At 61.3% G+C, this 57671-nt stretch carries 47 protein-coding genes, 1 tRNA gene and 1 riboswitch (2 of these 49 cut by a window edge); of the genes, 16 read left to right on the top strand and 32 right to left on the bottom strand.

Annotation, left to right across the window (positions count from 1 at the left end; all coding sequences use genetic code 11):
* The 3 genes from HED64_RS13100 to iolB all read left to right on the top strand — a co-directional run.
* Positions 1-377, top strand: the end of a protein-coding gene (locus HED64_RS13100; RefSeq protein ID WP_168152474.1) for a Gfo/Idh/MocA family protein. 694 nt of this gene lie to the left of the window's left edge; 377 of the gene's 1071 nt are visible here — the last part of the coding sequence; the start codon falls outside the window, past its left edge; it ends in the stop codon at positions 375-377.
* Between the two features lie 124 nt (positions 378-501).
* Positions 502-1242 carry a GntR family transcriptional regulator gene (locus HED64_RS13095; RefSeq protein ID WP_168152473.1) on the top strand — a complete coding sequence of 247 codons (741 nt, stop codon included), beginning with the start codon at positions 502-504 and terminating at the stop codon, positions 1240-1242.
* Positions 1243-1279: 37 nt separating this feature from the next.
* Positions 1280-2173: a 5-deoxy-glucuronate isomerase gene (gene iolB, locus HED64_RS13090; RefSeq protein WP_168152472.1), complete on the top strand. Its 894-nt coding sequence runs from the start codon at positions 1280-1282 to the stop codon at positions 2171-2173.
* 214 nt (positions 2174-2387) lie between these two features.
* Here the strand turns inward: iolB and HED64_RS13085 are convergent, their stop codons facing one another.
* From HED64_RS13085 to HED64_RS13060, 6 genes are all read right to left on the bottom strand, one after another.
* A complete protein-coding gene (locus tag HED64_RS13085; RefSeq protein WP_168152471.1) occupies positions 2388-3320 on the bottom strand; it encodes an intradiol ring-cleavage dioxygenase in 933 nt (310 codons plus the stop codon).
* 42 nt (positions 3321-3362) lie between these two features.
* Positions 3363-4301, bottom strand: coding sequence for an aldo/keto reductase (locus tag HED64_RS13080; RefSeq protein ID WP_168152470.1), 939 nt, complete (start codon positions 4299-4301; stop codon positions 3363-3365).
* A gap of 93 nt (positions 4302-4394) precedes the next feature.
* Positions 4395-5474, bottom strand: a complete 1080-nt coding sequence (locus tag HED64_RS13075) for a maleylacetate reductase (protein WP_168152469.1) — start codon at positions 5472-5474, stop codon at positions 4395-4397.
* A gap of 87 nt (positions 5475-5561) precedes the next feature.
* Positions 5562-6794, bottom strand: a complete 1233-nt coding sequence (gene mmsB, locus HED64_RS13070) for a multiple monosaccharide ABC transporter permease (RefSeq protein WP_168152468.1) — start codon at positions 6792-6794, stop codon at positions 5562-5564.
* Positions 6791-8329, bottom strand: a complete 1539-nt coding sequence (locus HED64_RS13065; RefSeq protein WP_168152467.1) for a sugar ABC transporter ATP-binding protein — start codon at positions 8327-8329, stop codon at positions 6791-6793. Before HED64_RS13065 ends, mmsB begins: the two co-directional genes overlap by 4 nt.
* A gap of 61 nt (positions 8330-8390) precedes the next feature.
* Positions 8391-9542 carry a substrate-binding domain-containing protein gene (locus HED64_RS13060; RefSeq protein WP_168152466.1) on the bottom strand — a complete coding sequence of 384 codons (1152 nt, stop codon included), beginning with the start codon at positions 9540-9542 and terminating at the stop codon, positions 8391-8393.
* A gap of 254 nt (positions 9543-9796) precedes the next feature.
* Here HED64_RS13060 and HED64_RS13055 point away from each other — a divergent pair, with 254 nt between their 5' ends.
* The 4 genes from HED64_RS13055 (at position 9797) to iolG (ending at position 14679) form a co-directional block, all read left to right on the top strand.
* Complete coding sequence (locus HED64_RS13055; protein ID WP_168152465.1) at positions 9797-11371, top strand: IclR family transcriptional regulator; 1575 nt, start codon at positions 9797-9799, stop codon at positions 11369-11371.
* Positions 11372-11573: 202 nt separating this feature from the next.
* Positions 11574-12674 carry a Gfo/Idh/MocA family protein gene (locus HED64_RS13050; protein ID WP_168152464.1) on the top strand — a complete coding sequence of 367 codons (1101 nt, stop codon included), beginning with the start codon at positions 11574-11576 and terminating at the stop codon, positions 12672-12674.
* Between the two features lie 2 nt (positions 12675-12676).
* A complete protein-coding gene (locus HED64_RS13045; protein ID WP_210149680.1) occupies positions 12677-13552 on the top strand; it encodes a sugar phosphate isomerase/epimerase family protein in 876 nt (291 codons plus the stop codon).
* A 110-nt stretch (positions 13553-13662) separates the two neighbouring features.
* Positions 13663-14679, top strand: coding sequence for an inositol 2-dehydrogenase (iolG, locus tag HED64_RS13040; protein WP_168152462.1), 1017 nt, complete (start codon positions 13663-13665; stop codon positions 14677-14679).
* 316 nt (positions 14680-14995) lie between these two features.
* On the opposite strand, the gene HED64_RS13035 is transcribed toward iolG, so the two are convergent.
* Positions 14996-16027, bottom strand: a complete 1032-nt coding sequence (locus HED64_RS13035; protein WP_168152461.1) for a substrate-binding domain-containing protein — start codon at positions 16025-16027, stop codon at positions 14996-14998.
* Positions 16028-16226: 199 nt separating this feature from the next.
* Between HED64_RS13035 and HED64_RS13030 the strand changes: the two genes are divergently transcribed.
* Positions 16227-17432, top strand: coding sequence for a phytanoyl-CoA dioxygenase family protein (locus HED64_RS13030; protein WP_168152460.1), 1206 nt, complete (start codon positions 16227-16229; stop codon positions 17430-17432).
* A gap of 16 nt (positions 17433-17448) precedes the next feature.
* On the opposite strand, the gene HED64_RS13025 is transcribed toward HED64_RS13030, so the two are convergent.
* Complete coding sequence (locus HED64_RS13025) at positions 17449-18219, bottom strand: TIM barrel protein (RefSeq protein WP_168152458.1); 771 nt, start codon at positions 18217-18219, stop codon at positions 17449-17451.
* Entirely contained in the window at positions 18216-19304 is a 1089-nt protein-coding gene (locus HED64_RS13020; protein ID WP_168152456.1) for a Gfo/Idh/MocA family oxidoreductase, read from the bottom strand. Before HED64_RS13020 ends, HED64_RS13025 begins: the two co-directional genes overlap by 4 nt.
* 116 nt (positions 19305-19420) lie before the next feature.
* Here HED64_RS13020 and HED64_RS13015 point away from each other — a divergent pair, with 116 nt between their 5' ends.
* Positions 19421-20422 (top strand): LacI family DNA-binding transcriptional regulator, encoded by a 1002-nt coding sequence (locus HED64_RS13015; RefSeq protein ID WP_168152454.1) that lies wholly within the window; start codon positions 19421-19423, stop codon positions 20420-20422.
* A gap of 85 nt (positions 20423-20507) precedes the next feature.
* Here the strand turns inward: HED64_RS13015 and HED64_RS13010 are convergent, their stop codons facing one another.
* The 10 genes from HED64_RS13010 to HED64_RS12965 form a co-directional block, all read right to left on the bottom strand.
* Positions 20508-22007, bottom strand: coding sequence for a sugar porter family MFS transporter (locus HED64_RS13010; RefSeq protein WP_168152452.1), 1500 nt, complete (start codon positions 22005-22007; stop codon positions 20508-20510).
* Between the two features lie 156 nt (positions 22008-22163).
* The gene (locus tag HED64_RS13005) at positions 22164-22907 is read right to left on the bottom strand and encodes a TIM barrel protein (protein WP_168152450.1); all 744 of its coding nucleotides are present in this window, start codon (positions 22905-22907) and stop codon (positions 22164-22166) included.
* Between the two features lie 220 nt (positions 22908-23127).
* Complete coding sequence (locus HED64_RS13000) at positions 23128-24012, bottom strand: sugar phosphate isomerase/epimerase family protein (protein ID WP_168152448.1); 885 nt, start codon at positions 24010-24012, stop codon at positions 23128-23130.
* Between the two features lie 22 nt (positions 24013-24034).
* Complete coding sequence (locus HED64_RS12995; protein ID WP_168152446.1) at positions 24035-25048, bottom strand: Gfo/Idh/MocA family protein; 1014 nt, start codon at positions 25046-25048, stop codon at positions 24035-24037.
* 69 nt (positions 25049-25117) lie between these two features.
* Positions 25118-26050: a sugar phosphate isomerase/epimerase family protein gene (locus HED64_RS12990; RefSeq protein ID WP_168152444.1), complete on the bottom strand. Its 933-nt coding sequence runs from the start codon at positions 26048-26050 to the stop codon at positions 25118-25120.
* Between the two features lie 129 nt (positions 26051-26179).
* The gene (locus HED64_RS12985) at positions 26180-27700 is read right to left on the bottom strand and encodes a CoA-acylating methylmalonate-semialdehyde dehydrogenase (protein WP_168152442.1); all 1521 of its coding nucleotides are present in this window, start codon (positions 27698-27700) and stop codon (positions 26180-26182) included.
* 44 nt (positions 27701-27744) lie between these two features.
* Complete coding sequence (gene iolD / locus HED64_RS12980; protein WP_168152594.1) at positions 27745-29676, bottom strand: 3D-(3,5/4)-trihydroxycyclohexane-1,2-dione acylhydrolase (decyclizing); 1932 nt, start codon at positions 29674-29676, stop codon at positions 27745-27747.
* A gap of 30 nt (positions 29677-29706) precedes the next feature.
* Positions 29707-30630 (bottom strand): Cgl0159 family (beta/alpha)8-fold protein, encoded by a 924-nt coding sequence (locus tag HED64_RS12975; protein WP_168152440.1) that lies wholly within the window; start codon positions 30628-30630, stop codon positions 29707-29709.
* Positions 30627-31625 carry a 5-dehydro-2-deoxygluconokinase gene (gene iolC / locus HED64_RS12970; RefSeq protein ID WP_168152438.1) on the bottom strand — a complete coding sequence of 333 codons (999 nt, stop codon included), beginning with the start codon at positions 31623-31625 and terminating at the stop codon, positions 30627-30629. The genes HED64_RS12975 and iolC overlap by 4 nt, the downstream gene beginning before the upstream one ends.
* A gap of 189 nt (positions 31626-31814) precedes the next feature.
* Positions 31815-32228, bottom strand: a complete 414-nt coding sequence (locus tag HED64_RS12965) for a tautomerase family protein (protein ID WP_168152436.1) — start codon at positions 32226-32228, stop codon at positions 31815-31817.
* A 351-nt stretch (positions 32229-32579) separates the two neighbouring features.
* Here HED64_RS12965 and HED64_RS12960 point away from each other — a divergent pair, with 351 nt between their 5' ends.
* Together HED64_RS12960 and budC are read left to right on the top strand one after the other, a co-directional pair.
* Positions 32580-33587: a sugar phosphate isomerase/epimerase family protein gene (locus HED64_RS12960; protein WP_168152435.1), complete on the top strand. Its 1008-nt coding sequence runs from the start codon at positions 32580-32582 to the stop codon at positions 33585-33587.
* Positions 33584-34363, top strand: coding sequence for a meso-2,3-butanediol dehydrogenase (gene budC, locus HED64_RS12955; RefSeq protein WP_210149678.1), 780 nt, complete (start codon positions 33584-33586; stop codon positions 34361-34363). The genes HED64_RS12960 and budC overlap by 4 nt, the downstream gene beginning before the upstream one ends.
* A 53-nt stretch (positions 34364-34416) precedes the next feature.
* On the opposite strand, the gene HED64_RS12950 is transcribed toward budC, so the two are convergent.
* Entirely contained in the window at positions 34417-35376 is a 960-nt protein-coding gene (locus tag HED64_RS12950) for an ROK family protein (RefSeq protein ID WP_168152433.1), read from the bottom strand.
* Between the two features lie 135 nt (positions 35377-35511).
* Positions 35512-36717: an LOG family protein gene (locus HED64_RS12945; protein WP_168152432.1), complete on the bottom strand. Its 1206-nt coding sequence runs from the start codon at positions 36715-36717 to the stop codon at positions 35512-35514.
* A gap of 102 nt (positions 36718-36819) precedes the next feature.
* Between HED64_RS12945 and HED64_RS12940 the strand changes: the two genes are divergently transcribed.
* Positions 36820-40152, top strand: a complete 3333-nt coding sequence (locus tag HED64_RS12940) for a DEAD/DEAH box helicase (protein WP_168152430.1) — start codon at positions 36820-36822, stop codon at positions 40150-40152.
* Positions 40153-40188: 36 nt separating this feature from the next.
* Here HED64_RS12940 and HED64_RS12935 read toward each other — a convergent pair whose 3' ends face one another.
* Complete coding sequence (locus HED64_RS12935; protein WP_168152428.1) at positions 40189-41244, bottom strand: zinc-dependent alcohol dehydrogenase family protein; 1056 nt, start codon at positions 41242-41244, stop codon at positions 40189-40191.
* Positions 41245-41491: 247 nt separating this feature from the next.
* A riboswitch (SAM riboswitch) is annotated at positions 41492-41624 on the top strand.
* 22 nt (positions 41625-41646) lie between these two features.
* Here HED64_RS12935 and HED64_RS12930 point away from each other — a divergent pair.
* Positions 41647-41931: a hypothetical protein gene (locus HED64_RS12930; RefSeq protein ID WP_168152426.1), complete on the top strand. Its 285-nt coding sequence runs from the start codon at positions 41647-41649 to the stop codon at positions 41929-41931.
* Between the two features lie 110 nt (positions 41932-42041).
* Here the strand turns inward: HED64_RS12930 and sucD are convergent, their stop codons facing one another.
* From sucD to pcrA, 3 genes are all read right to left on the bottom strand, one after another.
* The gene (gene sucD / locus HED64_RS12925) at positions 42042-42944 is read right to left on the bottom strand and encodes a succinate--CoA ligase subunit alpha (RefSeq protein ID WP_132362375.1); all 903 of its coding nucleotides are present in this window, start codon (positions 42942-42944) and stop codon (positions 42042-42044) included.
* A gap of 16 nt (positions 42945-42960) precedes the next feature.
* Positions 42961-44130, bottom strand: coding sequence for an ADP-forming succinate--CoA ligase subunit beta (gene sucC / locus HED64_RS12920; RefSeq protein ID WP_168152424.1), 1170 nt, complete (start codon positions 44128-44130; stop codon positions 42961-42963).
* Positions 44131-44378: 248 nt separating this feature from the next.
* On the bottom strand, positions 44379-46787 hold the full coding sequence (gene pcrA, locus HED64_RS12915) for a DNA helicase PcrA (protein ID WP_168152423.1): 2409 nt from the start codon (positions 46785-46787) through the stop codon (positions 44379-44381).
* Positions 46788-46860: 73 nt separating this feature from the next.
* Between pcrA and HED64_RS12910 the strand changes: the two genes are divergently transcribed.
* Together HED64_RS12910 and HED64_RS12905 are read left to right on the top strand one after the other, a co-directional pair.
* Entirely contained in the window at positions 46861-47505 is a 645-nt protein-coding gene (locus tag HED64_RS12910) for a hypothetical protein (RefSeq protein ID WP_210149676.1), read from the top strand.
* A 94-nt stretch (positions 47506-47599) separates the two neighbouring features.
* A tRNA-Arg gene (locus HED64_RS12905) sits at positions 47600-47673 on the top strand.
* Positions 47674-48150: 477 nt separating this feature from the next.
* Here the strand turns inward: HED64_RS12905 and HED64_RS12900 are convergent.
* Entirely contained in the window at positions 48151-49380 is a 1230-nt protein-coding gene (locus tag HED64_RS12900) for an ROK family transcriptional regulator (protein ID WP_168152421.1), read from the bottom strand.
* A gap of 212 nt (positions 49381-49592) precedes the next feature.
* On the opposite strand from HED64_RS12900, the gene HED64_RS12895 reads away from it, so the two are divergent.
* Positions 49593-49994 (top strand): NUDIX hydrolase, encoded by a 402-nt coding sequence (locus HED64_RS12895; RefSeq protein ID WP_168152419.1) that lies wholly within the window; start codon positions 49593-49595, stop codon positions 49992-49994.
* A gap of 17 nt (positions 49995-50011) precedes the next feature.
* Here HED64_RS12895 and HED64_RS12890 read toward each other — a convergent pair whose 3' ends face one another.
* The 6 genes from HED64_RS12890 to HED64_RS12865 form a co-directional block, all read right to left on the bottom strand.
* Complete coding sequence (locus HED64_RS12890) at positions 50012-51868, bottom strand: ABC transporter ATP-binding protein (protein ID WP_168152418.1); 1857 nt, start codon at positions 51866-51868, stop codon at positions 50012-50014.
* A 525-nt stretch (positions 51869-52393) separates the two neighbouring features.
* The gene (locus tag HED64_RS12885; protein ID WP_168152416.1) at positions 52394-52909 is read right to left on the bottom strand and encodes a putative immunity protein; all 516 of its coding nucleotides are present in this window, start codon (positions 52907-52909) and stop codon (positions 52394-52396) included.
* Positions 52910-53171: 262 nt separating this feature from the next.
* Positions 53172-55493 carry an FdhF/YdeP family oxidoreductase gene (locus HED64_RS12880; RefSeq protein ID WP_168152414.1) on the bottom strand — a complete coding sequence of 774 codons (2322 nt, stop codon included), beginning with the start codon at positions 55491-55493 and terminating at the stop codon, positions 53172-53174.
* A complete protein-coding gene (gene fdhD, locus HED64_RS12875; protein WP_168152406.1) occupies positions 55493-56392 on the bottom strand; it encodes a formate dehydrogenase accessory sulfurtransferase FdhD in 900 nt (299 codons plus the stop codon). The genes HED64_RS12880 and fdhD overlap by 1 nt, the downstream gene beginning before the upstream one ends.
* 67 nt (positions 56393-56459) lie before the next feature.
* The gene (locus HED64_RS12870) at positions 56460-57659 is read right to left on the bottom strand and encodes a molybdopterin molybdotransferase MoeA (protein ID WP_168152404.1); all 1200 of its coding nucleotides are present in this window, start codon (positions 57657-57659) and stop codon (positions 56460-56462) included.
* Between the two features lie 5 nt (positions 57660-57664).
* On the bottom strand, positions 57665-57671 hold the 3' end of the coding sequence (locus HED64_RS12865; RefSeq protein ID WP_168152403.1) for a DUF6457 domain-containing protein. It continues 272 nt past the right edge of the window; 7 of the gene's 279 nt are visible here — the last part of the coding sequence; its start codon lies beyond the right edge, outside the window; its stop codon occupies positions 57665-57667.

Below are 57671 nucleotides of genomic sequence, written 5' to 3'. Positions count from 1 at the left end.
CACCCCGGGCTAACCGGATGATCCGAACTCGGGGCGATGCTGGCACTCTCACACTGGCCGGTCGGGACATTCAGGCAGAGGCCCTGCTAAAGGGACAACGACCCGCGCAGAGTCCCGCGGCCTGGGGAATTGACCCTACAGATGGTTTCCTCGTAGCCAATGGTCATATGGGCAAAGTGGCCTCAAGACAGGGCAGTTATCACCGGTTTTATGAGTTGCTGGCGGACGCCGTTCGCCACGAAAAGCCGCTGCCGGTGTGCGCCTGCCGAGCGGTGGCGACCATGCAGGTGCTGGATGCCGCACGTCTGAGTGCAGCACAAGATGGGCTAGAGATATCCGTCTTCGAAGCGGACATTGGCAGCTGTCGATGGTGTTGATCGTGTCTTGAAGGCAGGAAAGCTTCAACCAAACACCAACATCTAGACTGCTATGCTCATCTAAAGTTAGTATGTCTTATCAAACTTTTCCCACATGGCACTGGCAATCACACGGAGGAACCCCTTGAGCACGGACTTGAATATCCAGATCGACCGCTCGTCACCGGTTCCCCTTTATCATCAGATTGTCCAGGGCATCGAGGCCGCCATCCACGACGGAACCTTGGAATCGGGTAGCCGGCTGGAAAACGAAATTGATCTCGCGCAACGCCTGAACCTCTCCCGGCCCACGATGCGCAAGGCCATGGATGAGTTGGTCCGCTCGGGACTGCTCGTGCGCAAGCGCGGCGTGGGCACCCAGGTGGTATCAAGCCAGGTGCGCCGTCATTTGGAACTCTCCAGCCTCAATGACGACCTTGAGCGCTCAGGGAAGACGCCCACCACCGAGTCACTGAGCTTTAGCCACGGTCCGGCCGACAAACGCGTGGCCGAGCTGTTGCAATTGCCAGCGGGTGTGAATGTTTTCCACTTCACCAGGCTGCGCAGTGTGGATGGCAAGCCGTTGGCCCTGATGGAAAACTGGGTGCGCGACGACATTGTCAGCATTGACGAACAGGCCCTCAACGAGCGTGGTCTGTATCAGATTCTGCGTGACGCGGGCGTGAACTTCCGCCTGGCCAATCAGCGCATCGGCGCCATGGTCGCCAACGACTATCAGGCTCCATTGCTGAAGGTCGGCGAGGGATCGGCTCTGGTCACCATGGAACGTACCGCAGTGGATGATGCGGGGCGCAATGTGGAGACCGGTAGCCATGTCTACCGCGCCGATTCCTACAGTTTTGAAATGACTCTCGTCCAGCGCTAACGGCTCCGGACGCCAGCTACCTCGAAAGGAAAATACCTTGACAGATTGGGTTTATCCGGCAGGAACAGCCATTGACGGACCATGGACTACCTCCATCGGTGCTGCGGATTCAACACTGGTAGTCCCCGGCTGGGCGCACACCGGCATCAAGATTGCCGAGCTTAAAGCCGGCGAAGAATTATCTCTGCAGGCAGCGGCGGAAGAACGCATCATCATCCCGCTTCAAGGAGCTTTCACCGCGGTGGTCGACGGTGAGCATTATGCGCTGGCAGGGCGGCGGTCGGTCTTCGAGGGACCATCGGACGTGCTCTATACCGGTATTAACACGGCGGTGAGCGTTGCTTCACCCGCAGGAGGTCGCTTTGCAGTAGCCCTCGCCCCGGCCAAAGCGTCCTACCCAACTCGACTGATTACAGCGGCTCAGACGCCGGTTGAGCTTCGGGGAGCGGGCAACTGCTCTCGGCAAGTCCACAATTTCGGCACTCCCGCCGCGCTGGAAGCCGACCGCTTTATTGTCTGTGAGGTCATCACCCCGGCGGGCAATTGGTCCTCCTACCCGCCGCACAAGCATGACGAAGAAAAGGACGGGGAAACCAATCTCGAGGAGATCTACTACTTCGAGACCCGGGTCGCGCAAGATTCGCGGGCTCCGGAACCCTCCGATCCGATCGGTTATGCCCGGGTTTATGCATCGGACCAGCGTCCCATCGATGTGACCGCCGAGGTGCGCACCGGTGACGTCGTCTTGGTTCCCTACGGTTGGCATGGACCCGCCATGGCCGCACCGGGCTACGACTTGTATTACCTCAACGTCATGGCCGGACCGGGTCGCGTACGAGAGTGGCTGATCAGCGATGACCCGCACCACGGCTGGGTTCGCGAGACGTGGGACAAAGCTACGATCGACCCACGGTTGCCCTTCACACCCTAGGCACAGGTACTAAAGGAGCCGGTTCACCCATCTCGGGGAAACCGGCTCCTTGTAGTAGGTCCCGCCCTGCGAAAGAGGGTCACCTGGGAATTTTCAAATCACGGGGAATGCACTGTATCCCAACATGGCCTGCCCCTTCCAACAACCCGTCGGGAGCTTTCTCGGCCGATTCAGGCCATGAGACGTGGCCGATTCACAAGCAGGACGATGTTCCTCAAGCCACTTCGGGGGCCAAAACGATGTCGAATCGCACCCTCGACCAGTCGCTATCAGCGAGTTCGCGTCCGTCGGGCGCCGGCGTTCCCGGGAGTTGGTGCGCAAAGTCCTTGACGAGGCTGTCCTTGACGCCAAATACAGTGTCGGACTTGATCAGTTCGTCACCTCGCACGAAAATATGCGTCACCAAGGTGCGGAACCCTGGGGCAGTCACCATGAAGTGAAGGTGTGATGCCCGCATAGGCGACCGGCCGGTGGTTTCCAACATCTTGCCGACCGGGCCGTCGTGTGGAATCGGGTACGGGGTTGGCGTCAGACCCCAGAAGTTGTAGCTTCCTGCGTCGTTGCTAAAGAGATGTGCCCGGCCCGATACCCGATCGTCGGTGTACTGGACATCGTAGAATCCGTCTTCATCGGCTTCCCACACCTCAATGCGTGCATTGGGAATGGGATTTCCCTCCACATCCTTGACGCTGCCTTCCACCCAGCAGGGCTGTCCGACACCGGCACCGGCAATGTCGCCGCCATTGGCGATGAAGGGTGCGTCGTCAACAAAGAACGGCCCGAAGACGGTGGCCTCGGTGGCGTTGCCCACGGCTTCGTTGTTGACGTTGATCGTCTGCATCGAAGCGCCCAGGACATCCGAGAGCAAGATGAACTCCTGGCGCCGGTCGTCGGTGATGTGACCGACGGCTGTGAGAAATTCAATGGACTTTTCCCACTCGGCTTCCGTGAGCCGGACCTCGCGGATGAAGGCGTGCAGGTGGCGCACCAGCGACTGCATCAAGCTCTTGGTCCGCGGCTCGGTGCATTGCTCGAAGGACCGAAGAACGTTTTCGATCAGTCGTGCTTCAACGTCGGACTGCGCCGGGGAAATTGCCGCCCGGCTGGCATCGTCCGCCGTACGCGATTCTTCAATTGAACTGCTCATGTTGTTTCCTCCTTGTGGTTGGTGGCCATGCACCAAAGATGTTTACGGTTGTGAAGCTTCGTCCAAAAGCTGCACTTCGCCTTCGGTCAGGGCCAGATGCATGTTGGCTACCAGTGGCTCGAGCTGTGCCACGGTGCGCGCACTGACAATCGGAGCCGTGACCCCGGTTTTCGCCCGCAGCCATGCCAAGGCAATCGGAGCGAAGGGGCACGCGCGGTCGGTCGATACCTGCGCGAGGGCACCCAGTACCTTTTCGCCGCGAGCCGTCAGGTACCGTTTAGCGTCGGCCGCCCGAACGCTGTCGACGTCGTGTGTGCTCCGGTACTTCCCGGTCAGGAATCCGTGGGCGAGCGAATAGTAGGGATAGACCTCAAGGGAGTGTTTTTCCGCCAGCGGCAGGAGCGATGCCTCGACGTCGCGTTCCATGAGGTTATATTGGGGTTCGAGAGCCACGGGAAGGTGGAAGCCTTCGCGTTCGCTGATCTCAAGCCACTGGGTGATCCGCTCCGGTGAATAGTTGGAGATGCCGATCGAGCGAATCTTACCCCGGTCCACCAGCCCCGACATTGCCTCGATGCTCTCCACCAGCGGGGTGGAAGGATCATCAAAATGCGCGTAGTAGATGTCGAGGTAATCGAGCCCCAGTCTGGTCAACGAACCGTCCACGGCTGCGTTGATTGTCGACGGAGCCATCCCCGAGAGCTGCGGATGGTGGCTGACCTTGGAGGCCACCAAAATCCCGTCCCGGACATCACGCCGCGCCAGCCACGACCCGATGATGGTTTCAGCCTCGCCGCCCGAGTTCCCTTCGGCCCAGAAGGAGTACGAGTCAGCGGTGTCAATGAAGTTTCCACCCGCCGCCACATACCCATCGAGGATCCTGTGGGAAACCTCAACATCGGCGGTCCAGCCGAAGACATTGGTGCCAAGCACCATCGGCGCTACCTTGATTTGTTGTGAAACTGCTAGCTGCGAAGGCATGATCAAACTCCAGAACGTACGGGTGCGCGCCAGGTGCGCACCGGGGATGCGAGAGCTGCAGCGTCCCGATCTGAACGCCGCGCGGGCATGTGGTTAAGCCGAAGGATTTTCACGTGGTTTGTCTCCTGCCCAGGCATCACGAAGAATCCCTCGAACCGCGGCCAGATCGATGGGTCGGGGATTGCCATAGGAGTAGCTGGTGACTTGTTCGGCAATCCGCTCGATGTCTTCCTCCAGCATTCCCAACTCGGCCAGCGAGCGCGGGGCCCCGAGTTCCTGGGCCAGCTCCCACAGTTTTAATGCCGGATCGTCCACGTCCCCTAGGGCCCGGGACAGTGCCGACTTTGCCGCCGGGGCAGCTGGCTGGTTGAATGCCAACGCGTAGGGCAGGACAACCGTGTGGGTCTGGGCATGGGGAAGGTTCAAGGTTCCACCCAGTGCGTGGCAGAGCTTGTGGTGAAGTGACATCGTCGTCGCCCCGAGGCAAGCGCCGCAGAGCCACGCCCCGTACAGGGCGTTGCTCCGGGCTTCCAGGTCGGTGGGGTTCTCCACAATGGACGGCAGTGCCGCGACAAGGGCGCGGACCCCGTCCTCGGCCATCAGGGAAATGATGGGCGTCGCATCCGGCGCGTACAAGGCTTCGACCGCGTGCGCAATGGCATTGATGCCGCTGGTCACCGACATCGCTGCCGGTAATGTCGCACTCAGTTCCGGGTCGTAGACGACGCTGCGGGGAAGCACCCGAGGATCCCTGCCGGTCTCCTTCCGTCCGTTGGTCGTCAGACCCCAGACGGGGGTCATTTCCGAACCCGCATAGGTCGTGGGCACGGCAACAATCGGCAGGTTGTGATTCAGTGCGATCGCCTTGCCCAGGCCGATGGCCGAGCCGCCGCCAACGGTGACGCACCCGTCGGCCCCTACCCGTGCGGCCTCGTCGCTGGCGCGTTGCGCAGCTTCGGCGGGCACGTGCATCACCGCTTCGGCCAAGACTCCGACCGCACGTGCACCAAGGATTCCGGCAATTTGGTCGCCGGTGTCCTGCTGTTCGGGTGAGCACAGGACCAGGACCCGCTTCAGTCCAAGGTGGTCAAGCTCGGCGGGCAGCTCTGCCAGGGAACCCGCTCCGAACCGGACTCGCATGGGAAGTGCGTCGTAGGTGAATTGCTTGGTCATTGAATGGACTCCTCCGTGGGATGTTTCGTGTGCAAGATGGTTTTTCGTTCCACCGTCAGTGGTATTCCGGAATTGTTGTTCGAAGGCCTAGTGGGCACCGGCGCGGCGCTTGTTCCAGATGTCGAAGGCTACGGCGAGCAGGAGCACCAGGCCCTTGACCACCGACTGCAGGGACTGGTCGATGCCCATCAGCTGCATGCCGTTGCTCATGACCGCCATGATCAGGCCACCGGCCATGGCCCCTACGACCTTGCCAACGCCTCCGGTGACCGCCGCGCCGCCGATGAAGGCCGCCGCGATGGCATCGAGTTCAAACATGTTCCCGGCACCCGGCTGGGCACCATTGGTGCGTGAGGAAAAGACGATGCCAGCCACGGCCGAGAGCAGGCCCATGTTGACGAAGATCCAGAAGTTCACTGCACGGACCTTGACGCCCGAGAGCGAGGCGGCGGCCAGGTTGCCTCCAATGGCGTAGATCTGGCGGCCGAACACGGTGTGCTGCATCATCACGGTGTAGGCCATGATCAACACGGCCAGCATGATCAACACGACAGGCAACCCGCGGGCCGAGGCCAGCTTCCAGGCGAATGCCATCACGAGCACGCCCACGGCCAGGATTTTGAGGGCAAACAGCGAAAGTGGCGGGACCGGCTGGTGGTAACCCATGCGGGCCTTGCGCGAGCGGTACTGGCTCATGGCAAACCCGACGACACCGAGCGCGAAGACAACCAAGGTGAATACGTCGTAGCCGTATCCGCCGAGCCATCCGTTGATGAATCCCGAGGCGATGACCCCGTATTCGTCAGGGAACGGCGACAGCGAGACATTGTCCAGGACGAAGAGGGTCAGTCCCCTGAATAGAAGCATGCCGGCAAGGGTCACAATGAAGGCTGGGATGCCGACGTAGGCAACCCAGAAACCATGCCAGGCACCGATCAACAGTCCGGTGGCCAGCGCCGCCAGGACACCGACCCACCAGGGCAGGTCGTATTTGATGACCGTGATCGCCGATATCGCTCCCGTCAGGGCCACGACGGAGCCGACCGACAGGTCGATGTGCCCGGCGATGATCACGATGACCATGCCGATGGCCAGAACCAGGATGTAGGAGTACTGCAAGACGATGTTGGTAACGTTTCCGGCCGACAACGAAGCCCCGCCGGTAATGAGGGCGAACAAGGCAATCAGCGCCACGAGGGCGACGTAGATTCCACTGGTGCGCAGGTTCCGCGTCAGGGCAAGGCGCAGTTCGCCCAGGCCGTTTTTTTCGGGAGGCTGGGCGAGGGCGCCCTTGGGTCCGCGGGAGGCTGTGACAGTCATCCTATTGCTTCCTTTTCTTTGGTCATGAGAGTCATGAGTTTTTCTTCATTCGCTTCCGCCACCGGAAGTTCACCGGTGATCCGCCCACCGGAGAGCGCGTAGATCCGGTCACAGGTGCCCAGCAGCTCCAACAGGTCCGAGGAAATCACCACGACGGCCTTGCCCGATTCCACGAACTCGTTGATCAGGGTATAGATCTCGAACTTTGCCCCGACATCGATCCCTCGGGTGGGTTCATCGATGATCAGCACGTCGGGGCCAGTCAGCAACCACTTGGACAGGACGACCTTCTGTTGGTTGCCGCCGGAGAGCTTGCCCACCACCGACTGGACGCTCGGGGCCTTGATCCGCATAGAATCCATCGAGTGCCTAGCCAGCTTCGCTTCCAGGTTCGCATCCACGAAGCCCCACTTGGCCAGCTTCGGCAGCGCCGCTCCGGAGACGTTGCGCGTGATCGTATCGAGCAGGTTCAAGCCCAGTTGTTTCCGGTCCTCGGTCACATACGCCAGTCCGTGCCCGATCGCCTCGGCAACCGTGCGGGGAGCAACCGGTTTGCCGTGTATCAGCGTCCGTCCCGAGACGAATCGGCCGTAGGACCGCCCGAAGAGGCTCATGGCCATTTCGGTGCGCCCGGCACCCATAAGGCCAGCGATGCCCACGACTTCGCCGGCACGCACCTCGAACGAGGCACCGTCAACCACGAGCCGGTCCTGTTGCGGGTGGCGCACCGTCCAGTCCCGAACCTCCAGCACCACCTCGCCGGGGGTCGGGTTCCGTTCCGGGTAAAAGGACTCGAGATCCCGGCCCACCATGCTGCGCACAATGCGGTCCACATTTACGTCGGGTGCCACCATGTCCAGGGTTTCAACGGTCTGCCCGTCACGGATCACGGTTGTGCGGTTGGCTGTCGCCTCGATCTCATTAAGCTTGTGCGAAATGATGATGGAGGTGATGCCGCGCTCCTGCAGTGCGCGCACGAGGTCGAGCAGGTGGGCGGAGTCGTTGTCGTTCAGGGCAGCGGTCGGCTCATCAAGAATCAGCAGTTTCACGTCTTTGGCCAGCGCTTTGGCAATCTCCACCAGCTGCTGCTTTCCCACACCAAGTTGGCCGACCGGGGTCGTGGGTTCCTCGCCCAGGCCCACCGCATTCAGCAGCTCCGCGGCTTCGGCCTGGGTTTTGTGCCAGTCAATCAGCCCTCCGCGGCCCCGGCGTTCATTGCCCAGGAAGATGTTCTCGGCGATGGACAAGTGCGGAACCAGCGCCAATTCCTGGTGGATGATCACGATGCCGGCGCGCTCGGAATCGCGAATTCCGGAGAATTCGCAGGTCTTGCCCTCAAAGAGGATTTCACCCCCGTAGCTGCCATGGGGGTAGACACCCGAGAGCACCTTCATCAGCGTGGACTTGCCCGCGCCGTTTTCACCGCAAATGGCGTGCACTTCTCCACGCTCCGCGGAGAAGGTGACATCAGCCAGCGCCTTCACACCGGGAAAACTCTTGGTGATGGAACGCATTTCCAGAATGTAATCAGGCATCGTGCAGTCCTATCGATTCTCTAGTAATTGGGTGGGTCCTGTGGATGAACGCGGGAAGCCGTCAGAGTCTGCCCGTCTTGATCTGCTCCGCGGTGTAGTAGTCCGAGTCCACCAGGAGCTTCTTGATGTTGTCTTTGAAGACCACTTCGATCGGCATGAGGAAGGAGGGGACCACTTCGGCACCGTTGTCATACGACGTCGAGTCGTTGACATCCGGTTCCTTGCCGTTGAGCAGATTCTCGGTCGCCTTGACGGCCTGGGCCGCGAGCAGCTTGGTGTTCTTGAAAACCGTTGCGTACTGGACATCGTCGTTGATCAGCTTGATCGACGCGATCTCCGCGTCTTGGCCGGTGGTAATCGGCATGGGATGTGCGCCAGTGCCGTGCTTCGGTCCGTAACCGGAGTTGCCCAGAGCAGTGATTGCGCCGCGGGCGACGCTGTCGTTGGGGGTCAGAACCGCATCAAGGGAGGTTCCGTCGGAATAGCTGGACGTGATCAAGTTGTCCATGCGGGACTGGGCTTCCTGCTGCGACCAATCCTTCGTGGCAATTTGCGAAAGCTTCGTCTGGCCCGACGTGATCACGATTGTGCCGTCGTCAATGTATTTCTGTAGCACGGACATGCCCCCGTCGTAGACGAAGGTTGCGTTGTTGTCGTCGAGCGATCCGCCGAAGAGCTCGACGTTGAACGGGCCCTTGGCCTTGCCTTCCGACCCGTCCTCGTTCAGGATGCCTAGGCCGGTCAACAACGCCTTGCCTTGTTCCGCACCTACCTTGTAGTTGTCAAAGGTGACGTAGAGGTCAACATCCGGGCTGTTGCGGATCAACCGGTCGTAGGAAATGATGGGGATCTCGGCATTTACCGCCGCCTGTAGCTGCGGCGCCAGGGCCGTGCCGTCAAGAGGGGCAAGGATCAGCAGATCGGCACCGCGCGTGATCATCTGGTCCACCTGCTGCTGCTGCGTGGGAATGTCGTTGTTCGCGTACTGCAGGTCCACTTGGTAGCCAAGGTCCTCCAGCCCCTTCTGGATGGCCCGCCCATCGGTGATCCAGCGCTCCTCATCTTGGCTGGTCAGCGACACCCCGATTCTGATGTCAGTGGGTTCCTGGCTCTGCCCATTCGTCGATCCGCCCGTGGCACCCGGCCCGCCACAACTTGAAACCAGCAAGGTTGCGGCCATTGCGGCACCAGCCAGAAAGATTCGTCTTTGCATGTCTTCTCCCGAAGTTGAAACGAGCTGCTTGTCGTATGTGCGCTGTCTTCGGTTTTCTCTGGTGCGAGCTACCGACGTCTAGTGTCATAGAATGGACAACGTGTTCAGACAGTATCACATGATCCAAATCACTGCGAGACTGGTTAACTGAACCCAGTGCCAAGATTTTCCCTTTCGTCGGGAACAGGCAAAACTGGACTAATCGCCGCCGCAGGAATGGGTAAGCCGTGAATGGACAAGTCAAGGAGTAAAAAATGAAACCCGCAGCGAATGTAATCCAGCTGGTCGCGAAGGCAACTCAGGTCATCGATGAAATATCTACCCTCGGGCCATCAACGTCGGCGGAATTGGCCAAGGCCGTGGAGGAACCACGCCCCTCGGTGTATCGGATCGTTTCCGCCTTGGAACAGCCGGGGCTGGTCCGACGCTCCGAAGACGGCCGCATTGAACTCGGGACACAGATCCTGCACCTCGGGGAGGCCGCGGCCGATGCAATCATTGACCGAAACGTTCTGGCCGGGCAGCTTGCCGCCGTCCAGCGCCAGCTGGGGCTCACGGCATCCTTCTGGATCCCCCGCAACGAGACCGCGGTATGCCTAGAGCAGGTCGACGCCACCGATGTCGACCTATTCGAGCTTTCTTCCGGGCGCATTCTGCCCATGCACGCCGGCGCAGCCTCCCATGTACTGCTCGCCTTCCAGCCCGAGGAAGTCCAGGAAAGGGTGCTAGGCGCAGCACCGTACGAGAAGCTGTCCTCAAGGACACCGATTGACGCTGACACTTTGCGGAATCACCTCGAGGAAACCAGGCGCCAAGGCTGGCGACTGGAGGTCAATGAAGTCGTTGACGGGATTGCGGCCATCAGCTTCCCGGTGCTAAATCCCGATGGCACGATATTCGGTTCACTCACGGCAGCCGGCCTCGTGGACCAAGTCTTGCTCCAGCAGGACGAGGCTAGGGACGTAATCGCCGAGGCCGCAAGGATCCTGACCGAGGCCATGGTGCATTTCACTCCAAAGCCAACCGCGCGCGTGCTCAGCACCACTACGAGCAACAGCTCATCGATCATTGCCAAAGCAAACGCTCTCATGGAAGCACTTGCCAACGAGCGCATCTCGACCTCCGCGCGACTGACCGAGCTTCTTGAGGAGCCGGTCAGTTCCGTCTATCGCATGCTCGCCACCCTCGCCGAGGCAGGCTGGGTTGAGCAACTGGGACCTCGCGGCGCCTTCCGGATCGGCAGCAAACTCATCTCACTGTCCGGCAAACTACTCAACGACCTGGACCTGCGCCGTGCAGCGGTTCCCGTCCTTCGTTCAATTCATGAAGCAACGGGCGAATCGGCCTTCATGTGCATCCGGCGAAATACTAGGGCTGTCTGCATCGAACGGGTAGACGGGAAGCGCGTGAACAGCCGCTTGCTGGCCCTGGGCGGTTCGCTGCCACTGCATACCGGCGCAGCCCCCCGTGCACTTTTGGCCTTTGAGGACCGGCAGACCTGGGAAGACTACGCGACCATCGTTTCGCAGAATGCCGACATCCAATTCGACGTGCGCGCTCGGACGAAGTTCTACTCGGATCTCGAGGCCATCCGCTCCGCGGGATACTCCTTGAGTGATGATGAGCTAACACCGGGCATCGCGGCAATCGGCGCCCCGATTTTTGACCACAAGGGGCACGTTGTCGCTTCCCTTTCCGTCAGCGGCCTGCGCGAAGGCATTCTTGCGGAACCGGAAGACGGTCACACCGTAATTGAACTTGCCCGGGAAGGAGCTCGCCACCTCTCGGAGTACCTCGGCGCCCAGGCCCCAGCCCCCGCGCGGCCCTGACCGCTTTCACCAGTTGGCCGATCCGTCCACTCCGTGACTTGACCCCTCTTGATGTGACATGCAATACTTTGGACACACTGTCCAATAGATGCGACTAGGTCGAAATAGACAACCTGGAATCCGCATGGGCATGACCGATCCGGATCCACGTGCCCTCGTACCAAACGAAAGCGCTCGGGAAACAGCTACAGGAGAAAACTCAATGAAACGTATCGTTGTGGGACTGCTTGGAATAACCCACCCGCATGCTTCCGCCCGCGTCAGGGCGCTGCGTGAAATTGAGAACGTGGAAGTGGTTGCCGCCGCCGATGAAGATCCGCGCCTGGGATACTTCGCCGAGAAATACGATGTTGAGCTTCGCGACATCGACGGGGTGCTCAACGACGAGCGGATCAACGCCGTCATGATCCACTCCAAGAGCAAGGACATGGTCCCCCACGCACTTCGCGCATTGGCTGCCGGCAAGTCAGTTGTCGTGGAAAAGCCAGGGGGCGGAACGGTTCTGGACCTTATGCAGCTTGCCGAGGCCGAACACCGGGTCCCCTCGACGCAGGTTGTCCAGGTGGGCTACAACGTACGACTTGCAGAGTCGATTACGCGGGCTAAGAAGCTCATCGACGATGGAGCCATCGGCGAGGTCGTCACCATTTCGGCCCGAGGCGCGGCAATGGTCGGCGAGCATGTCACCGACCACCTCAACCAACCGGCCGACATGGGCGGAGTCCTGTGGATCCTCGGTTGCCACATGCTTGATTCGCTGGTCCACATGTTTGGCGCACCGGAGTCCGTCAACGCCCGAGTGCACAAGTCCACGCGACTCTCCGACGAAAAAAGCCGGGAAGATTCCGCATCGGTGTTGCTGAACTACCCCGATATGTCAGCCACCTTCAGCTTCGACGGCCACGACAAACTCGAATGGTTCGAAAGCTCCCGCATCTTCGTCTACGGCACACGGGGAATGATCGAAATCGGCATCCTTCCCCAACGCTTGCGCGTTTACTTGGACGAGGCCGCCGCAGGGCTGCCGGCGGGTTGGACCGAATGGACCGAAAGCTACTTCACCCCACCCTTCGCGCGGACCGAAGGCAACAAGTTCTCCGAACTTCCCGAACTGGAGAACATCAGCAACTTCCGCACCGAGATGCGTGGCTGGGTCGACAGCATTCGCACCGGTGCACCCAACGTGGCCCCGGTGTCCGATGCCCTGACCGTGGCCCGCATTGTTGATGCCTGCTACCGCTCGAGCAACAACGCCGGAGGCATGGCCAACATCGTCGAACCAACACTCATTGAGGTGCCATGAACATGCAGAACACTGACCCCGTCAAACCATCTCCGGAACTGATTGCCACGTGCTGGACCAGCGCCGGGAATGCCGCGCCGCTTAGTGCCACAGAGCGCAGCCCACTAACCATTGCGGAACGCATCGCCGCAGTCGCCTCCACCGGTTGGGCCGGCATCGGCCTGGTCCATGACGATCTGCTGGCAGCCCGCGACACGATCGGCTACGAAGAGCTGGGACGGCAGATCCGCGGCGCCGGAATCAACATCATCGAAGTCGAGTTCATCAACGGTTGGTGGTCCACCGGGGCAGAGCGCAAGACCGCGGATAAGGTCCAGGCCGAGCTTTTCGAGGCAGCCAACCTGCTGGGTGCCAGACACATCAAGGTGGGAGCAGGCAACGCCGATGAGCCACTGCCCAACGCATTGATGACCAGCGCCTTCTCCGATCTCGCTGACGAAGCTGCCGATGCCGGCATCCGGTTAGCCCTGGAGGCCACCCCGTTCTCTAACCTGCGCACCACCGCCGAGGCGATCCAGGTGGTGACCGCGTCGGACAGCCCCTCGGCCGGGCTGATGATCGATATCTGGCACACCGCCAAATCGGGGCTGTCGCACGAGGAACTCTGGCAGATCACCCCGATGGACCGCGTGTTCGCCGTGGAAATCGACGACGGGTTCCACAAGACCGAAGGGACCTTGTTCGAGGACACCATCAACAATCGCGCTTACTGCGGCCACGGCGAATTCGCCACCTCAACATTCGTCAGGCTGGCCATTGAGGCCGGGTACCAGGGACCGTGGGGAGTGGAGATCATTTCCCGCGAGCACCGGGCAACACCCCTGCATGAAGGACTCCGGCGGGCCTTCGACACCGCCATCGCTTCTTTCCCCGGCTAGGCCCCAGCAACCACCCCATGCCCTAGGCACAAAACCCTCCAGGTGCAGCACACTTGCCGCCCTAGACAGCCGTGAATACGGATTCCCCATTCTTGAAAGGACTACACCCTATGACTTCACCTCGCCCGTTGCGCATGGCACTTTTCGGCTCAGGCCGGATTGGTCAAGTACACGCCCGCAACCTTGCCGCTCACCCGGACATCGAGCTCGTTCTCATTGCCGACCCGTTTATTGATGGCGCCCGCAAACTTGCGGAACTGACCGGGGCCCGTGCGGTACAGGATCCGGAAGAAGTGTTTGCCGAGCCCGGCCTGGACGGAGTGATTATTGGATCACCGACCAACACCCACGTCGATCTCATCACCCGCGCCGCAGCCCATGGACTCGCCGTCCTGTGCGAAAAGCCCATCGATCTGGATCTGGCCACTGTCATGGAGTGTCGCGATAAGTTGAAGGACACGAACGTGCCCATCATGCTCGGCTTCAACCGGAGGTTTGACCCAAGCTTCGCATCCATCAACGCGCGCGTTGCCGCTGGCGAAATTGGATCGTTGGAACAGGTCACCATCATCAGCCGCGACCCGGCTCCGGCTCCCCGCGATTACATCGAAACCTCTGGCGGAATTTTCCGTGACATGACGATCCACGACCTGGACATGGCCCGTTTCTTCGTGGAGAACATTGTGGAGGTCACAGCAGTGGGCTCCAACCAGTTCAGCAGCGACATTGAGGAGCTGGGCGACTATGATTCCGTCGTTGTCACGTTGCGTGGCAGCCGTGGCGAGCTCATCACGATCACCAACTCCCGCCATTGCGCCTACGGGTACGATCAGCGGCTGGAAGCTTTCGGCTCCGAGGGAATGTTGGAAGCCAAAAACATCACACCGACCACGGTCCGCAAGTACGGAGCGGCCGGTACTGCCGAGGGCGAGGCTTACATGCCCTTCTTCCTGGAACGCTACACACAGGCCTACCAGCGTGAGCTGGATGCCTTTGCGCAAGCCATCCGCAATGGCGGCCCCTGCTCGCCTAGTTTCGACGACGGGGTTGCGGCCCTGGTACTGGCCGATGCGGCACTCGAGTCCGCGAAAACGGGCAAGACGGTGAAGGTCACCAAGCTTTCGTAACAACCGGCGGCGGAGAATAATCCCGACGTCTTTGACCTCGATAGGGGGTGGTTTTCTCCCAGCAATCCGCTGGGAGAAAACCACCCCCGTTTTTTGCCTTCCATGGTGCCGGGACGAGCCAAGGGGACAATGGCACTACGGAGGCTCACCGCTGCGCGCCGAGATGTTTTGGCCAGGGTCGCGCGCTGTCGGCACTCCACGGCGCTGCTGCGGAAACCACGGGGCGGTTCGGGGACCTATCGACGCACAACCGCGTGCTTGTCACCGAATGGTTCCGAGCATCAAGGCGAGTGCTCTTCCGTGCAGTGTCGAAGGCCTACCGATGTGGCCCTAGTGGCATGTTGTACGGGGTGATCACGTCAATGGGCGTGGGCGGCGGCGTCCACCCTCCGGGTAATGCCCCGTGGAAATGCATCAGCGCCCGGCAGGCCGAATGCATATCTCCCTGCAGCTTGTGGTGAAGGACCACGCTAAGGGTGCCGTCGGCGAGCAGCAGGGCATTTTCCGGGTTGAGGTCATGGCCGATGAACACCTTGGGCATGTGCCCGGCTTCCCGCCAGGCCCGGGCCAAGCCGGGGTTTCCACCGCCCGGTGAATACACGCCCGACAGGTCAGGATATTCGGCGAGCGCCGTGCGCATCAGCTCATAGGCGGTACTGTCCAAGCCATCAGAGGCAGGCAGGTAATGAACGTCCCTCCGCCCGCCCAGGGAACGCATCGTGGCGCGGAACCCCATCTCCCGCTCTTCCTCGCCCTGGAAGATCCCGCTGCTCAGTGTCACGGCCACCGATCCGTGGCATCCGACCAGCCATGAGTTCATCAGGTAGGCCGCGGTCGCACCGGCGGCTCTGTTGTCCATGCCGACATAGGCCAGACGGGGGCTGCGAGGAAGGTCGGTGACGAAGGTGACCACGGGGATCCCGGCCTGGAACAGGCGTTGGACAGCCGCGGCAATCTCCGGGGTGTCCGGAGCCTTGAGCAGAACCCCGTGCGAGCCGCGCCGAATGATGGCATCAAGCTCGAGCACTAGCGAACCTGCTGCCCAACGTTCGCGCATGTGGAAACGGGCACGGAATGCCGCCGGACGCAGCAACGGCAATTCGGCTTCAAGTGCACGACGGGCCGCCATGTGGAAGCGGGCCGGGGCATCCACCACCACGTCGATCATGAATTGACGGCCGGAGAGCTCAAGCTGCGTGCTTTGTGCTTCCAGATCGACAATTGCCTGCTTCACCTGCCCGATGGTTCCGGCACGGACGCCGGCTCTGGCGTGGATGACCCTGTCCACCGTGGCGTCGCTGACCCCCGCCTGCCGGGCAATTTCCCGGATGGAAAACCTATGCGCCACGATGATGCCCTCCTGAGGTGTTTTTGATGGACTCCACCCTAGTATCCCACCCCCGAATATTCGGAGAATGGTACGTAGCCGAAAGCCGAATCAGCCCGGACCACCACACCAAGACGTTGTGGTGCAGCTGACGTTTTCCTGAGGCGCCCAATTCCCACCGGACAGTTTTACGCACCGGTCTTCCGAAAGGACAATTTCCGTGACCATCACCCCGACCTACTCCTCCGCCGCCGCCAGCCGTTGGTTCCGCACCGAAGCCTGCAATCTGGAGGACTTCAAGCAGGTCGTGTCCGCGGCCACGCGGTTGGAAGACTACCCGTATGCCGATGCAGTGGAGCAGAACGTGCTCATTTACGGCCCGCGACTGCATTCCTACCTGGACGACCCGGCCGAGCGCACCGACGTCCAGGCCGAATTGGCCAAGGCGCTCACCGAGGGCCCGGGCATCGTGGTCTTCAAGGGCGCCTTCCCCGACACGTCCGTTGTGGACCGCGCCACTGCCGCCTTCGACAACCTCATCGCGGCCCAGAAGGCCGCAGGGGTCACCGGCGGGGACCACTTCGCCAAGCCCGGTGCCAACGACAGGGTCTGGGGCGCCCTAGACAAACTGGCCTTGGCCGACCCGGAGGTCTTCGCCGCCTACTATGCCTCGGATATTCTCGCCCTGGTGTCGGAGGCCTGGCTAGGACCCAACTACCAGGTGACCAGCCAGGTCAATGTGGTGAATCCCGGCGGCAGCGCCCAACGCGCGCACCGCGACTACCACCTGGGGTTCATGTCCGCAGAGCAGGCCGCTGCCTACCCTGCCCACGCCCATCTGCTCACCCCGGCGCTGACCCTGCAGGGGGCCGTCGCACATTGCGACATGCCCCTGGAATCGGGTCCCACTCTCTACCTACCGCACTCCCACAAGTACGCCCCGGGCTTCCTGGCCTTCCACCGGGAGGACTTCACCGAATACTTTCAGGCCAATTATGCCCAGCTACCTTTGTCCAAGGGGGACGCAGCGTTCTTCAACCCGGCGTTGTTCCATGGAGCCGGCACCAACGTTTCAGCCGACATCAAGCGCATGGCAAACCTGCTCCAGGTCTCCTCCGCCTTCGGACGGGCCATGGAAACGGTGGACCGCACGGCCATGAGCAAGGCCCTGTACCCGGTGCTGCTGGAACTCAAATCCGCGGGATCCTCGGAGGCCGCCCTGCACAACATCATTGCCGCCTCGGCGGAGGGCTATGCCTTCCCCACCAATCTGGATCTGGACCAGCCAATCGGAGGGCTCGCCCCGCAGTCGCAGGCCGAGCTGGTGGCCGAGCACCTCGCGCGCTCCGGATTCCCGGCCGAGCTCAACGACGCCTTAGACGCACAGGGAGCCCGGCGCCTGGGCACCGGGCTCCCTACGGCCTAGCTTGGGATTGCTGGCTTCAGGAGAAAGCGTTCCTGAAGCTGGCAAGGGCTTCCTCCGGATCCCCGGAGGCCCAGCCCTCGAGCCCCACGGGACCCGAGTAGCCCAGCGAGTGCAGCTCGGCCGCGATTGCCGGATAGTTGATCTCCCCCGTGCCGGGTTCGCAACGTCCCGGTACGTCGGCCACCTGGACCTCGCCGAGATGGGGCAGGGAATCGCGTAGTAGCTGGATGAGGTTACCCTCCCCGATCTGCGCGTGGTAGAGGTCAAGCATCATCTTCACATTGGGGTGCCCCACGCCGGCCACCAGCGCCAGGGTGTCCTTGGCCCGCCCCAGTGGAATCCCGGGGTGGTCCAGGATCGTGTTGAGGTTCTCGAGCACGAACACCACCCCGTGTTCCACGCCGAGCGCGCCGAGCTTCTCTAGGGTGCGCGAAGCGGTCAGCCACATTTGCCCGGTGGCGCGATGGCGCGGGTTCGCCGCCTGCCCGTCGATAAGTTCCGCGGGGTGGATGACCAGGCGTTTGATGCCCAGTTCCAGGGCCGTGGGGATCAGCTCCGCCGCGGTGCGCAGAACCTCCGCGCTTCCCTCCGGGTCCACGAGGCTTCCGGCGGAGTAACCGGTCATCGAGCCGAAGTTCGCGCCCGTCGCCTTCAGTGCAGCGAGGTCCTTGGTGCGCGAATCCCACATCTCGATCCCGAAACCTAACGCGTGGAGCTTCTTCACGCGTTCGACGAAGGGAAGCTCGAGGAACACCATTTCCGCACAGACCGCTAGTTCAAGGCTCAAAGGACACCGCCCATGGTTGCGCGCTCGAGCACAACGGGCGCACCGGTACGCACGGATTCGACACAAGCCAGGGCGATTTCCAGTGCGTCGATGGCTGCCTGCGCCCCGGGCGTGGGCACCGTCGGGGCCTCACCAAGGCCCTTGCGTGCGGCGATGATCCGGGCGAAGTGTGCCAGTTCGTCGCGGTAGGCCTGGGCGAAGAGCTCGGTGTTCACGCGCGAGGTGGGCGCCAGTGCCCCGGCCGCGGTGTAGCTGCCGCTGTGGAGCTGCACCGGGTTGCCGGCCACGGTCATTCCCGCGGAACCGAAGATTTCCCCGCGCACATCGTAGCCGTAGAGGGCGCTGAAGCTGGCCTCGGCCACCGCGATCGCCCCGTTGTCGTAGCGCAGCGTCACCACTGCGGTGTCCAGCAGGCCCGCCTCGCGGTAGCCGGGTTCAACCAGGGCATCGGCGATGGCACGCACCTCGGTCACCCTGGCACCCTCGTTGTACCAGTTCAGCGCGTCGAAATCGTGGATGAGGGTTTCGGTGAAGATGGTGTTGGGCTTGATGCGCTCTGCATTTGCGATGCCTTCGGCGACCCCCGGGTCGCGGGTCAGCGAGCGCATCAGCTGCACCTCGCCCAGGTCCCCGGCCTGGATGCGCTTCTTAGCCTCGGCGAAGTCGGAGGCGAAGCGCCGGTTGAAGCCGATCTGGAATTCGACGCCAGCACGTTCGACGGCGTCCAGGGCCGCGCGCAGTTCTTCGAGCCCGTGGCCGGCCGGCTTCTCACAGAAAATGTGTTTTCCTGCGGCCGCTGCCTGGATTATCAGTGCCGAATGGACGGCCGAGGGTGCCGCGATGAGCACACCGTCGATGTCAGGATCCGCGAAGAGATCGGCAGGGTCGGTGGTGTGCTTGGAAATGCCCAGCTCGGCGGCCAGTGCAGCCGCGGCTCCGGGAGCCGGATCGGCTAGAGCCTCGAGCCTCACCCCGGGCAGGTTGCCTGCCAGTGTACGGGCATGGAAGGCACCGATCCATCCGCAACCGATGACGGCAATGCGGATCGTTTCCTTGGCCGGGGGCAATTCAAGTGAGTATGACATTACGGGGTATCACCCTTCTCTTCTAGAACGTTCTAGTATCTGCTTTCCCGGCAACTATGCCACACTGTGAAACAATCGTCTAGATCGTTCTAGGTGAATTTACGAAAGGCACCCCCATGGCCCCGAGCACTCCCCCGGCCCGACGCCCCACCCTTGCGGATGTGGCCCGGGAATCCGGCGTCTCCGTGGCCTTGGCCTCTATCGTCATGCGCGGCACCGAGGGCGCCAGCGAGGCATCCCGCACCAAGGTCAAAGCCGCCGCGCTGGAGCTTGGATATCGGCCGGATTCGCGCGCGCGTTCACTGCGCAGCCACCACAACCGGACCGTCGGAGTGGCACTGCGGCTGGGCGAGCCCGTGCACGCCGAGCTGGCCGATGCCCTGTACGCCGAGGCCGAGGCACGGGGTTACGAGATCATCTTGGGCGCGATCGGAGGCAATCGCGACGAGCGCCGCGTTCTGAATACCCTCATCGATGCGGGGGCGGAGGCCATCATCGGCATCTCCCCCACCCTCCCGGCGGCACAAATGGCGCAGGTGGCCAGCCAAGTGCCGGTGGTGAGCTTGTTGCGCGGCTACCGCCAGCTGCCCTCGGTGCTCACCGACGAGGCCGCGGGAATCGACGAACTAGTGGCGCACCTATTGCATCTCGGGCACCGCCGGCTGCTGCATTTGGACGGTGGCCACGCCGTGGCGGCCGCCCAGCGGCGTACCGCCTTCGAGCGAGCTGTGGCCCGCGCGAACGGCAACGTCGTCGGAACCGTGCTCGGCGCCGGAGCAGATGAGAGCACCACCTTCGACGTGTTGGACGCCTACCTACGGGAGACAGCGGCCGATCAGCGGGCCACCGCGGTACTGGCGTTCAACGACAGGGCCGCGCTGGGCGCCCGCAGGGCGATCGATCTGGCCGGCCTCCGGGTGCCGGACCAGATCGCACTGACCGGGTTCGACGACAGCGAATTCGCTCGGCTGGCCCATGCAGACCTGACCAGCGTGCGCCAGGATGTCGCCGCGCTGGCCTCGGCTGCAATGGCCGCGGCTACGTCACCGGGCGCAGCCTCCAGCCGGCATGCCCCGCATCTGGTAGTGCGGGGAAGTAGCGCCACCTCAAAACACTGATGGATCACCGATAAGGGGGCTAACCGATCGAGCTCGGTTCGCCCCCCCCCTTTCCCGTGCATCAGTCCGGGAGTTTCACCGTGATCTACGAGTTGGCCTCGGCGTCTTCCGCACGAATGAGGTAGATCGCACCGGTGGAGACATCGTCCTCGAGGTCTTCCAGGGTACGGCCGCGAGTCTCAGGGACCTGGGTGGCCACGAAGATCAGGGCGAGCACACCGATTCCGGCGAAGAGGAAGAATGAACCGGTGATCCCGATCCCCGAGACCATCGACGGGAATAACAACGCTAGGAAGCCGTTGGTGGTCCAGCCGAAGAACACGGAGATGCCGATGCCCAGGCCGCGCATGTGCAGCGGGAAGATTTCGGCCAGCCACACCCACACGGCGACGTTCAGGAATGTCTGCATCGAGAAGACGAACGCAACGACGAGAATGAGGATCACGATGGGACGGGCGGCGCTGCCCTCGGGCAGCAGCATGCCAGCAACACCGACCAGCACGTGGCAAAGAGTGGTCAGCGACAGGCCGATCAGGAACGTCTTCCGGCGGTCGATGCGGTCCATGTTCCGCAGGGCAATGACGCCGCCAACCACGGCGACTACACCGAAGGCGATATTCGCGAGCACCGCCTGCTGAGCGGACATGCCGGATTCCTCCAGCACGCGGGTGCCGTAGTACATGATCGAGTTAATGCCGGTCAGCTGTTGGGCCATGGATACGCCGATGCCGACGAGAATGATGCGCATGAGCCACTTGTTGGTCACGATGGCCTTGATGCCAATCGGCTTGTTGCCCTTTTTCTCCGCGGCGGCGGTGCGCTGAACATCGTGTAGTTCGGCCAGGGCTCGTTCCGCGGGACGCACGGTTTTCAGCACCCGCAGCGCCTCGGCGTAGCGGCGCTTCTCGACAAGCCAGCGCGGGGATTCGGGCATCCGCAGCATGCCAATGAACAATGCGACCGCCGGAATCGCACAGATGGCGAACATGAAGCGCCAGATGCCATCGATGGTGCCGCCAAGGGTCGCGGCGATGATCGCATTGATGACGAACGCGGACAGCTGCCCGACGACGATGGCCAGCTCGTTGCGTCCGGTGATCGAGCCGCGGATCTCGTAGGGGGCGATCTCGGCCAGGTAGATCGGGACGACGGTGGAGGCTCCGCCCACGGCAATACCCAGCATGATTCGCCCCGCCACCAGTATGGCGAAGCCTGCCGGTGAGAACGTGCCATGTTCCGGGCCGCCCGGGGAGAAGATCACCAGCAATGTGCCCACGAAGAACAGCACCGCAAGCAGGATGATGGTCTTGCGGCGTCCCCACAGGTCGGAAATCTGACCGCAGACCAACGCGCCGAAGGCGGCGGCGAACACCAGCGAACTGATGACCACGCCGATCTGGATCAGGCTCAGTCCCAGCTCCTCGGCCATCGGCCCCTCAGCGCCGTTAGCCACGCCGGTGTCGTATCCGAACAGGAGGCCACCGAAACAGGCGACGATCGAGATCAGTCCGATTCGCTTCTGATGAGGTCCCGGCGTCAATGGGGGCAGCTTTGCCCCAGCCAAGACCTGATGCTTTTCGGACATGGAAACTCCTTTGTTGTGACCGGTTGAAGCGCATGGGGTCGGTGGAAGCTCGAGGATTCAAGGAGACCGGGTCTGCGATCCGGGCGACCGGAGCATTGTGCTTTACCACCGAAGAGAGTGACACACTTCACGAAATCAGTATGTAAGGACATTACGTCATTTGGTTGTCCGATGCAATGGATGGCAAGAAATTTGAAGGCAGAAAGACCCTTCCAGGGCACCCGAGATGACCTGGGCCTCGGCGTTCAAATAGGGATAATTCCTCGTGAAAGAACATCTCGCATGACGATCCGGCATCCCTACGGATTCACCGGCTGGATGCCCCAGGCCCAGCGTCTCGTAGTTCCACGCTCGATCCTGCGGCAGCGTCATGGCCGTGCCGTCGTGCAAACCGTTGGCCGCCACAATCGGCGCGTTCAGTAGATCGCTCTTGGCCTGGACATGGACGATCGATCCGGCGAGCGCGCGAATCACGCTCGGGATATCGGCGCCCATGGCCATCAGGTGCGAGGGATCCAGGTTGACCCCGATAGACCGGCTACCCACGGAATCGATCAGCCGCCGGGCAGTCGAGGCGTTATAGATCAGCTGAGCGAAGCACGGCTGAATGGCCAATTGGACGGACTGCTCCGCGGCGAAGAACGCAAAATCCCTCCAGTAAGGAATCGCGACCTGCTCCCACTGATGTTCCAAGATTGTCACGTTCTCCGGCGGCCACGAGCTGCTCACCCAGTTCGGTGAGCTGTCCCCCGGCGCCGCGGGCAACCCGGACATGCACACGATTATGGGCACTTCCATAAGTCGCGCTAGGCGGACCGTTTTGCGCAATACGGCGTCCGGCGCCGGAGTCGACACCGGGTGCAGCTGGTTCCCATTCGCGTTCAGTGCGCTGATGCGCAAGCCGTGCTAGGCGACCTTACCCAGATAGTCCGCACGCGCCGTCTCGGAGCCCAGCAAACGGTCCAGGTGCGAGGCGCCCCAGGTCAGCTGAGATGTCCACGACATCATCGAAGCTGCGTGAGGACAGCGAGGCCGTGATCATTCCTATCTCCATGGCGGTGCACCTTCCGGTTAAAGTGCTTGCGTCCGGCCCCTCGGGGCCGGACGCAAGCGGTGATGACTAGACTCGTGCCGCCTCGGCCGCGGCCACGCTGCTGCGCATGGTTTGCAGCTGGTACTTTGCGACTTCCTTGGCGTTTTCATTTTCCGCAAAAACACACGACACCATGACGGATTCCTCGCGGGAGGTGAAGCCGTTATCGGCCAGTCCCCCAAAGAATTCGTCCCAGTTCACATCACCATCACCGATTTTCAGGTGCTGATGCACACGCACCGCATTGCCCGGCGGATTGGTGATGTAACGCAACCCGTGCGAGGCGTGATGATTCATGGTGTCGGCAACGTGCACCACGCGTAGCTTCTGGCCTACTGCGGCCATGATCTCCAACGGCTCATCCTTCATGTGGAAGGTATGCGCCGCGACGTAGGCAAAGGACAGGTTGGGAGAATTAACTCCTCGAATGACCCGCCAGCCCGCCAGCCCTTCCTCCACAAAGTCATCCGGATGCGGGTCGAAGGCAACATTGATACCTTCGGATTCGAAGAGTGGAACAAGTTCCTCCATGGAGCGGTAGAACGCCGCCTCGGATTCCTCCGGCAGTTCGGGGCGACCAGAGAACTCGGTGTTCATCTGGTTCACACCCAAATCCACGGTGATCTGGATAGCGCGCTTCCAATAGCGTACGGCAGCCTCGCGCAGCACCGGATCCGGGGATGACCAGCGATGCACCGGCAGTACCGAGGCGATTTCAATACCGGCCTTTGTGCAGGCGGTCTTCAGATCGGCGACCAGTTGGTCATCCGCCTTCGGGTGGGTGAAGAAGGGCAGCAGGTCCTGGTGCGGGGTCAGCTGCAGATATTTGTAACCAAGTTCTGCGGCCAGCTCGGGAAATTCCAGCAGCGAATGGCTGTGATGGAACGGAGTGGGGTCAAGAGCAATCTTCATCGATGGATCCTAAATCTCGTGGCTAGCTGTACAGGGCTGGCTTTTCGTTGAGCTTCACTGCGACTTTGTCGCCGGTGCGCTGGGCCTCGACGCCCGCCTCACAGCAGGCTGCGGTGGCGTAGCCATCCCAGGCGCTCGGTCCACCCAATTCCCCGACTGCCGCGGCATCAACCCAGGCCTGAATCTCGGTATCGTAGGCGGCACCAAAACGTTCCTCAAAACCGGGGGTGACGTTGCCTCCCCATTTACCAGAGGTGCGTACATACGGTCCCGAATCGTTGCCGATGGACACGATGCCGGTTTCGAAGGACGCCTGGGTAGCGACCTCGTAACCAAAGAGTGCATTGACGTAGATTTCCACGTCGGCCAGAACACCGGACTCGGTCTCAAGGAGCACGTGCTGCGGGTCATGCTGGCCTTCCGGGGCGTTTTTGGTGGCCTTGCCCAGACGCACTTGCACCGAGGTGATTTCCTCGCCGGTAAAGAAACGGATGGCATCAAACTCGTGGACGACCGAGTCGTTGATCAGCATCTCGTTGGTGAAGCCAGCCGGGGTGTCGGGGTTGCGGTGCTGGTGGTGGAGCATCAGCAGCTCGCCCAAGTCCCCACCGGCAATCAGCTCACGCAACTGGGCGTATTCGGCGTCGTAGCGGCGCATGAAGCCAACCTGAATGCGCTTGCGGCCCAGCTTGGCCTCGGCCTGCACCACGGCCCAGGACGACTCGGCATCCGGGGTCAGCGGCTTTTCGCAGAGGATCGGGATGTCCCGCTCCAGGGCCTTAAACAAGATGTCCTGATGTAAGAATCCCGGGGTGGCGATCAGGATCGCATCGATGTCAGCGGAGTCCAGAGCCAGCTGGGCGTCGGTGAGCGCCACGGCGCCCTCAATCCCGGCGATGGCGGCATTGGCCCTGACCTCATCGATGTCAACAACGGCGGCAACAACGGCACCGGAGATCCGGTGATGCAGGCGCTGGATGTGATCAGCGCCCATACGTCCGGCTCCAATGACCGCTACGCGCAATGGTGAACTCATCTGGGGTGTTTCCTTGTCTTTAAGAGCCCCTTTTTAAGAGGCCAGCAGCGTTGGGGGGTGAGGGTGGTGCTAGCGGACGCGCGTGCGTGAACCGCAGGAGAGCAAGTGTGTGGCGGTGCGCTTGGCAATGGGCATGGGAACCGAGAAGTCTAAGACCGGGTACATATCCTGTTCAACGATCCCGTAGACGGGCTTGTTCAGGGCCTCCACGGCCTCGATCACCGCGCGCAGGTCGGGCAACCCGTTGGGTGGTTCCACCATGACCCCCGCCTTGTTGGCAGCTGCCCAGGTCATATTCTGTTCACGAACCGTGGCCAGCACACCCGGGTCGATCTGCTTTAGGTGCAGGTATCCGATGCGCTCGGGGTGCTTGCGGATCAATTCCAGCGAGGAGGCTCCCCCATATTCGGCATGACCGGTGTCTAGACAGAGGTTGGTGTAGGCGGGGTCGGTGTTCTGCAGGAAGGTTTCGATGTCCACTTGGGCGCAGACGTGCGAATCGGCGTGCGAATGGAACTGCTGCTTCAGCCCGAAGTCCTCCAGGAGGATCTTGCCCAGCCGGTCATGGCCGGTGAAAAGTGCATCCCAGCCAGCGGCACTGAGCTGCTCACTTTCCACCGCTTCACCCGTGACGTCATCGCGCCACATGGCGGGGATGACCACAATGTGTTCTCCTCCCATGGCGGCGGTGAGTTCGGCTACCTGGCGTGCTGGTTCCCAGGCTTCGTCCCACGCCGCGGCACTGCCGTCGAGGCCGCGGTGGAAGGCGGTGAATACCGTCCCCGCACACACCTTCAGGTCACGAGCCGTCAGTTCCTCGGCCAACCGCACCGGATCGGTCGGCAGATAACCGTAGGGACCCAGCTCGATGGTCTTATACCCGGATTCAACGACCTCATCCAGGAATCGTTCCCAGGGGGTCTGCTTGACATCATCCGGGAACCAGACGCCCCACGAATCCGGAGCCGTGCCAATGATGAGCTTGTTCTCGATGTCCGGCATCTCGCGGACCTTTCTCTCAGGAGTCGTGACGTGAAGTGTGTGCTGTTGCTGTGGTGGCGGGCGGTTCGGGCCCGCCACCGGTGCCCCGGGCGTTTTTGGGTTCCCGAGGGCTTTTAGTGGGCTAGCGCCCTAGTTCGAGGGGAACGCGAAGGAAGCATTGGATTCTTCCTTGTGTTCTGGCCAGCGCTGGGTCACGGCCTTGCCCCGGGTGTAGAAGCGCACACCATCGGCACCGTAGATGTGGTGCTCACCAAAGAGCGAGTTCTTCCAGCCGCCGAAGGAGTGCCAGGCCACCGGAACCGGCAGCGGGATGTTGACCCCGACCATACCGACGTGGACACGACGCGTGTAGGTGCGTGCATCGGCACCGTTGGAGGTGAAGATCGCGGTGCCATTACCGTACGGGTTGGCGTTCACCACCTCGATGGCTTCGGCGAGGGTTGCGACGCGCACGATGGCCAGAACCGGTCCGAAGATTTCCTCGGTGTAGGCACTCATTTCGGTGTTGACCTTGTCGATGATGGTCGGGCCAACGAAGAAGCCGTTTTCGTGGTCCTTGACCACCAGGTCGCGGCCGTCAACGATGATCGCGGCACCGGCCTCAGCTGCCTCACCCACGATCTTTTCGACGCGGGTCTTGGAGACCGGGGTGATGACCGGGCCCATGTCGGCCTCGGCATCCATGCCGTGGGACACCTTGATGTCCTTGGCGCGGGCCACCAGCTTGTCCACCAGGACGTCGGCGGCGGAGCCGACGGCAACTGCCACGGAGATGGCCATGCAGCGCTGTCCGGCGGAACCGAAGGCGGCGGCCGTGAGGTGGTCTGCAGCAAGTTCCATGTCGGCATCGGGCATGATCACCGCGTGGTTTTTTGCCCCACCCAGCGCTTGGACACGCTTGCCGTTGGCGGTAGCCGTCTCATGGACGTACTTGGCGATGGGGGTGGAGCCGACGAAGGAGATTCCGTCGATCAGCGGATGGTGCAATAAACCGTCAACAGTTTCCTTGCCACCGTGCAGGACCTGGAAGACGCCGTCGGGAAGTCCAGCTTCCTTGAAAAGGCGAGCCATGAACACTGCCGCGGAGGGGTCACGCTCGGAGGGCTTGAGGATAAATGCGTTGCCAGCGGCGATCGCGACGGGTGCCATCCAGAGCGGGACCATCACCGGGAAGTTGAAGGGGGTGATGCCGGCGACCACGCCAAGGGGCTGGCGGAAGGAGAAGACATCGATGCCGGTGGAGACCTGGTCGGAGTATTCGCCCTTGAGCGACTGCGAGATGCCGCAGGCGTATTCAACAACTTCTAATCCGCGACCAATTTCACCGGCGGCGTCGGAGAGGACCTTGCCATGTTCGGCGGTGACAATGTGGGCCAGGGCGTCGGTGTTGGCTGCCAGCAATTCGCGGAACTTGAAGAGCACCGCGGTGCGCTTGGCGATGGAGGTGTCCCCCCAGGAATCGGCTGCCGTGCGGGCGGCAGCAACTGTTGCTTCCACGTCGGCTGCGGAAGCCAGCGCCAAGTTGGCGGTGATTTCACCGGTGGCCGGGTTGTAGACCGGCTGGGTGGTGGTTCCCTCGCCGGAGGTCTCAAGACCATTGATGACGTGCTGGATGGTGGTCACCGAGGTGGCCTGAGTAGTGATGCTCATGAAAAGACAGTCCTTCTGTGGTGTGAGTTCGTTGAGGTGAGGGGTTAGCCCAGGAACGGGCGTTGGCGCGCCTTGTGCCCGGTGTAGGTATCGAAAGCGGCTCGGGTGCTCTCGAGGTCCGATTCCCCGGAGACCGGCACGTCCCACCAGGATTCGGAATCCGGGGCGTCCAGCAGTGGGTCGGATTCAACATGGATCAGGATGGGTCCACTGCCTTCCGGTGCGGCCTTGGCCGTACTCACGGCCTCGGCGAGTTTGCTGATCGCGTCGGTGCCCGGTTCGATCCTGATGACCCGCACGCCCAGGGACTCGGCGTTGGTGGCCAGATCGATGGGCAGTTTTTCTCCGGCGTCGAAGGAATGCGTTTTTGCGTCCAACTCACGGTATTGAGTGCCAAAGCGTTGGGAACCCAAGGATTCGGAGAGCGAGCCGATGGAGGCGTAACCGTGGTTCTGGATCAGCACGGTGATTAGTTTGATTCCCTCGGCCACCGCGGTGACTAATTCGGTGTGCATCATCAGGTAGGAGCCGTCGCCGACCATGACCACCACGTCGCGGTTATCTGCCGCACCGCGGGTCGCCTCGTCGATGACTGCGCGTTTAACGCCCAGGCCGCCGGCAATCTCATACCCCATGCAGGAGAACGCGTATTCCACGTGGTAGCCGTAGGCATCCTTGATGCGCCACATCTTGTGCAGATCGCCGGGCAATGACCCGGCAGCACAGATGACCACGTCGCGTTCGTCCATGGCGCCGTGAACGGCGCCGATGATCTCATTTTGCGCCGGCAACGGGTTGTGCCGGGTGGAGAATGCCTCGTCAACAGTCGCATCCCAACGCTTCTTTTCGGCGGCGATCATGGATTGAAGATCGGCGCCAACGCGGTACCCACCCAGGGCAATGTTCAGTGCGTTCAATGCCTTGCGTGCATCGGCGACGATAGGCAGCGCGGTGCCGTGCTTGTAGGCGTCTAGCGGTGCGACGTTGATGTTGATGAAGCGCAAATCGGGGTTCTGGAAAGCGGTGCGTGAGGCGGTGGTGAAATCCTCGTAGCGGGTCCCGACACCAATGACCAGATCGGCCTCGGCGGCCAGCGCGTTGGCAGCGGTGGTACCGGTGGAACCGATGGCGCCCAGAGAATGGGGAGAGTCCCAGGCGATGGTTCCGACACCGGCCTGAGTGTAGGCGACCGGGATGCCGGTTTTTTGGGCCAGTTCCAGCAGCGCCTCTTGGGCGAAGGAGTACAAGACGCCTCCGCCAGCAATAATTAGCGGGCGCTTTGCAGCCTTGATCATTGCCGCGGCACGGGCGATGTCATCCGCCTCGGGTTCGGGTCGACGAATTTTCCAGTCTCGTTCTGCCAGGAATTCCTCTGGCACATCAAAGACCTCTGCCTGCACGTCTTGGGGCAGGGAGATGGTCACCGCCCCGGTCTCGGCCGGATCGGTGAGCACCCGCAGTCCGTGCAGCATCGCTGAGAACAGCTGCTCGGGGCGGTTGACTCGGTCGAAGTACTTGGACAGCGGTCGGAAGGCGTCGTTGACGGTGATGTCGTAGCCGTGTGAATGTTCCAGCTGCTGCAGCACCGGATCCGCGGCCCGGGTGGCGAAGGTATCGGAGGGCAACAAGAGCACCGGGAGGCGGTTGGCCGTGGCCAGAGCCGCGCCGGTGAGCAGATTGGAGGAGCCCGGTCCAATGGAGGTGGAAACCGCGTAGGTAGCTCGGCGACGAGTGTGTCTGGCATAGCCGACGGCCTGGTGCGACTGGGCCTGCTCGTTTCGGCCCTGGTAGTAGGGCATGAGGGCGGGATCGCGCACCTGCCACTGCTTCAGCGCCTGGCCCACTCCTGCCACGTTGCCATGCCCGAAAATACCGAACATGCCCGGGATGAGTCGTTCGCGATAGGACTCGGCACCGATGTTATCCACGGTGTATTGCTTGCCCAGGAATTCCACGACGGCCTGGGCGACAGTCATTCTGCGTGTAGCCATTACTCTGCGGTGCTCCTATTCGGCGGGGATGTTGGCGGGGTTAAGCAGGGAGGCTGCGGTGGCTACCGCTGCGGCGACGTCGCCGTCCTGCGGATAAAGCAGGGTGCGACCGACGGTGAGTCCTTGGACCCCGGGTAGGGCCAATGCCGCTTGCCAGGATGCGAAGACTTCATCCGGGGATCCTGCTGGGTCTCCACCGAGTAATACGGTGGGCAACGTGGTGGCTGCCATGACTCGTTCCATCTCGGGCACCACCGGAAGTTTCATCCAGGTGTAGGCGCTGGTGCCGCCGAGTCCGGACGCGATGCCGATCGACTTGATCACCGCATCGGGGCTCAGATCGTTGCGGACCTTGCCCTGGTGCCATTCGGAAAGGAACGGCTCAACCATGGCGATCAGCTTGCGCTGCGCCAGTTCGTCGATGGCATGGGCGGTGGCTTCGAGGGTTACGGCCGTTGCGGGGTCGCCCAAGGCGATGCGGGTGAGCATCTTGCCACCGTCTGCGCCGATGTTGGCCAGCGCCTGGGCCGTGTGCCCGGTGAAACGATCATCAAATTCGTTAACATAGCCGGATAGCCCCCCGCGGTTCATTGAACCGAAGACCAATTTGTGATCAAGTGCGCCTAGCAGCAACAGGTCATCAAGGATGTCGGGGCTGGCCAAGATGCCGTCAACGGCGGGGTTTTGCAAGGCAATCTGGAGTCGGTCCAGCAGTTCGCGGCGGTCTGCCATGACCATGGTGCGATTGCCAACCGATAGCGCGCCGCGTGCGGGGTGGTCGGCGGCGATGATGAAGTTCTGTTTCCCGGCGCGCGCGCCCTCGTGGCGGATTCGGGTGGTCGCAGCACGGGCCACGGCGCTCGGATCTTCCAGACGGAGGGTGGTCAAATGTTCGTAGCGGCGCGGATCTTCGCGATCGGCGGACGGGTTGGCGCTCATGGGGAGACCTCGATGGTTGCTGGCCCGGGTACGGTGCGGCCACGTTCGGCCAACAATGCGTTGACCTCGGATGGAGTGGGCATGTCGTCGGAGCAGGCCAGCCGGGACGCGACGATGGCGCCCGACGCGTTGGCATAGTCAAGGACTTGTTCCAAGGGCCAGCCGGAGAGCAGACCGTGGCAGAAGGCTCCACCGAAGGAATCTCCGGCCCCGAGCCCGTTGACGGTCTGCACCGGCACCGGGGCGGAGACCACGCGTTCGGTGCGGGTCTTGGCCATGACGCCCTCGGCGCCCAGCTTGACCACGGCAATTTCTACACCAGCGGCCAACAGTCGATCAGCCTGCTCGTCGGGAGTGCCTTCACCGACGGCCACGGCACATTCCTTGTCGTTGCCGATGGCCACGGTGACGTGGGGAAGGATCTTGGCGACTTGCAGCCGGGCGGCCTCTTCCGACTCCCAGAACATGGGGCGGTAATCCAGATCCAGGACAGTGAATTGGTCTGGCCGCAAGGTGTCGCGGGACCTTATTTCGTGTGCGGCGATGTGGGCGCTGGCGCTGGGTTCTTGGCTCAGTCCGGTGACGGTGGACCAGAAAATCCGTGTACTTCGGATGGCGTCTACATCGAGTTCTTCGGTGGCGATCTTCCAATCGGGCGCGGTGGGGAAACGGCCGTAGAAGTAGAGCGGGAAATCTTCCGGCGGCATGATGGCGCAGAAGGTGACGGGAGTCTGCAGTCCAGGCACGCGGCTGACATGCCGGCGGTCGACGTTGAACTTGTCTAGTTCGCGCTCAAGGTAGCTGCCGAACTCGTCGTCGCCGATGCGGGTGATGACTGCGGTGCGGCGCCCGTGTCGGGCCGCGGCAACAGCCACGTTTGTGGGCGATCCGCCCAGGTACTTGCCGAAGCTGTTCACCTCGCCGAGTGGGACTCCGATGTCGTTCGGGTAGACGTCGACGCTGATGCGTCCGATGGTGAGTACGTCGTGAGTCACGCGGATCGACGTCCTTTCTTCGCTGGTTCCTGGCTGTGCGGTTTCGCATCAGCTTCGAGGGGTTCATGATTGTGAGTCAAGCCACAGGAAATACTCTGCACCATAAACTTTGTCCTGTCAAAGGTTTGTACTGTCATATTTACAACGAGAGTAATGAAATGATGCTCGGTCACAAGTCTCATCATTCACTCAAGCCTCACGGGAGCTCGGGATGGCCAGCTCGCCGGTGGAATATTGGGCGCGGCCGAATCCGAACGACCAATCTTCGGCACCGTTTTCCATATAGCCAATAAAGACATCCTCCCCGGCCACACCAACCCCCTGCAGCTCGCGTGCGATGGCAGCAAACAGGGCACTCTTGGCTTCCCCGGAGCGCCCGCGCTGGGTGAAGATCTGGACCATCACCACCGCATCGCTGCGCTCAAACCCAAGCCCGGCATCAAGAGCAACAACCTGGCCGCGTGGATGTTCGGTGATGACATGGAAGTAATCACCCTCCGGGATGCAATACTCCTCCACCACCGCGATATGAATGGCCCTACTGAGCTTCCCCAGCTCCTCGGGCGCGCGCCCCTCGGTGACATCAATGCGAATCATCGGCATGGTTCCGACACTCTCTTCCTATTCAGCCGGGGCAATCCACCTCGATTCGGTGGATACTAAGAACAGTTTGTCCTGACATACTTACAAAGTCAATAGACTCAAGATAACGCGCGCCACTGACAACTCCCCCTCGTCGCTCTCCATGGAAATGGGTGTGTTCAGAACTTTGTATGGACAACTTGACCTAGTGTGGATATATTTTAGGTAGGCCACATTTTGGAGCGCTCCAAAATGTCCCTAGGGCCGCCGCGCCTGGGTGCCCTGGTCCAACATGTTGACCGATTTCGACAGATCCAGCGTTGAATCGCCGGAAGCTCCCGCCCTCACCATCTCCAGAAAGTAAGGAAAGCCATGAAACTCGGTGTCTACAACGCCGTCCTGCACGACCGCTCGCTACCGGAGGCACTTAAAGCCGTCGGCAAGGCTGGTTTGACCGGGATCGAGATTAATTCCGGCGGCTTCCTTCCTCCGGTGCACATCCCAAATTTTGACGAGATCCTCTCCAGCGATGCCGCCCGTGACGAATATCTGGGAACCTTCGAGGGAACGGGTGTTTCGATCGCAGGGCTAAATTGCAATGGCAACCCCCTGCATCCGAACCCAATTATCGGTGACGCCCATGCCGAAGACATCCGTCGTTCCATCCGACTGGCCGAACGTCTGGGTCAGGACCGAGTGGTCACCATGTCAGGTCTACCGGGCGGAGAGCCCGGGGCCACCACACCGAACTGGATCGTCAACGCCTGGAACTCCGCCTCGCTGGATGTCCTCGACTACCAAATGGGTGTTGCCGCCGATTTCTGGATGGAAACCGACAAACTTGCCTCCGATCACGGTGTGAAGGTGGCACTCGAACTCCACCCGCAGAATGTTGTCTTTAATCCCGCGGGAATTCGCGAACTGATCGAGCGCACCGGCGCAACACACGTCGGTGTCGAGCTTGATGCCTCCCACCTTTTCTGGCAGCAGATGGACCCGGTGGCTGTCATCCGAGATCTCGGCCCGCTGGTCTTCCATGCTGCAGCCAAGGACGTTCGGATTAATCCGGCGGCCGCCATCTATGGCGTGCTGGATAACCGCTTCCGCAAACTCGATATTTCTGAGCCGCGCACCAACCTTGGCGGGGACGAATGGGCCAATGAATGGCCCAAGGACGCCGCCTGGGACTTCGTGGCCCTCGGCAAGGGGCACGACGCTGCGTATTGGACGGAATTCTTACGTGCCCTGCACGAAATCGATCCCGACATGTGGGTCAACATTGAGCACGAAGACGTTTCCTTGGGCCGCATCGAAGGCCTCGAGGTCGCCTCGACGGTGCTGCGCGCCGCCAATGAGGCACTGGCCGGTACAACGCGGTGATTGCTTGGGCCCGCTACCCCTACGAGGGCCGCGTAGTGCTCGTCACCGGAGCCGGCTCCGGCATCGGTCGCAGCATCGCCCGGGGATTCTTGGAGCAGGGCGCCACGGTGGTGGTTCTGGGTCGCACCGCGAGTTCGTTGCGCACCACGGTCCAAGACCATCCGGAAGACCGGTCCCTGGTATTGGTCTGCGATGTGACCGATCGTGCCGAGGTCGGACGGTCAGTTGCCGATCTGCTGGCACGTTTCGGCCGACTGGATATCGTCATCAGTAATGCCGGCTGGTGCGAGCCCAGTGATCTTGAGACTTTTGACGATGACGCGTGGCACCGGATGCATGCGGTCAACGTTGACGCGTTCATCATTCTGGCCAGGGCTGTTCTGCCGGCGTTAAAGACAAGCCGCGGCAATATCGTGGCCATTTCCTCGGTTTCGGGAATCCGCGGAGATTGGAACCAGTTCGCCTACAACGCCACCAAAGGAGCCCTGAACGCCATGGTCCAGAGCTTGGCCCTGGACCTAGGTGACCACGGGGTGCGGGTCAATGCCGTGGCCCCGGCCTTCACCGATACGCAACTGACCCGACAGCGGTTGGAGGATCCGGTGTTCGCCGCACGGCTGTTGGACCGGCTCGCCCTGGATCGGCCAGCAACGCCGGAAGACATTGCCCGTGCCGTGTTGTTCTTGGCGAGTCCAGATGCCGGATACATCACCGGGGCCATTATTCCCGTAGACGGCGGAACCACCGCCTCCTCGGGAACGCCTCGCCCGATATAAATCGAACGGCGCCCGATACCCGGTGGACTCCACCGCGTATCGGGTGCCGTTGGTTAACCGCGGGGCAGGCGGGCCAGATCAGCGGCCCCAACGAGGCCCGCGTCGGGCCCCAATTCTGCTTGGGCAATTTTTGCGTACGGCCGGTAGCCACGCCCGCTCAGGGCCTTTTTGTAGGCGACGGTGGCCGCCTCAATCAGGGAAGGCGAAGCCGAGCCTAGTCCCCCGCCAATAACCATGATTCCTGGATCCAACACCGCGGCCAGATTCGCCAATCCCAACCCCAGCCACTCACCTGCCTCGGCCACCAGATCGGAGCAGGCCGGATCCCCGGCCTCGGCCAAGCGCGTGACCATTTCACCGGTGACCGCCGAGGCGTCCCCATGAGTCTCGGCGCGCAACGCATGCGCCACCGGAGAGTTGGAGCCGGCGAGGCTACGTCCTTCGCGCCCCAGCGCATTGCCGGAAGCATATTGTTCCCAGCATCCACGGTTTCCGCAGGCACACCGGTGTCCACCGGGAACCAGTGTTTGATGCCCAAATTCTCCGGCGACGCCAAATCGCCCGCGCTGCAGCTTTCCACCGAGCACGATGGCACCACCGATTCCCGTGCCGAGAGTTAGACACAACATCTCGTTTTCACCGCGAGCCGCTCCGAAGCGGTGTTCAGCCCAGCCCGCCGCATCAGCGTCGTTGCTCAACATCACGCTGCGGCCCAAGGCCAATTCAAGGCGCTGGCGCAACGGTTCGTTGCGCCAAGCCAGATGCGGGCTGAAAAGTACGGTGCTTCCGCTGGAGTCCATCCAACCGGCCGCACCCACGCCAACTACCGCGGAAGGTGCCTGCTCGCCGAGTAGCGTCACCAGTTCTACCACCGTGGCCTCAACGGCGCGCGCATCGTGGCCGGGGGTGGGGCGGCGGAGCCGATCCACCACTTTCCCTTCGGGAGTCACTAATCCCGCGGCAATTTTCGTTCCACCGATGTCTACGCCGATGGCGAGTTTTTGCGCGGGCATGAATTCTCTTCGGTCTTTAAAGGTGCGAGGAACGCACCAACGGGTCGGAAGCAACGCGGAGAATGGTCGAGCAAAGCGGCGCGGAGTTCCGGAAATGATCTTTCTAGCTTAGTCGTCTGCTGCCGGTGTGCGCAGTTAGGCCAGCCCCCGGACACCGAAGATCGTGCCATTATTTAGCTCCACCAAGATGCGCACCGCCTCGTCGGGGTGATCCACGAGGAAGACTTTCTCCTCCATCGCCCTGCCCCGGGCCAGTTCCAGAAGCAGCGGGTAGGCAGGCAGCGTCTTGGTCCAATGCTCGACTCCGACCAGCACCATCGGGCTAATGCGCTCGGCGGCTCCGTAGAAGTTCTCACAGGCGTCTTGGAAAATTTCCTGTACGGTTCCGGCGGCTCCGGGCAGGAAAATGATGCCTCCAGAACATTTCTGCAGCAAGACCGCTTCGCGGGTGGCATTGGCGAAGTACTTAGCGATATGGGTGGCAAACATATTTGGTGGCTCGTGCCCGTAGAACCAGGTCGGGATCCCCAGATTGGCCAAGCCATCTGGCCACCGTTCACAGACCCTTGCCGCTGCTCGCGCCCAACGGGTGACCGAGGGAGCAAAACCGGGTTCCTCCGCGAGTATCGCCAGTGCCTCATCGAGTATCTGCTGGTTGCCCGCGCCTAGGTACGCCCCGAGGTTCGCCGCCTCCATGGCACCGGGGCCACCACCGGTGGCCACGATGAAGCCCGCCCCCGAGAGCGCCTGTCCCAGCCTGGCCGCCAGCGCATATCCGGTGCTGCCGCGCGCGGCCGCGTGCCCGCCCATGACCCCGACCAGCGGGGCATGGGAGAGTTCTCCATCGCGGATTTGCGAGTCAAGTCGCAGTCCAATGGCGTGATCGTGCAGGGTGGAGGAAAGTGCCGCGTTCAGTGAATCGTGAGCTCCTGCCCCCAGCCGGTGCGCCGCCCACGCATAAATTCTCGCGTCAACAACACCCTCATAGGACCCGGCAGCCAGGCCCGCATAAAGTTCGGCCCCGGTATACAACTCACCCCGGTAGGGATCAAAGGGCAGCCCGGGTATCTCGGGGAAAACCAGCGCCCCGCCACCACGTAGCCGGCGCTCAATCTTCGCTTCGATCTCGCACCCCATGAACACCGAGCCCGACGAACGTAATTTCTCCAGCACCGCACTGCGGGAACGCAGGTCAACCGACTGCACGTGCCAACCATGCATCGAGGCGGCAAGTCGCTTATCACTCAGTGCCAGGACCGTGGCCACATGCTTATCGAAGTCGGCCAGCGAGGCAATCTCAATGACTCGTGGGAGCGGTTGGAAAGCTGGAGTGCTGTTCATGAGTTCAAAGACTAGGCCACGAAGGCGGACACGTGCTGTATTTCTCGCCTTCACGTGCCCGCGCGGTTCGTGCTGGGCTGGCGAACGTGAAACGATAGGAGGATGACCGAATCAGCTTTTCCCATGGTTGACGCACGCGAAATTCTTAGCGTCGTCGGCGGTGCCTCCTTCACACGCGGCAAGGTGCTGGCCACCGACGCTGCAATGAGCGATTTCCAGTGGGACCCAGTGGACCAGATCCTCTCCGGAACGGTGGCCGAAGACGGAGAAGAGAACCGTCCCGTGCGCATAACGCTGGGCATGAAAAAGGAAGAGCGGATCATCGCCGAGGGCGAATGCTCGTGCGGTGACGCCCCCAAGTGCAAGCACGTGGCTGCGGTGCTGATCTACTCCAACTCGATGTACCTGCGGGCCAAGGACGTTCTCTACCGCGACACCGCCGCGGCTGTGCCCGTTTGGCAGCAGACCCTGCAAGAGCTGCTGGCCCCGGCACCTGCCGCCGCCAAGTCCTTGGGTGGACCGAATTCCAAGCACCCGGTATTGCCGATGGGACTGCAATTCGAGTTGCAGGACACCACGCTCTCGGCACACCAGCAATGGGCACCGGGTTCCGGAGTCGGCCAGCTGAAGGTCGCGTCCCGCCGTTGGCGCTTGGCCGTGCGCCCGATGGTGCATTCGGGCGGGGACCGCTGGGTGCGCGGAAATCTGCGCTGGAACAACATCAGCTTCAAAACCTACGGGCTGAACCTCGATAACGAGCAGCACCGCTGGTTCTGCCAGTTTGTCCCGCTCTACCGGGCCAAGGGTGAGCTCTACTTCGGCGAGGACAACGACTGGCTTTACCTCGACGAGTATTCTTCTTCGCTGCTCTGGGACCTCTTTACCGAGGCCAAGCGCCTGGGCATCAAGCTCATCGGCGTGCGACCTAACACCCAAATTCTGATCGGTTCCCCCGCTCAGGTGGCCCTCGGCGCCCAAATCTCCGAGTCCGGTTTGGCGCTTGCGCCAACGCTGTCGCTCGCGGGACACGACTTTGTCCTTGATTCACACAGCGCCGCTGGTTCCATCGGTAACCACGGTGTGTATGCGGCCAACGAGGAACACACCCAGATTTTCCTGGGTCAGGTGCCCGCCGGTCTGAGCCACACCGAGCTCACCTTGCTGCAGCACCCCGAAGAACTTAACGTTCCGCTGGCCGAACGCGACGAATTCTTCTCCCGCGTTTACCCGCGACTGGCCCGCAAGCTGCGCGTGACCAGCCCCGATGCCTCCGTTGAGCTGCCTGCGGTACTGCCGCCGAAGCTGGTGGCTAAGATCCGCTACGGTGCGCGTGATTCCGTGGACATGGACTGGACCTATGACTATCACGGCCTGGCCGTGGACGCGATTGACCGGGATCGGGAGACCGAATCGGCCCTGGAACATGCCGCGCTTGACGTCCTGAATGTCTTCCCCGGATTTGAGGCAGCAGTCCTGGGCCCGCGTCACCTCCAGGGATTGGAAGTCATCGACTTCGTGCGCCGGGTGCTGCCCGAGCTCATGGAAATCGAAGGACTGGTCATCTCCGAGTCCGGAATCCGCCCGGAATTCCACGAGCTCACCGAAGCGCCGGAACTGATCATCACCACCGTGGAATCTGACCGCCGTGACTGGTTTGATCTGGGCCTACTGATCTCCATCGGAGATCGCCAGATCCCCTTCGCCGACATCCTGCGCGCCCTCTCCAAGGGCGAAACCAAGCTGCTGATGCCGGACCGCAGCTACTTCTCCCTCTCCGACCCGCTCTTCGACAAATTGCGTGAGCTGGTGAGCGAAGCCGGCGGGCTGCGGGACATGAAGGACAAGGAAGCGGACATTTCCCTGACGCAGTACCAGTTCTCCCTGTGGGAAGAGCTGGAGGATTTGGCCTCGCATGTTGAGGGGCCCGACGCGTGGATCAGTGCCCTGAATTCGCTGGTGAACCTGAAGACCACCGAGGTTGCCGACCTGCCACCAACGCTTAATGCCACGCTGCGCCCCTACCAGGTGGAGGGCTTCGGCTGGCTGGCCACGCTGTGGCGCAACGGTCTGGGCGGGGTGCTGGCCGATGATATGGGTCTGGGTAAGACCCTCCAAGCCTTGGCCTTGATCCTGCACGCACACCAGGTGTGGGCCGACCCCGAGGCCTTCGGTGCGCCCAACCCGCACATCGGAAAGCGTGCTCCCTTCTTGGTAGTGGCCCCCACCTCGGTGGTCTCCAACTGGAAGGAAGAAGCGGCACGCTTTGCCCCCTCGCTGCGGGTCATCGCCGTCACCGATACCGAGTCGCGGGCGACTTCCTCGCTGGCGACGCTGGCCAAGGATTACGACATCGTGGTGACCTCCTACACGCTGCTGCGCCTGGATGACGACGCCTACGCCGATATCCCCTGGGCCGGTCTGATCTTGGATGAGGCCCAGTTTGTGAAAAACAAGGCCACCAAGGCCCACCACGTGGCCAGGGACATGCCTGCACGCTTTAAGCTGGCCATCACCGGTACCCCGATGGAAAACAACCTGATGGAGCTCTGGTCGATCTTCGCCATCGTCTCCCCCGGGCTCTTCCCTTCATCGGTACGCTTCGCGGAGAACTACCAGCGGCCCATCGAGCGTCAGGGCCTGCCCGAACCGCTCACGCGCCTGCGCCGCCGAGTCCGACCGTTTATGTTGCGCCGTACCAAGGATGCGGTGGTGACAGATCTGCCGCCGAAGCAGGAACAGGTATTGCAGGTTGAGCTGGGTCCGGAGCACCGCAAGGTGTACGACACGCACCTGCAGCGCGAACGCCAGAAGGTGTTGCGCTTGGTTGATGACATGGATAAGAACCGGTTCACGATCTTCCAGTCGCTGACCCTGCTTCGCATGTTGGCCTTGGACGCCTCCTTGGTGGATCCCGAGTACGCACATGTCTCCAGCGCCAAACTTGATGTGCTCTTCGAGCAGCTTGAGGATGTTTTGGCCGAGGGCCACCGTGCGCTGATCTTCTCCCAGTTCACCTCCTTCCTGAAGAAGGCGGCCGACAGGTTGGATGCAGCGGGTGTTCCCTACGCCTACCTCGATGGCTCAACGCGTAAGCGTGCCGAGGTGATCAACTCGTTCAAGTCCGGCGAGGCACCGGTATTCCTGATTTCGCTGAAGGCCGGCGGCTTCGGGCTGAACCTCACCGAGGCAGACTACTGCTTCTTGTTGGATCCGTGGTGGAACCCCGCCGCCGAATCCCAGGCGGTTGACCGGGCCCACCGCATCGGACAGACCCGCAATGTGATGGTCTACCGGATGGTTGCCAAAAACACCATCGAGGAGAAGGTGGTGGCGCTGCAGGATTCCAAGCGTCAGCTCATTTCCTCGGTCATGGACGAGGGTGCGGGCTTCGGCAAGGTGCTGAACGCGGACGACATCCGCGAGCTGCTGCGCTAAGCAGCGCGGCAGCCCCGCGGTGGGTCGCCGGGAGATCTAGGGGCGCAGCATCACCTTGATCGCCCGGCGCTCATCCATCGCGGCGTAGGCTTCGGGGGCTTGCTCGAGGTTCATGACAGCATCAAAGACGAGCCCGGGGTTGATGGCGCCGGACAGTACGTCCGTGAGAAGTTCGGGCAGGTACTCCCGGGTGCTTGCCGCGCCTCCGGCCACGGAGATGTTTTTGGCGAAGAGCACAGAAACGGGCAACGGATTCTCGCCGTGGGGCACGCCAACAAAGCCCAGTGCCCCACCGGGTCGAGTACAGGCGAGGGCTTGCCCCATGGATTCGGCAGTGCCCACGCATTCGAGTACCGAGTCGGCCAGTACCCCGCCGAGCAGTTCGCGGACCTTGGCCGCCGCGGCGTCCCCGCGCTCGGCCACCACATCGGTGGCGCCAAATTCCTTGGCCAGAGCCGCACGATCAGCGTGTCGGGACATGGCAATGATGCGCGTGGCACCGAGTCGCTTAGCAGCGAGCACGGCGCATAGTCCTACCGCTCCGTCGCCCACCACCACAACCGTGCGACCCGGGGCCACCCGTGCGCCAAGAGCTGCATGGTGCCCGGTGCCCATGACGTCAGAGAGCGTCAGCAGGGATTTGGTCAGGGCTTCATCGGGCTCCGTGACTCCGGGAACCGCGACCAGTGTGCCGTCGGCGTTCGGTACACGAACGATCTCGCCCTGGCCACCATCAACCGGCAATCCGTTTTCATCCTCACCACCCCAGACGGCGCGATGTTCGCAAGCCACCTGGACCCCATCACGGCACGGTGGGCAGGTACCGCAGCTATTGGCCCACGGGGCCACCACGAGATCACCCACGGCTAGGGAGGTCACCCTCGCACCAATCTCCTGAACGATACCGATGAACTCGTGGCCGATCGGCCGTGGTTCGGTGATCTCACGGAATCCTCGGTACGGCCACAGATCCGATCCGCAGACACAGGCTGCGGTGACGCGCACGATGGCGTCGGTGTCGGTGAGCAGGGTCGGTTCGGGGCGGTTATCGACGCGGATGTCCCGCTGTCCATGGATCATTGTGGCGCGCATGAGAGCTGTCCTTTGCGAAAAGGGGGAATGTCGGTTGCCTTCCAGCCTATGCCCGATCGTGGGGGCTCGTGATTCTCTCGTGCTCGCGGCCAGTGGGATCGCCGCGTCCGCGGGTGGAGCGGCAGTTCGCATGACCTAGGGACGTCAACCCCATAGGTGGGTGGGGGGCCGAAGGAAAATGACCGTTTGTTGCGCCCAGATAGCCTAGGTGGCGAAATATCCGCGCTTCACCGTAGGCTGGTTATAGCTTCACGAATACTGACTGCCACATAGGCAAGGCTCCGACCAGTCAGTTACCAACCCCATAGTTGCACGGCGGGTGGTTCGGATGACGAAGTGGCCTTGGCGCGCATTTCCGCACACCGGGGCAAGGACAACTGACCCTTAGGACGTGTGCGCATCATGTACAGCCCGACCCTGACCACCGTTTCTCCGTCCAGCCTCTTGCCGCGTTTTGCCGGTGACTGGATCACCGCCTGGCTTGATCTCGACCGTGATACCGGACTGCTGCACATTGGTGCGGGACCCACCGAATGGGTGCTCGAGGCCTATGCTCCCCACAAACTCACCGATGCGTTGGCCGGTTCGGGTCCAGTGGAAATCCAGTTTAATCCTGAGCTACTTGTCGTCCTGCTGCCCGGTGCGCACCAGCTGGTCGGCAGCTCCTTCTTTCGGCTGCACCACTAAGCGGTAATTCTTGGCCTTGAGCATGGCCACACACCTCAGAACGCACGAGTGGCGGCCACCTGGTTGAATAATCAACACGGTGACCGCCACTCAAGGTGCGCTCTAGAGATTTAGAGTGCGGCGAAAACTTCGCGCAGCAGCGTTGCGGTTTCCGACGGGGTCTTGCCGACCTTCACGCCGGCAGCCTCAAGTGCTTCCTTCTTGGCCTGAGCCGTACCGGCCGAGCCGGAGACGATGGCGCCAGCGTGGCCCATGGTCTTGCCCTCGGGAGCGGTGAAGCCTGCCACGTAGCCAACAACCGGCTTGGTGACGTTGGCCTTGATGTACTCGGCTGCACGCTCTTCGGCGTCGCCGCCGATTTCACCAATCATGACGATGGCCTTGGTCTCCGGGTCCGCTTCGAACGCAGCCAGGGCGTCGATGTGGGTGGTTCCGATGACCGGGTCGCCGCCGATGCCGATGGCGGTGGAGAAGCCCAGGTCGCGCAGTTCGAACATCATCTGGTAGGTCAAGGTACCGGACTTGGAGACCAAGCCGATCGGGCCCTTCTGGGTGATGTTGTTCGGCGTGATGCCAACCAGTGACTCACCCGGGGTGATGATGCCGGGGCAGTTCGGGCCGATGATGCGGGTGACCTGATTGCCTTCGGCGTCAACCTTGGACTGGGCCAGGGCCCAGAACTCGGCTGCATCCTGTACCGGAACGCCTTCGGTGATGACAACGACCAGGCCGATGCCTGCCTCGATGGCTTCAACAACAGCATCCTTGGTGAATGCCGGCGGAACGAAAACGATGGAAACATCCGCACCGGTCTCGGCCATGGCTTCGGCAACTGCACCGAAAACCTTGATGTTCTTTTCGCCGTGGGTCACGGTGGTGCCGGCCTTGCGGGCGTTAACGCCACCGACAATGTTGGTGCCGGCCTTGAGCATCAGTGCGGTGTGCTTGGTACCCTCGCCACCGGTGATGCCCTGAACGATGACCTTGGAGTCCTTGTTAAGGTAAATGCTCATGTTCGCGTATCCCTACTTACTTCGCTGCGTTGGCGAGCTCGGCAGCCTTGTCGGCGCCCTCGTCCATGGTTGCGGCCAGGGTGACCAGCGGGTGGTTGGCGTCGGCAAGAATGCGACGGCCTTCCTCCACGTTGTTGCCATCAAGGCGAACAACGAGCGGCTTGTTGGCCGCTGCACCCAAGGTGTTCAGTGCGCCGACGATGCCGTTGGCGACGGCGTCACATGCGGTGATGCCACCGAAGACGTTGACGAACACCGACTTGACCTGCTCGTCGTTCAGGATGACGTCAAGGCCTGCGGCCATGACCTCGGCGGAAGCTCCACCGCCGATGTCCAAGAAGTTGGCGGGCTTCACGTTGCCGTGGTTTTCGCCAGCGTAAGCAACAACGTCCAAGGTCGACATGACCAGGCCGGCACCGTTACCGATGATGCCAACTTCGCCGTCAAGCTTGACGTAGTTCAGGTCCATGGCCTTAGCCTTGGCCTCGAGCGGATCGGCAGCTTCCTTGTCTTCAAGAGCAGCGTGATCCGCGTGGCGGAACTCGGCGTTCTCGTCGATGGAGACCTTGCCATCGAGGGCAACGATCTCGCCTGCGCCGGTGAGAACTAGCGGGTTGACCTCAACCAGGGTTGCATCTTCCTTCGTGAAGACGTCCCACAGCTTCAGGATTGCCGAGGCAACCTTAGCGGTCAGCTCCGGAGCAAATCCTGCAGCGGCAACGATTTCGTCGGCCTTGGCCTGATCGATGCCAACGGCCGGGTCAACGGCGATGCGGGCCAGGGCCTCGGGACGCTCTACGGCGAGTTCCTCGATTTCCATGCCGCCTTCAACCGAGCACATGGCCAGGTAGTTGCGGTTTGCGCGGTCCAGCAGCACGGAGAAGTAGAACTCCTCGGCGATGTCTGCGCCCTGAGCGATCATGACCTTGTTCACGGTGTGGCCCTTGATGTCCATACCGAGAATGTCAGTTGCGTAGGCGAAAGCTTCGTCGGCGGTCTTTGCGACCTTGACGCCGCCGGCCTTGCCGCGGCCACCGACCTTTACCTGGGCTTTAACGACCACGACGCCACCAATTTTCTCGGCAGCGGCCTTGGCTTCTTCAGGTGTGTAGGCAACGATGCCGGCCAGCACGGGTACACCGTGGGACTCGAACATATCGCGCGCCTGGTATTCATACAGGTCCACGGGCTTGTGTCCTTCTTGTCGAAGTCTATGCTGACTCAAGACACGGCTCCGTAAGCACGGTTCCATGCGTTGAGGGGGAAGAGCCCCACCCGAAAAGGTTGGGCTCCTTGCTCAGCCTAACGCTTTCGGAGCCAATGACACAGTTCTACGCACCGTAGAGAATTAGGGTGTGTGACCCCTATCACCATGGTGTGGATGCGGGCACCTCACAAGCACCAGGCACTGCCCGCCGCTCGGCAAAGAACGTGCTAGTCAAGCTTCGTAAGTGGGGCATAACGAAGTAGCAGTCGCTTTTCTGCCTCGGCGAACTTAACCTTGGCCACGGTTTTGTCCCCCGCACCCTCAATTGCCAGAACAACACCCTGCCCGAAGGTGCCATGATCGACCTTGTCTCCGACGTTCAGGGCAATGATTTCCTTGTTCGGCTGGACCCGTCCCTGGGCCCGAGCCGTCGGTGTAGTTTTGAGCTGATGAATCTCCGGAGCCCCCGACAATCTGCCGGCAGTGGCGCTCGAGCCAGAACCCGCACCCCAATATGAGCCCGACTCGTAGCGGCTGGTAGCAAAGCTATTGCGCCCACCAAAGGAATCCAGGCTGGGACGTTTCATGCCCTCCCGCTTCCAATCAACGAGGTTGGAAGGGATTTCCTCCAGGAACTGACTCGCCGGATTAGCCTGGGATTGACCCCAGAGACTGCGGTATTCGGCACGGGTTAGGTAGAGGCGCTGCCGGGCGCGGGTCAAGCCCACATAAGCCAGCCGGCGCTCCTCTGCAAGTTCCTTTTCATCGGTCAAGGAACGTTGGTGAGGGAAAATCCCGTGTTCCATACCCGTGAGAAATACCACGGGGAATTCGAGTCCCTTGGCCGTGTGCAGTGTCATGAGAGTCACCATTCCTTCGCGCCTCGCCATGTCCACACCCTCGGCGTCGTTGGGCGCTTCCGGGATGGAGTCGGCGTCTGCCACCAGAGCTACGCGCTCCAGGAAGTCGATCAGCGTACCCTCCGGGTTCTCCTTCACGAAGTCCCGCACCACCGCCACCAGCTCGGCCAAGTTTTCCACGCGTGACTCGTCTTGCAGGTCCGAGGAGGAGCGCAGCATTTCCAGGTAACCGGTCTGCTCCAGCACCGCCTCCAGAGCCTCCGCAGGGCCCGAACCATCCGCCACGACGGCCAAGTCATCGATGATTTTCACGAACGCGCCAACCATATTCAGCCCGCGAGTGCCAAGACCCGGAGCATCATCTGCACGCCGTAGGGCAGCCATAAAGGAGATGCGTTCACGTTCGGCCAGGGCCGCAACGGCGTATTCCGCACGGTCTCCGATCCCCCGCTTGGGTTCATTGAGGATTCGGCGCACGTTAATGTCGTCGTCCGGATTAACCAGCGCCCGCAGGTAGGCCAAGGCGTCCTTGATCTCCTTGCGGTCATAGAACCGAGTGCCCCCGATGACCTTGTACTTCAGATCCACACGCATCAGTTGTTCCTCGAGGGAGCGCGACTGTGCGTTGGTGCGGTAGAAAATGGCGACATCGCCGGGGCGAATGTCGTCCTCATCATTCAGCCGCAGGATTTCATCGGCGATCCAACGAGCCTCGTCGGATTCGGATTCACCCACGTAGCCAATGATCTGCTCTCCGTCGCCTTCGGCCGTCCACAAGCGTTTTTCTTGTCGGCCCGGGTTGCGTTTGATGACCTCGTTGGCGGCCGAGAGGATGGTTTGTGTTGATCGGTAGTTCTGTTCCAGCTTGATGGTTTCCGCGTCCGGGTAGTCCTTGGCGAACTCCACGATATTGCGGATATCGGCGCCACGAAACGCATAAATGGACTGGTCTGAATCGCCCACCACGGTCAGTTCGCCACCGGGTGTCGGTCCGTCCGGCCCGGTCAATTCACGCACCAGGGAGTATTGGGCGTGGTTGGTGTCCTGATACTCGTCCACCATCACGTGGCGGAAGCGGCGCCGGTAGTTATCGGCCAGCGCGGGATATGCCCGGAAGACGTTGACCACATGGGCAATCAGGTCATCAAAATCTAGCGCGTTGGCGGCGCGCAGGCGTTCGGTGTATCCGCGATATACCTGCGAGACGGCCGACGCGAACGGATCATTGCTGGCAACGGTTGAAGCGTATTGCTCATCGTCGATGAGTTCGTTCTTCAGCGCGGAGATCTTGTGGGACATCGCCTTGGGTGCGAATCTTTTGGGATCCAGTTCCAGCCCCTTGGCAACCATCGTGATCAGGCGCAAGGAATCGGCCGAGTCGTAAATGGAGAAGCTTGATTTCAGTCCGACGGAAGCCGCTTCGCGGCGCAGAATGCGCACACACGAGGAGTGGAAGGTTGAAATCCACATCTTCTTGGCCACATCTTCACCCACCAATGCCGAGATCCGCTCACGCATTTCCGCTGCAGCCTTGTTGGTGAACGTAATGGCGAGGATCTCATGCGGGCGAGCCCGCCCCGTTGCCAAAAGATAGGCGATACGGTGCGACAGGACCCGAGTCTTGCCAGATCCGGCGCCGGCAACGATCAGCAGCGGGGAACCGGCATGCTTGACGGCCTGTTCTTGTTGGGGGTTCAGCCCAGCAAGCAGCTCTTGGGCGTCGGGCAGGTGTGGGGCTTCAGCAGGTGCAGCGAAGTCATCGAAAAGAAAATCCATGATGGGCCCTAGTCTACGGTGGCGGGACCACGGGTTGGCCGAACAGCCGGTCTAAAGCGGCATAATTGGGGTCATGGCCAAGTCAAAGAAGAAAACGAAGCAGTATTACCGTCCCACCCCCGCAGCCGAGGCCGCTCCGCTGGTCAACGCCTCGACGCAACGTTCACCAGAAAAGGCTGCCGGCAATGGCAACTTGATCTTGGTGGCAGGTGTTGTCGTGGTGTTCTTCCTCTTTTGGTATTACCACCTGCTGGTATTGACCCAGATGACCGATCTGTCCAACAGCTTGGCCATGCCCGATCAAATGATCGGCGGCTACACGGTGGAACATATCGAGGCGTTACGCCAAGCCATGGATTCCGATGCTATTGGCCAATTGAACTACGTCCATAAGACCGCAGGCATGCTCTTTCCGCTCTTTTTTGCCCTAGTAACCATGTTGGCCGTGAACATCAATACCCACCGAGGTGCCGCTCGTTGGTTCCTCTGGGCCTTCCCCGTGCTCTTCGCCATCGTTGATTTGTGGGAGAACCGTGCCATTGACGTTCTGTTCACCGGTGCATTGGATCCTGCCGCTGTGTCCTTGGCTTCAACGCTGACAACGGCTCGATGGATTCTCTTCTTTGCCACCGCAGCGATACTCGTCGGCGTAATCATCGCGTCGTTCGTCCGGACTTTCCGTGAAAAGTGGGAACTTTCCAAGAAGGGGCTCCTGTAGCAGCGAAGCAGATAACCCGCGGCACGCTGCGTGAGATTTACCAAGCTTCATCAAAATGCCGTTAGGATTGATACGGATCGTTTTGACGAAGCCAGCCCCTGTAGCTCAGTTGGATAGAGCGACTCTCTCCTAAAGAGTAGGCCATCGGTTCAATTCCGGTCAGGGGCACTAATAAAAAGAATGACCTGCGCTTTCGTGCAGGTCATTCGTTGTTTAGATCGACTCTTCAGATCTACATAAGGCCTTTGCCGCAAGTGAAATGGCTGGCCAAGCTAAGAGACTACTGTCGCACTGTGCCAGCGTCGCAAAACCCGCGGCACTGGCGGGTCTAGGGCGCGGAGACGACCTTAAATAATGGTGCCGTCGACCGGTGAAACCGTGGGATAACTCCCATTACATCCTACGGCACCGGTCGACGGCGATAAGAGCTAGCTCCCCAGCAATCAACCTGCCGTTCCCCCACGCGCTACATATGCGGACAAGACAAGACTTCACGCAAATCACGGTGGGCAGCTTAATTACTACCAACTCTTATTGGTCATCTAAATCCATTAGAGAAAGTTTGTCAACTGACTCATGAGTAGGTATGACAATGGGCCGTTCGATAGCGTCATCGAACGACCCATTGTCGCAAACATAAGCCGATTAGCGCAGCAACAAGGCTGCAGCCTTCGGGGACAAATTCGCATCCATAACCACGCATGCGCCACCAATGGCGCCGACTTCGTGACCCAGGCTCGACGACCTGACCTCTACGGCATGAACATTCTTGGAAATGAATCTCTCGTTGATGATTGAACTCACATCCTCAAGGCACAGTTCGCCTACCTCGGCCCACAACGGTCCACCGAAAATGATGAGGCCGACGTCCAAGGTATTGGCGAGCTGACCGGCCACCTGGCCGACAAGTCCCATGCGATCGCGGAGGATCTCCACCGCTGCCTCATTGCCGGACTTTGCCAGCCTGACAAGCTCTGCGATGCCCACGGCGCGTTCTGCCACGGAGCCATCAGCCGGCACCGTCAGGTCCAGTCCACGCTCGCGTGCTAATTGTGCGAACTTACTGAAAGCAAGTGCTGCATGGAGGCAGTCATTTCGACCGCAAATATCGCAGTCGTGAGCGACAACCCCTGTGGAGTAGTGTCCTACTTCGCCGGCATTGCCGCTAATGCCACGGTGGATCTCACCGTTGAGGACCATGCCCGCACCGATTCCGGCACCGATGTACATGGTGACAAAATTGTCGCGCTCGGCTTCATTGCTCTTCCACTGCTCGGCAATGGAGGCGGCAATGGTGTCCTTCTCAATGAGAACATCGAGCTTGAGCATGCGGTGCAGTGGCTCAACCATGTCAACGTCTTTCCAGCCATCAAGCAGCGGCGGATTGGTCATGACACCACGTACTGGATCCAGCGGACCCGGAACGACAACACCGACACCTAACACGTTGGAGCGCGGCACACCGGCCATGGAAATGATCTCGTCCACGGTGCGAGCCATGGTTTCGATAGTCTTTTCCGGAACTTCCACTGCAGGGATATCAAGGCGACGCGAGTGCATGATTTCCCCTCGGAGGTTCAGCATCACCACGGTGATGACCCCCGGGTCCAGATGGATGCCAACGGCAACCATGCGACCGGCTTCGAGTTCCAGAACGGTTCTCGGCTTGCCTGGGCCGGATACGATCGTACGGTCTTCCCTGACGAGCCCCTCGTCAAGAAGGCGTCGAACAACATTTGATATCGTCTGTGGGGAGAGACCGGTGGAGCCAGCCAATTCGACACGGCTCACCCCGTCTACTGCCCTACGGATCGATTCAAAGATGACTGCCTGATTAAAATCCCCGAGTCGACCTAAGTTGGTGCCCCGCTGCATCAATTCTCCATTTGTAGATCCACATTTGATCCCCCACGGCCATATCCGAATCGCAGTGTCCCCAATGACCACTGCGATTCATCTCACACCACGCACTGGCTTAGTTACCTACCAGTATCCAGCTCTTATTTGGATAAACGCGTTTATGAAAGCCTGTTCACACAGCACGCTATCATTCACACCTGTGCATTGACGGTTGTTAAGCTCAAGTTGTGCCAAAGATTCTTACCATCTCTGCCCTGCAACTTCTAGACGCTGCTGGACGTATCCTCCTTGTCCGTAAACGCGGTACAAGCATGTTCATGCAACCCGGCGGAAAATTGGAGCCCGATGAAACCCCGCTGGCCGCAGTACTGCGTGAAGTTCAGGAAGAAACTGGCCTAATATTTGCGCCTGACGAAGTCATTTCGATGGGCCTTTGGAAGGGTGCAGCGGCCAATGAGGCCGACACCGACATCCACGCCCACCTCTTTGCTGCGCGCACCGAGGCTGCACCAAATATCCGGGCCGAAATCGAAGCCATGATGTGGCTCGACCCCGCCGAGGCCATGGAACGGGAGGACATTGCCCCGCTTCTGCGGCTCAAGGTACTGCCGGGCTTACTCGGCGTATAAGCCCGGCGCCAGCCTCGCTACTGGGCGAACTGCGTATCGTGCAGTTCTGCGTAGCGCCCACGGACCACCATCAATTCGGAGTGGGTTCCACGTTCGGCAACACGTCCGTCCTCGATCACCAGGATCAGGTCGGCCGAGCGGACGGTGGAGAGCCGGTGGGCAATCACCAAAGCGGTCCGATCGGCCAGAGCCTCGGCAAGTGCCGCCTGTACGGCAGCTTCGTTGGCCGAATCCAACGCGGCGGTGGCCTCGTCGAGGATCACCACTTGAGGAGCGGCCAACAGCAACCGAGCGATAGTCATGCGCTGGCGTTCACCACCGGAAAGTCGGTAGCCCCGCTCCCCCACGACGGTGTCTAGTCCATCTGGAAGCGAGGCAATGGTTGGCTCGAGTCGGGCCCTGCGTAGTGCCTGCCAGATTTCTTCATCACTGGCCTCGGGCCGAGCAAGGCGTAGGTTGGCACCGATGGTCTCGTGGAACAGGTGTCCATCCTGAGTGACCATGGAAACCGTTGAGCGCAGCGAGTCAAGCTTGAGATTGCGAATGTCCTCGCCGGCGAGCTCCACGCTTCCAGAATCAACGTCGTAGAGTCGCGCCAGCAGCGAGGCGATAGTTGATTTACCGGCCCCGGAAGATCCGACCAGCGCCACCGTGGAGCCGGCAGGAATTTCAAAGTCAATGCCGTGTAGCACCGTTTCCCCACCACGAGTGTCGAGTACGGAGACATCTTCAAGCGAGGCAAGCGACACCTTTTCCGCGCTGGGGTAGGCGAAGGAGACGTTATTGAACTTCACGGCCACCGGTCCCGCGTCCAATACCCGGGCATCAGGAGCGTCGGTGATCAGCGGTTTCAGATCTAAGATCTCAAAGACGCGGTCAAAGCTGACCAGCGCACTGGTGATTTCTACTCGAGCGTTGGCAAGAGCGGTTAGTGGGGCGTAGAGCCGGGTCAGCAGCATGGCCAATACCACGACGTCACCGGCCGCCAACTCGCCACGCATCGCGAATACCCCACCGAGTCCGTAGACCAAGGCCAGGGCCAACGCGGCAACGAGCGTGAGCATTGAGACGAAGAAGAACTGGCGCATCGCCATCTTCACCCCGATGTCTCGGACTCGTCCCGCACGGAGCCCGAATTGCAACGATTCGTCTGCGGGGCGGCCAAAGAGCTTGATCAGGGTGGCACCGGGCGCGGAGAATCGCTCGGTCATTTGGGTGCCCATCGAGGCGTTAAGGTCAGCGGATTCTTTGCGAAGCATAGCCAGCGACTTGCCGAACCTGCGTGCCGGAAAGAGGAAAACGGGCAACAAAATTAGTGCCAGCACTGTGACCTGCCACGAGGTGGAGAACATGACGCCGGCAGTGAGCACCAGCGCCACAGTATTAGATACCAAGCCTGAAAGCGTTCCGGCGAATGCTGCTTGGGCACCGATGACATCGTTGTTCAGCCGACTAACCAGCGCACCGGTCCGGGTGCGAGTGAAGAATGCCACCGGCATTTTCTGCACGTGGTCGAAGACTGCCGTGCGCAAATCAAAGATGATTCCTTCACCCAACCGTGAGGAATACCATCGCACCACCAGGGAAACCCCAACGTCCAGAACGGCAACAATGGCAATGATGACCGCCAGATTTATCACCGCTTGCACACCACTGTTGGCGACGATGGCATCAACCACGCGGCCAGCGAGCACCGGGGTGATCACGGCAAGAACTGCGGAGAACACCGAGAAAAGTACAAAAACCAACAGTCGGTTCTTATAACTGGTGGCGAAGGCGAGAACTCGCCGTGGGGTCGTCTCGGCATATGCCTTGCCCTTATTGTCCCCCGTCATTCGCCATAACGAATGCCAGGCTACGTTTTCCATACTCATGAGGTGTACTCGCCATCCAGCTAACTTGTTGTGCAGCGCCACGAAGTGAATCCTCCGGCACCGGAAGTAATGATCATAGTCTTGCGGTCAGGTCGGCCCCGCCAACCTCATAACGGATTCTGGTCAAATATTCTTCCCCTGCTTCGCGTAGAAGCGCTGTGATGTTGGTGCTGTTCCTCAGCCGGCGTTAGCCAAGTCGGCTATCCGGCAATGACTTTTTGGGCGACAGCCGGGTGCTTGGCCGCATATTCTCCGCGATATCCCGAACGCGAAGTGGCCGAATAGCCGTATCTGGCATCGTCCTCAAAACCAGAGGTTTTGGCTTCCCTCGGAACGACCAAGCAGCCCTCCATCGGCGCGGTTCAGTCAGCGATTCGAGGTTGGTCGGTCGGGCGCACCCCCACGACGGCCCAGTTGGGCAAAATCGTTTCTTGGGCCCGCGATGTCCACAGACTTCCCTACGGCGCCGTGCCGTCCGCAAAAGGATGGCAACCCGTTACCGGGCAAAATGATTTGGGCGAAGTCTCAGTCGCTGAACACAGACCAACAGATGTCGTTGCGGCGCGCTTGGTCCTCGAGGACGAGATGATAAAGACCGCCCGGAATGTGTCTGCGCTGCCAGTCACGCTCAGCCTTGCCGGCCTCCTTTTCCTTACCCCGGGGTGCTGCTGCCTGCACCGCCTTGATCGCATAAGCAGCGGCACCAAGATCGTGTTCAGGTACATGAGCAACGCAGGCCGCCTGACCGGCTGCGTACGCGGCGAAACGAGCTGCACCGCGAAGAGGTCGAGCAGCACCCATTGCGTGCCCGCCACTCGCACGGGTGTCCATCATTTTCGCTTGGCCGCGAGCCCACGTCCGTGCCGCTTCAATCGCGTTACGAGGTCGTTTGTCCTCGCCATTTGATTCCTCGAATAGAGGCAGCACGCGTTCGGCACACATGGCCGCCCATAAGGCTAGAAGACGGTGGTCTGTTTCGGTGAGCGTCCCACCACGGCGGACACTCACTAGCCGAGGGTCACGAACCGCGGGAAGGATCATGCGGCCAGCCTACGCCGGGAGAACCTGGTGATGGCAACTTCAAGAGACGTCGGGCCCTGCTGCAGAGGCTGAAGGACAGGTGTCCGACCTCTGCAGCAGGGCCCGCCCGAACGGCGATGCTCCCGAGATCTAGGTGGGTGCGCAACCTAACGCCGCGGTCCTTAACCCACCATCACGACGTTGCGCGAGCGTCACAAGATTGCGCTCGCTAAGGCGGCCGCCACTGGGTTTGAGGCAGTGGCGGCCGCCGTGTGATGAATCCCTAGCTGTCTAGAGTCGGACCCGGAGCCAATTCGTGCGGCACAAAGCGCACCGTCATGGCCTTAAACCCGGGGGTGTTGGATTCTCGGGCCACCAGATCCCGGTGCACCAGCGCATTGGCCTCGGGGTAGTACGCCGCGGCGCAGCCCTTGGCCGTTGGGTAGGAGACCAACCGGAAACGATTCGCGCGGCGTTCGGTGCCGCCAAAGGTGGAGATCACATCGACCAGGGCCTTGTCTTCGAGTCCCAGCTCATTAAGGTCATCGGGGTTGATCAGGATGACCCGTCGCCCGTTCTTGATGCCGCGGTAGCGATCATCCAGTCCGTAGAACGTGGTGTTGTACTGGTCGTGGGACCGCATGGTCTGCAAGATCAAGTGACCGGCGGGAGCCGAGAGCGCCTCGAAGGGCGAAACGGTGAATCTCCCCTTGCCGATGTCCGTGGCGAAGGAACGGGTGTCGCGTGGCGGGTTGGGCAGAACAAAACCGTTGCGTCCGCGTACCCGCTTGTTGAAGTCTTCAAAGCCCGGTAGGACGCGAGAGATGTGATCACGGATGACGTCGTAGTCCTCGGTCATGGATTTCCAATCCACGGGGTGCTCGTCGCCGAGGATCGCCTGTGCCATGCGGCCAACGATCACCGGTTCGGCCAAGAGGTGTTCGGACACCGGGGTGAGCCGGCCTTGGGTGGAGTGGACAACCGACATGGAGTCCTCTACCGAGAGGAACTGGGCACCACCGGGGTGCTTATCGTCTCGGTCGGTTCGTCCCAGAGTGGGCAGGATTAGTGAGGTACGCCCGTGGACCACGTGGGAACGGTTGGGCTTGGTGGAAATGTGTACCGTCAGCTTGGCGCGCTGCATACCGGCTTCCAGGATCTCGGTCTCCGAGTTAGCCAGAGCAAAGTTTCCGCCCATGGAGACAAACACGTCAACGGTGTCCTGCTCGAAGGCATCAAGCGCGTCGGTGGAGTCATAGCCGTGGGCGCGTGGGGAGGTGATGTTGAATTCCGCATCGAGGGAAGCCAACAATGCTTCTCCTGGCTTCTCCCAGATCCCCATGGTCCGATCCCCTTGGACATTGGAGTGGCCACGGACCGGGCAGGCACCGGCGCCCGGCTTGCCGAAGTTTCCCTGCACGAGCAGCAGGTTGATGATTTCCTTCAGTGTCGGCACCGAGTGCGGCTGCTGGGTCAGTCCCAGCGCCCAGCAGAAGATGGACGCCTTGGACTTGATCAGCAGGTTGGCCACGGTGGTGATCTCGGCACGAGTCAATCCGGTGGCTTCCTCGGTGGCTTCCCAGTCGAGCGTGGAACGAGCCTCTTTGTAGGCCGCATAACCGTCGGTCATCGAGTCGATGAACGCGGCGTCAATCACGGTACCGGGTTTTTTGTCCTCGGCCTCGAAGATCAGGTGTCCAAAGGCTTGGAAGAGTGCCAAGTCTCCGCCGACCTTGATCTGCAGGAAGTGATCACTAATGTCGTCGTGGTGCCCAAGCATGCCGCCGACGGTCTGTGGGTCCTTGAATCCGAAGAATCCTGCCTCCGGCAACGGGTTGACCGCGACGACGTGGGCTCCGCGTTTGCGCGCGTCAGCTAGCGCAGAGAGCATCCGCGGGTGGTTCGTGCCGGGGTTCTGACCAATAACAAAGATCAGTTCGGCGTGTTCGAAGTCCTCGAGGGAAACGGTGCCCTTGCCGATGCCAATGGTGGGGTTCAACGCAGAGCCAGAAGATTCGTGGCACATATTTGAGCAGTCCGGCAGGTTGTTGGTGCCCACCGAACGAGCCAACAGCTGGTACATAAAGGCTGTTTCGTTTGCCGTGCGACCAGAGGTATAGAACACACACTTATCCGGGGTGGTGGCATTGGTGTGTTCGGCAATCGTGGCAAAGGCCTGAGCCCAGGTGATGGGCGTGTAGTGACTCTCACCCTCGCGGATGATCATGGGCTCGGTGATTCGCCCCTGGGAGCCAAGCCAGTACTCGGTCTTTTCACGCAGCACGCTGATGGGGTGTTTGGCCCACCACTCGGGGGTCACGGTGCGGGCGCTGGCTTCCTCGGCGATGGCCTTGGCGCCGTTCTCGCAGAACTCCGCGGGCTTGCGCGCGCCGGTGATGGATTCGGGCCAGGCGCAACCGGGGCAATCGAAGCCACCGCGCTGGTTAATGCGCAGCATTGAACGTACAGTTCGGCTGACACCCGCCGCGGCGAATCCTCGTTCTAAGGACACCATGACCGCTTTCACGCCGGCGGCGCTACGTTTGGGTTCCGTGACTTTCAGATCATCTTCATTGATGTCCTGAGTTGGGGCTGGGCGGTGCATTATTCCTCCACGATAGCGTGCGCGAGTGCTGACTTCGGGTGCTTCCTCGGAGCGAGGGTAGACACCTTGGTGCCGGAAACCACTCGATCAGGATGCGTATACAAGTTCACCGTACTACTCCGGGAGAATCCGGCAAGCGTCAACCCGGTTTCTTCGGCTAATTCCACGGCAAGTGACGACGGCGCGCTGACGGCACTGAGCACAGGAATCCCTGCCATTGCTGCCTTCTGGACGAGTTCAAACGATGCCCTGCCCGATACCTGCAACACCGAGTCATGCAAGGGCAATCTGTGCTCGCGCAGCGCCGCCCCAATCACCTTGTCCACGGCGTTGTGGCGTCCCACGTCTTCGCGTAGCACCAGCAATTCGCCGGTGGTAGTAAACAGACCCGCGGCGTGCACGCCCCCGGTGGCGGAAAATAATGATTGTGCATCGCGCAGGGTGTCAGGAAGAGCCAAGAGAGTCTGGACCGAGAGATGACCCGATGCGGGGTCAAGCGCGTACGACGACTTCTTGGAGACCTCATCAATGGAGTTGGTGCCACAAATTCCGCAGGCCGAGGACGTCACGACATGACGAGCCGCTGAGAGATCCGGTGCGGTGGCGCCGAAGCCAACCTGCACATCGATGACATTGAAGGTCTGGTTGCCCTCCTCATCGGTCCCGGCGCAATAGCGCATGGAGACCAGATGTTCGGTGCGACTGATGATGCCTTCGGCCAGCAGAAAACCTGCGACCATGTCGAAATCATCACCCGGAGTGCGCATGGAGGTAGTGAAGGAGGAGCCGTTAAATCGAATCTCCAGGGGTTCTTCGACGGCAATCTTTTCCTCGCGCGGGATACGAGCCCCATCGATCGTGGCACGGATGATGCGCCTTCGAGCAATTCTTCGTCCCATGATTTCTAGTCCCTTCCCGTGGTTACGGTTTTTGTCGGCTCGCGGAGATTTTGCGGTTCCCCTGCCATTACCACGGTAACCGAAGGTAGTTGATGGGTTCGCCCGCTTTGGCGCCTTCTGGGCCCACCACCATGATGGCGTCGGCTGATGCCAAGCCACGGAGCATCGCCGATCCGATGTGTTCGGCCGGTGCAAGTGCGTCGGGCCCGGTGCCGGTGGTATCCGGGACCCAGCGTGCCGGGATGAGCCGGTGCCGCCCCGGTAATAGCTCAAACTCGACGGCGCTTTGTGCGCTGCGTAGCGTTGCGAGCGGGCGTCCACACCCCGCGCGGAGGATGGGGTCAACCAACGTGGCCACAGCCATCAAGGCGGCCAGAGGGTTACCCGGAAGCGCCACCAGAAGGCGACCACCCGGCAGCGTGGCGAGCATCGAGGGGTGACCCGGGCGCATAGCAATAGAGGAAATTACTTCAACCCCGCCGACCTCACGCACAGCTGCCCGCACGAAGTCTCGCTCCGAGAATCCGGTACCTCCGGTGGTGATAATCAGCGATGAGGCACGAGCCTGCTCACCGTCAATCGCCTCGATGGTTTGCTCCAGCGTGTCTCCGATCCGGACGCTACTGCCAGTTGTTCCGCCCAATGCCGTGATGACATGTGGAAGCACCGGGGAAAACCCATCGCGGACTTGTCCAGGTGCGGGGTACCCGGCGGTGATGACCTCATCCCCGGTGAAAACCAGATGCACAACGGGCGGCGAAGTCAGCTCCAGCTCATCATGCCCGGCCACAGCAGCGGTTGCGATCACTCCGGCACGCAGTAGCGTGCCGGCAGGAGCCAGAAGTTCACCGGTGCTCGCCTCCCTGCCAGCATCCCGAATGTCCGCGCCGTGGCGAAGCTCGCGAGTTGCGCTCAGCACGCCGCCATCCAGAGTGGAGTGCTCCGAACGCAGGATGGCGGTGGTGTTGCCCGGAATCAGGGATCCGGTGACCACTGCGCTGGCCTCACCTGCTCCCAGTACTGGTTCGCGACCGCTTCCGGGGTTGGTGGCGTGGGCCTTGAGCAGCAGCCACGGACCGGTACCGTTTACCGCGTATCCGTCCATGGCGGACGTGGCGCAGTGCGGCATCGGATACTTGGTGCGCAGGTCAACCGCGAGAATTCGACCTGCAGCTCGATCCAGGGGTAAAACTTCGGAGGTACCTGCGATGCCTAAGCCGAGCTGATGGGCACGTTCGCGGGCGGCTTCCCAACCGTGTTCTTCCATGGAGACTAGGCG

This window comes from Paeniglutamicibacter terrestris, assembly GCF_012271785.1.
Classification (GTDB): Bacteria; Actinomycetota; Actinomycetes; order Actinomycetales; family Micrococcaceae; genus Paeniglutamicibacter; species Paeniglutamicibacter terrestris.
This window is presented reverse-complemented; position numbering and strand designations above follow the sequence as displayed.

Coding starts and splice junctions, on each gene's coding strand:
- HED64_RS13085 (WP_168152471.1), bottom strand. CDS start 3,320: ATGAGCAGTTCAATTGAAGAATCGCGTACGGCGGACGATGCCAGCCGG.
- HED64_RS13080 (WP_168152470.1), bottom strand. CDS start 4,301: ATGCCTTCGCAGCTAGCAGTTTCACAACAAATCAAGGTAGCGCCGATG.
- HED64_RS13075 (WP_168152469.1), bottom strand. CDS start 5,474: ATGACCAAGCAATTCACCTACGACGCACTTCCCATGCGAGTCCGGTTC.
- mmsB (WP_168152468.1), bottom strand. CDS start 6,794: ATGACTGTCACAGCCTCCCGCGGACCCAAGGGCGCCCTCGCCCAGCCT.
- HED64_RS13065 (WP_168152467.1), bottom strand. CDS start 8,329: ATGCCTGATTACATTCTGGAAATGCGTTCCATCACCAAGAGTTTTCCC.
- HED64_RS13060 (WP_168152466.1), bottom strand. CDS start 9,542: ATGCAAAGACGAATCTTTCTGGCTGGTGCCGCAATGGCCGCAACCTTG.
- HED64_RS13055 (WP_168152465.1), top strand. CDS start 9,797: ATGAAACCCGCAGCGAATGTAATCCAGCTGGTCGCGAAGGCAACTCAG.
- HED64_RS13050 (WP_168152464.1), top strand. CDS start 11,574: ATGAAACGTATCGTTGTGGGACTGCTTGGAATAACCCACCCGCATGCT.
- HED64_RS13045 (WP_210149680.1), top strand. CDS start 12,677: ATGCAGAACACTGACCCCGTCAAACCATCTCCGGAACTGATTGCCACG.
- iolG (WP_168152462.1), top strand. CDS start 13,663: ATGACTTCACCTCGCCCGTTGCGCATGGCACTTTTCGGCTCAGGCCGG.
- HED64_RS13020 (WP_168152456.1), bottom strand. CDS start 19,304: ATGTCATACTCACTTGAATTGCCCCCGGCCAAGGAAACGATCCGCATT.
- HED64_RS13015 (WP_168152454.1), top strand. CDS start 19,421: ATGGCCCCGAGCACTCCCCCGGCCCGACGCCCCACCCTTGCGGATGTG.
- HED64_RS13010 (WP_168152452.1), bottom strand. CDS start 22,007: ATGTCCGAAAAGCATCAGGTCTTGGCTGGGGCAAAGCTGCCCCCATTG.
- HED64_RS13000 (WP_168152448.1), bottom strand. CDS start 24,012: ATGAAGATTGCTCTTGACCCCACTCCGTTCCATCACAGCCATTCGCTG.
- HED64_RS12995 (WP_168152446.1), bottom strand. CDS start 25,048: ATGAGTTCACCATTGCGCGTAGCGGTCATTGGAGCCGGACGTATGGGC.
- HED64_RS12990 (WP_168152444.1), bottom strand. CDS start 26,050: ATGCCGGACATCGAGAACAAGCTCATCATTGGCACGGCTCCGGATTCG.
- HED64_RS12985 (WP_168152442.1), bottom strand. CDS start 27,700: ATGAGCATCACTACTCAGGCCACCTCGGTGACCACCATCCAGCACGTC.
- iolD (WP_168152594.1), bottom strand. CDS start 29,676: ATGACTGTCGCCCAGGCCGTCGTGGAATTCCTGGGCAAGCAATACACC.
- HED64_RS12975 (WP_168152440.1), bottom strand. CDS start 30,630: ATGAGCGCCAACCCGTCCGCCGATCGCGAAGATCCGCGCCGCTACGAA.
- HED64_RS12965 (WP_168152436.1), bottom strand. CDS start 32,228: ATGCCGATGATTCGCATTGATGTCACCGAGGGGCGCGCGCCCGAGGAG.
- HED64_RS12960 (WP_168152435.1), top strand. CDS start 32,580: ATGAAACTCGGTGTCTACAACGCCGTCCTGCACGACCGCTCGCTACCG.
- HED64_RS12950 (WP_168152433.1), bottom strand. CDS start 35,376: ATGCCCGCGCAAAAACTCGCCATCGGCGTAGACATCGGTGGAACGAAA.
- HED64_RS12945 (WP_168152432.1), bottom strand. CDS start 36,717: ATGAACAGCACTCCAGCTTTCCAACCGCTCCCACGAGTCATTGAGATT.
- HED64_RS12940 (WP_168152430.1), top strand. CDS start 36,820: ATGACCGAATCAGCTTTTCCCATGGTTGACGCACGCGAAATTCTTAGC.
- HED64_RS12935 (WP_168152428.1), bottom strand. CDS start 41,244: ATGCGCGCCACAATGATCCATGGACAGCGGGACATCCGCGTCGATAAC.
- HED64_RS12930 (WP_168152426.1), top strand. CDS start 41,647: ATGTACAGCCCGACCCTGACCACCGTTTCTCCGTCCAGCCTCTTGCCG.
- sucD (WP_132362375.1), bottom strand. CDS start 42,944: ATGAGCATTTACCTTAACAAGGACTCCAAGGTCATCGTTCAGGGCATC.
- pcrA (WP_168152423.1), bottom strand. CDS start 46,787: ATGGATTTTCTTTTCGATGACTTCGCTGCACCTGCTGAAGCCCCACAC.
- HED64_RS12910 (WP_210149676.1), top strand. CDS start 46,861: ATGGCCAAGTCAAAGAAGAAAACGAAGCAGTATTACCGTCCCACCCCC.
- HED64_RS12900 (WP_168152421.1), bottom strand. CDS start 49,380: ATGCAGCGGGGCACCAACTTAGGTCGACTCGGGGATTTTAATCAGGCA.
- HED64_RS12890 (WP_168152418.1), bottom strand. CDS start 51,868: ATGAGTATGGAAAACGTAGCCTGGCATTCGTTATGGCGAATGACGGGG.
- HED64_RS12885 (WP_168152416.1), bottom strand. CDS start 52,909: ATGATCCTTCCCGCGGTTCGTGACCCTCGGCTAGTGAGTGTCCGCCGT.
- HED64_RS12880 (WP_168152414.1), bottom strand. CDS start 55,493: ATGCACCGCCCAGCCCCAACTCAGGACATCAATGAAGATGATCTGAAA.
- fdhD (WP_168152406.1), bottom strand. CDS start 56,392: ATGGGACGAAGAATTGCTCGAAGGCGCATCATCCGTGCCACGATCGAT.
- HED64_RS12870 (WP_168152404.1), bottom strand. CDS start 57,659: ATGGAAGAACACGGTTGGGAAGCCGCCCGCGAACGTGCCCATCAGCTC.